This window comes from Paractinoplanes ovalisporus (assembly GCF_016834655.1).
In the GTDB taxonomy this organism is placed as follows: domain Bacteria; phylum Actinomycetota; class Actinomycetes; order Mycobacteriales; family Micromonosporaceae; genus Actinoplanes; species Actinoplanes ovalisporus.
In genome coordinates this window covers 114,293-171,154 of the sequence record NZ_JAENHP010000019.1, presented here as the reverse complement: position 1 = coordinate 171,154, position 56,862 = coordinate 114,293, and the positions used below count along the sequence as shown (strand labels likewise).

The following is a 56,862-nucleotide window of genomic DNA, read 5'->3' as shown; positions in this document are numbered from 1 at the left end:
GCGTCGAGGCCAGCAGGCCCACGCCGAACGCGATGATGCCGGCCGCGAGCGGGTTGCCCTGGGTCTGCGAGGCGACCGCCTGCGGGGCGCTGCGCACGGCGTCGGCCGCCTGGTGCGCCTTGTCACCCGCCACGTCGGAGGCGTGCGAGGCCTTGTCGCTGACCGCGCTGCCGACCTGCGACGCCTTGTCGCTCACCGTGCTGGTGGCGTGCTCGCTGGTGCCCATCACCTTCTCCTTCACCGCCGTCCACCGCCGCTGCGCGACCCGGGACGGGCTCGTCTTCTCGGCCAGCAGGTCGACGTCGCGGGTCAGCGACGCCCGGGTGTTCTCGATCTGCTGCCTCAGCCGGTCGGGTTCTTCAGCCATTGGGCGTCCTCCTTGAGCGTGTCGACGGTGCGACGGGGCATGGGGTCGACGGTCTTGAGCTTGTTCTTGCCGGTCACATAGAGGACGCCACCGATGACGCCCCACAGGACGGCGACGATGAGGGCCGCCCAGCCCGCGGGCATGACGGCGTCGAGCGCGAACACCAGGGCGAAGCTGAGCAGCACGACGGCCAGATAGGCGGCGAACGCGGCGCCGCCGAGCATTCCCCCGGCCTTGCCGGCCTTGGCCGCCTCCTGCTTGAGCTCGGCCTTGGCCAGTTCGACCTCCTGCCGGAACAGCTGCGACAGGTCGTTGCTGATGTTGCCGATCATCTCGCCGACCGAGGTCTCGGCAACCTCTTCGGCGTCGTGGCGGTGCGGTGCGGTCATCGCAGGCGCTCCGGGCTCTCGACCACGTACTCCTCGCGCACCGAGGGCGTGCCGGTGCCGGTCGCGCTGTACTCGGTCGCGGAGGCGTAGCCGGGCGTCGGCTCGGTGAAGCCGGTCGTGGCGGCGGGATAGGCGGGGGTCGTCTCCGGCGCGGGAGTGACCGGGGTCGTCGGGTAGGCGGTGGCCTCCGGGCGCGACACGAACGAATCGGTCTGCGGCTTGGAGACACCGGCGTCCGGGTCGGCCTTGGCGACGACCTTGCCCAGGCGGCCCACGACGAAGCCGGCGGCCAGGGCCGTGGCGAGGAACGCGCCGGGGCGGCGACGGGCGAAGTCCTGCACCTCGCGCAGCACGCCGTCGGGGCCGTTGCGGTCGAGGTAGTCGGCGAACTGACGGCCACCCTCGGCCACCCGCGAGACGACCGCCGCGGCCGGGGAGTCGCCGCGCTCGCCGCGCATCTCGTCGAGCTGGTCGGCGGTGTCGCGGATCTGGCTCACAAGCTTGTCGTTCTGGGTGCGGGCCTGGTCGTTGACCCGGTTGCGCACGTCCGAGGCGAGGTTGCTCGCCTGGGCCTTGGCCTCGTGACCGACCTTGGCCGCCTGCTCCTTGGCCGTGTCCTTGACGTCGGTCGCCGCCTCGCCCGCCGCGTGCCCGGTCTGGCTCGCGACCTCCTTGGCCTTCTCCTTGGCGCCACCGTCCTGGTTGCCGCCGAGGTCCGAACCGGACGGCGAGGGGTCGCGGTAGCTCTCGGTGGCGTAGGCCTGGGTCGGATAGTCGGCCGTGGTCGGGTAGTCGGCCGTGGTCGGCACGCCGACGGAATAGGCGTCGTCCGGCCGACGAGCGCCCGATGGCACGTCACTCATGGGGATTCCTCCAGAAAGGATTCGTCGTTGTGCCTTCGCCGCAATGGCTACCCGAACCGCCTTCCGGTCATTCATAGTTTCCCTAGCGCAATAAAGATAAAATGGCACCGTATAGAACCGCATATTCCGGGTACCCATGTCGCCCGCTTTAATTCGTGCACCGCTCGAAATACCTGCGAGCAGGCCTGATAGCGTCCCTGCTCGTGAGCGAGACGATCGGAACGCGGGTCATCGGCGGGCGCCCGTTCGACTTTTCCCGGCGCGTCGCGGTGATGGCGATCGTCAACCGGACGCCGGATTCCTTTCACGATCGGGGCAGCACGTTCGCGCTCGAGAGGGCGCTGGAGGCGGTCACCGCGGCGGCCGATGCCGGGGCCGACTGGATCGACGTCGGCGGGGTGCCGTTCGCGCCCGGGCCCGAGGTGTCGGCGGCCGAGGAGCTTGAGCGGGTGCTGCCCGTGGTGGAGTTCGCGAAGTCCCGCTGCGCCGTCTCGGTCGACACCTTCCGGCCCGAGGTCGCGGCCGAGGTGATCCGGGCCGGCGCGGCGGTCGTCAACGACACGTCGGGGCTGCGCGATCCGGCGATGGCCGACGTCGTCGCGGGCACCGACGCCCAGCTGGTGATCTGCCACAGCCTGGCCGCGCCGCGCACGCTGTGGCCGAGCCCGCAGTACGACGACGTCACCGCCGCCATCCAGAAGTTCCTGCGTGAGCGGGTGGCGACGGCGCTCGAGCGCGGGGTGCGGCCCGACCAGATCATCATCGATCCGGGCCACGACCTGAACAAGAACACATTGCACACGCTGGAGCTGACCCGGCGGCTCGACGAGATCGCCGCGATCGGCTATCCGCTGCTGGCCGCGGTGAGCAACAAGGACTTCATCGGCGAGACGCTCGACGCCAAGCAGAGCGAACGTCTCGCCGGCACGCTGGCCGCCGTGGTCTTCTGCGTGCTGCGCGGCGCCCGGATCGTGCGGGTGCACGACGTGCGGGCCACGGTCGACGCCGTACGCATGACGGAGGCGATGCTGGGCTGGCGGGAACCCGCCTACACCCGGCACAACATCTGACCTCCAGCGCCTAGGTCAGGTTCTCGAAGGTGCCCAGCAGGTCGGCCGCCCACGGCTGCGGCGGCACCGCGTCCGGCCCGACCAGCCGCATCCCGCCCAGGCAGGTCAGCAGCATGCCGAAGGCGAAGAAGTCGCGAGCCTCCTCGTTGCTGGCGCCGGTGAGTTCGCGGACCACGTCGTAGAGGCGGCCGAAGCAGGTCCGCACCGGGTCGCCGATCGCCGGGTCGCTGGCGGCCCCGAACCCGTGCAGCAGCATGGTGACCAGCTCGGGCTGCTGGAGCAGGTCCTTGTACGCGCGCCCGAGGCTCTCCAGGGTGGGTTCCTCCTCGGCCGCCTTGCGCCACTTCGCCTCGATCCGGTTGCCCGCGTGCTGCACCGCGGCCAGGAAGAGTTCCTGCTTCGTACGGAACAGGCGGATCACGTACGGCTGGGAGACGCCGGCCAGCCGGGCCACCTGATCGGTGGTGGTGCCGGCGTAGCCGCTCTGACTGAAGGCCTGGATGGCGGCCGCGATCAGTTGCTCCTGGCGCTCGGTGGCGGTGAGGCGGGTTCGGGTCACGGTTGACATGTTATCAGTCAATAACTAACGTCGGCTCCGGAAGTTATCAGTGGATAACAACATCCGGGGAGAAACGTCATGACCGCTGTACTCGAGGCGCCTGCGCCGCCGCAGCGCCGCCGTCGCCCGCTCGCCGCGGTGCTGGCCGCCGTCGGCATCCCGACCTTCATGGTCACGCTCGACAACCTGGTCGTGAGCACGGCGCTGCCGGTGATCCGCACCGACCTGAACGCGTCACTGGCCGACCTGCAGTGGTTCGTCAACGCGTACACGCTGCCGTTCGCGGCCTTCCTGCTCACCGCGGCCGCGCTGGGCGACCGCCTCGGCCGCCGCCGCATGTTCATCGCCGGCCTGGTCGTCTTCACCCTCGCCTCGGCCGCCGCCGCCCTGGCCACCGAGTCGTGGCAGCTCACCGCCGCGCGGGCGGTGCAGGGCCTGGGCGGGGCGGCCGTCGCCCCGCTGGCACTGACACTTCTCGCCGAGGCGGTGCCGGACCGATTGCGTACGGCCGCAGTGGGAATCTGGGGTGGCATCAGCGGCCTGGGTGTGGCGGTGGGCCCGGTCGTCGGCGGCGCGGTCGTCGAGGGCCTGGACTGGCACTGGATCTTCTGGCTGAACGTGCCGATCGGTGTCGTGGCCGTGGTGCTGGCCCTCACCGTGCTCGGCGAGTCCCGCGGCGGCGCCCGCCGTCTCGACCCGCTCGGCCTGCTGCTCTCGGCGGCCGGCATGTTGCTGGTCATCTGGGGCGTCGTCGACGGCCCCGACCGCGGCTGGACCTCGGCCCGCATCCTCACCATGCTGATCGGCGGCGCCGCCCTGCTCGCGGCGTTCGTGGTCTGGCAGTCCCGGAACCCGTCGCCGATGCTGCCGCTGCGGCTGTTCCGCGCCCCCGGCTTCAGCCTGGTCAACACGGTCACCCTGACGTTCTCGGCCGGCGCCTTCGGCTCGGTGTTCCTGCTGGCCCAGTTCTTCCAGGTGGTGCAGGGCCTGAGCCCGCTCGACGCCGGCCTGCGCACCCTGCCCTGGACGGCGGCCCCGATGATCGTGGCCCCCCTGGCCGGCCTGTTCGGCGACCGCATCGGCCAGCGCGCCCTGATCTTCACCGGCCAGTTGTTCCTGGCCGCCGGCATTCTCTGGATCGGCCTGGCCACCAGCACCACGGTCACCTACGGCAGCCTGATGGTCGCGTTCCTGCTGGCCGGCATCGGCATGGGCCTGACCTTCGCCCCGATCAGCACGGTCGCGCTGGCCAGCGTCACCGACCAGGACCGGGGCGTCGCCTCCGGCGTCAACAACACGATCCGCGAGGTCGGCGTGGCCGCGGGTGTCGCCGCCCTGGCCTCGATCTTCAGCTCGTACGGCGGTTACACCAGCCTGCAGTCCTTCGTCGACGGCCTGCGCCCGGCCGTGATCGTCGGAGCCCTGATCGTCGCGGCGGGCGCGGTGGTCGCCCTCCGGCTCCCCCGCCGCAACCACGCCTGACCCACACCCGAACCACCCCTGAACTGGGCCTCGCCGTCAGCCGAGGCCCAGTTCGCGTGCGGTTTCCCGGGTCGCCGGGTGTTCCTCCCCGAGCACCCGGCGACGCGCCTCGAGCACCTCCCGCAGCGCCTCGACCGCCTCGGCGTTCCGGCCCACCCGCCGATAGGCCTCGGCCAGCACGGCCCGGGCGTTGAGCGTGGTCGGATGATCGCGGCCCAGCACCCGGCGGCAGTCGAAGAACACCCGCTCGGCCTGAGCGATCGCCTCGCCGCCGAGCCCCGCCTCCCGATGCGCGGCGGCCAGGTTGATCCGGGCGACCAGCGTGTCCGGGGCGTCGACGCCGAGCACCCGGCCCGAGTCGGCCACGACCTGCTGGTGCAGGGCGATCGCCTCGGACGGGCGACCGGCCAGCCGGAACGCGCGGGCCAGGTTGTTGCGGGCGGCCAGCGTGTCCGGGTTGTCCGGGCCGAGCAACCGCTCGTAGTCGGCCAGGACCGCCTCCTGCAGCTCGATCGCCGCGTCCAGGCGGCCCACGGTCTGATAGGCCGAGGCGAGGTTGTGACGCGAGGTCAGGGTGTCCGGGTGGTCGTTGCCGAGCTGGTGGCGGCGTACGGCGAGATTCCGCTCGAACGACCGGATCGCGATCTCGCTCTCGCCCTGGAAGAGCCGGTAGGTCGCGGCCAGATCCACGACGAAGAGCAGGTCGGGCGGCAGTGGCAGGTCCCTCAGGTGGCCGCCCTTCCCGGGCCGCAGCACCCGCGTGTCCACCGTGCTCACCATCTTGTCGACCATGGCGTCGATGTGCGGAAGAAGCTGGTTCCACCGTGGCCAGCCCGCGACGCCGCTCGCCGGGTCACCCGGGCCGGCCCGGCGCAGGAGCCAGGCCACCACCTCGGGATCAGCCGGCGGCCACGACCCCGTGGTGGCCGCGATCTCCTGCACCAGGCGGTGGGGTCGCACCGTGCCCGGCTCCCGGAGCACCAGGTTGTACGAGTCGAGGATTCCGAGTGCGTCGTCGAGGGCGGCCGGGTCGGAGACGAGGGGCAGCAGGACGTCTTCCGGCAAGGGCTCCGGGGCCAGCCAGACCAGGACGTCCAGGATCCGGCGGGCCAGCGGCGAGCGTTCGTCCGCCGCCCGGAACCCGGCGTTGATGAGCTCGGTGAGATTCCGGCCCTCCGGTTCGGCTTCGATCCGGGCCTGGAAATCGCCGAACGTCAGCCGGCCGTCGCTGATCAGGGCCGCGGCCTGGTGCAGCGCGAGCGGGAGGTCGCCGAGCTGGGCGGCCAACCGATCAGCCCCCTCGACGTCGTCCGAGCCGGTCAGGCGGATCAGCAACCGCACGCTCGCCGCCCGGTCCAGCACGTCGAGGCGCAACTGCCGCAGACCCAGCTGCCCCCACCGCACGTCGCTCTGGTGCGGCCGCGTGGTGACCAGCACCCGGCCGCGACCGGCCACCGGTCCGAGCACGGCCGAGATCTCGCCCAGGCTGTGCACGTCGTCGAAGATCAGCAACCAGTCGTGGTTGTTCTGCAGCCAGTTCAGCGCCCACGCCTGCGCGTCGGCCAGAATCCCGCTCGGCTGCAGACGGGCGGCCAGCGCCGCCAGCCCCAGGCCGAGGTTGCCCGGGCTGTCCGAGGTGAGCACCCACACCACCCGGTAACGGTCGCGCCGGGCCCGGGCGTACTCGACCGCCAGTTGGGTCTTGCCGACGCCGCCGGGCCCCGAGATCGCCACTCCGGCTGCCGTCCCGTCGAACAGCAGCTCGTCGATCATGTCGGGATCACGGCCCTCGAAGACGGCGGCTCTCGGCGGCAGGTTGTCGATCATCTGGGTGCTCGTCTCCGAGGCGGCGCTGGGCTCGGCCCGGGGATAGACGGTGACGGTGACCGCGTCGCCGGAGCGGGTGACCGTGGGTTCGGCGGCCCCGTGGGCCTGGCAGTCGGCCAGCGCCCGCGGGATGCCCGCGCCCTCCGCCTCGACCAGGCTGTTCCAGGTCAGCACATGGGCGAGCCAGAAGTTGCGCTGCCGGGACTCTCCGGCCAACCGCCCCAGCGGCACCGGATCACCCTCGGCGAGGTCGGCGCCGTTCCACTCGCCCGGGCTGGTGACCTCGACGCGGTCGGCGAAGACCCGCACGTGGACACACATCTGGGCGTGGCCGTAGTCGCGGTGCACCAGGGCGTTGGCGATGATCTCGCGCACCGCCACCATCGGGAACCGGTAGACCGGCTCGGTCGTCGCCGACTCGGCCGTGGGAACCTCGCCCCGGCGGGCCAGCCCGGCCACGAACGACCGGGCCCGTTCGATCTGCTCGGGGACGCTGCCGTCCAGCACCGTCTTGTCCATCGGCGCATCCCGTCGGACGCCGTGGAACTGCGTGCACTGCACGGTGGCGGTCGGGATCACCGCCATCGGGTCGGCGCCGAACAGCAGCGCGCCGGCCCGGGTCAGCCGGCCCGACCGCATGAGGTGCGCGGACTGCAGGAAGGCGGTGGCGCTGCCGGCCGCCGACCGGCCCACATCGGGCCGGATCCGGTCGCGGAACTCGGCCACCCGCCGTGCGTCGATCACGGTGTCGCCGGTGGTGACGTCGAGAAACTGCCGGTCCTCCTGGTCCGGCGCTTCCGGAAGGGGAGCCGGAGCCGGAACGGCGGCGTCGCGTCGGGCGATCGCGACCGACCCGTACCCGTCGAACTTGTGCCGCGGCTCGGGGCTGCCCTTCAGCGTGGCCTGCAGATATTTGTAGAGGTCGGCCAGGTCGACGTGGCCGTCGCCGTCGGCGTCGGAGGCGCCCGTCCGCAGGCCCTCGATCAGGGCGTGCGTGAACGGGCTGGGTTTCCCGTCCTCGGCGGCGTCGTCGGCGAGCTGGGCCGCGCCGGTGGCGGTGAGCACGAACCGGCCCTTGCCCGAGAGCAGCTGCTCCACGTTGACCGGTCCGCCCTTGAAGGCTCCGGCGTGACAGCAGTCAAGAACGATCACGATGGCGTGGGCGAGCGAGTCGGACAGGATGTCGCTCAGCGTCTCGTTCGAGATCGCGGTGCCCGGCAACAGGTCGGCGACGGTGTCGGTGGCGCAGAGATAGAGCTTGCCGTTGCGGCTGCGGCCGTGTCCGCTGAAGTAGAACAGCAGAACGTCCTCGGGCTGGGCCGCGCGGAAGAACGCGTTGACGTGCCGGGTGATCTCGCGGCCGGTCTCGTCGAAGAACACCTCGACCTGGGCCGGCTCGAACATGCCGCTCCGCTCGTCGGCGAGGGCCGCAGCGAGTTCCCGCCCGTCGGTGCGGGGCCCGTGCAGATCGTCGAGCCGCGGGTCGGCGGGATAGGTGGAGTTGCACACCAGCAGCGCGCGATACACAGCTCCACTATGGCCGACACGATCTACCCGGGCGACGTGCTCCTATACCTGCGCCCCGGCCTGCCGGGCCTCTCCCCCGGCGACGATCCGCTGCGGCTGGCCACCACCGAGCTGATCACCGATCTGCGCGAGGCGGGTCCAGGGTGACGCGATCTCCGACCGCACGCTTCACGAGGCGGTCCAGAAAATCCTCGAGGCGGAGCCGGATTCCTGAGACGCATTCACCGTCCTTTATCGATCAAACGTCGGTGGAAAACACTGACGTATCTTTTACGCGGAAGTGCGCATTCGCGGGGCATCTTCTAGCGTCGATGGTGTGCCTGAGGAACCGAGCATCGGGCGGGCCCCGGTCGGGCGTCCGCCCCGGGGGCGTGCACGGGTGGGCCGCGCGGTCGGCAAGGCGGCGACTCCGGAAAACGCCCGGACCGAAATGTTCGAGGTCGGCGAGGCCGGGCCACCGCCGGTGTTCGTCGATCCCACGGGTGGCCGGCGCAAGTGGCTGCGGAGAACGGCGTACGCGGTCGGGGTGCTCCTGATCCTGGCTCTGATCGCGATCTGGGTCAGCCAGCTCGTCGGGTCGGCCGATCCGCCGCCGCATGCGCCCGCCCCGAGCGCCGGGGTGCGCTCGCGGTGACGGTCTACCGCGCCACGCCGCCGCCACCGGATCCGGCCGAGACGACCTCGCGGCTTCCCCCGGTCCGGCGCAAGCGGCGGATCCGGCGGCGGCGGGTGATGGCGGGCGCGCTCGGCCTGACCCTGTTGCTGCTGCTGGCGACGGTCATCCTGGTGTCGGTCTACACCGATGCCGGGTTCAGCCCGGACGGAACCACCCCGGCCTCGGCCTCGAACGACCGTGTGCCCGAGAAGGTGCGCGACGGCGGGCCGGTGATCGACCTGACCGGCGGGGGCGAGGTGCGGACGTACGGGATGCCGGCCAGGACGATCGCGCTGACGTTCGACGACGGGCCCGATCCGCAGTGGACGCCCAAGATTCTCGACGTGCTCGCCAAGCACCGCACCCCGGCCACCTTCTTCGTCGTGGGCTCGCAGGTCGCGCGGCATCCCTCGATCACCGAGCGGATCGCGCGGGAGGGCCACGAGCTGGGCGGGCACACGTTCACCCACCCCGACCTGGCCGAGCTGCCGGAGTGGCGGCGCGAGATGGAGAACTCGCAGACCCAGCTGGCGATCGCCAACGCCACCGGCCGGTCGACGCGGCTGATGCGCCCGCCCTACTCGTCGTTCGCGGACGCGCTGACCGACAAGGACTGGCAGACCGTGCAGGCGGTCGGCGCCCAGGGCTATCTGACCGTGCTGGACACGATGGACAGTGAGGACTGGAAGCGGCCGGGGGCCGACGCCATCGTCCGCAACCTGACGCCGAAGGGCAACGAGGGTCAGATCGTGCTGCTGCACGACGCGGGCGGCGACCGGGCCCAGACGGTGGCCGCCCTCGACCGGCTGATCCCGATCCTGCAGCAGCGGGGCTACCGGTTCAGCACGGTCAGCGCGGCGATCGGCGGGCAGGCCAACCCGGCGGCCGGGTCCGACGCGGTCTGGCGGGGGCGGACACTCGTCTGGACCGTACGGATCTCCGACGCCGTCCTGAATCTGCTCTGGGTTCTGCTGATCACCGCGGGCGGCCTGATCGTCATCCGGACCCTGATCCTGTTCCTGTTCGCGTGGCGCCACTCCCGGCACCGGCACGGGCCGGACTGGTCGTGGGGGCTGCCGGTGAACACGCCGGTCACGATCGTCGTGCCCGCCTACAACGAGGAGATGACGATCGGGCCCGCGGTGCGATCGCTGGCCCGCTCGGTCCACCCGGGGGTCGAGGTGCTGGTCGTGGATGACGGCTCGACCGATGGCACCGCTGACGCCGTACGGGAAATCGGGTTGAAGAATGTGCGGATCGTGCGCATTCCCAACGGCGGCAAGGCGAACGCGCTCAATGCCGGGGTCCGGCTCTCGCGCAACGAGCTGATCGTGATGGTCGACGCCGACACCGTCGTCGAGGCCGAGGCCGTCCACCGGCTGGTGCAGCCGTTCGCCGACCCGCGGGTGGGCGCGGTGGCCGGCAACGTCAAGGTCGGCAACCGGCGCGGCCTGATCGGCAAGTGGCAGCACATCGAATACGTGATCGGCTTCAACCTGGACCGGCGGCTGTACGACACGTTCGGCTGCATCCCCACCATCCCGGGCGCCCTGGGCGCGTTCCGGCGGGCCGCCCTCACCGAGACCGGCGGGCTGAGCACCGACACCCTGGCCGAGGACACCGACCTGACCATCGCGATCCACCGGGCGGGCTGGAGGGTGGTCTTCGAGGAGTCGGCGCGGGCCTACACCGAGGCGCCGGCGACGGTGAAGCAGTTGTGGCGGCAGCGCTACCGGTGGAGCTACGGCACGATGCAGTCGATGTGGAAGCACCGCGGGGCGGTCACCGATCGGGGCGCCTCGGGGCGGTTCGGCCGGCGCGGGCTGCTGTTCATCGCCCTCTTCAGTGTGCTGCTGCCGTTGCTGGCGCCGCTGATCGACCTGATGGCGGTGTACGGCCTTCTGTTCCTCGACCGCGAGATCACGCTGATCGGCTGGCTGGCCATGCTGGTCGTCCAGGCGCTGACCGCGGTGCTGGCGTTCCGGCTCGACCGGGAACCGCTGCGCCCGCTGTGGACCCTGCCCCTCCAGCAGATCGTCTATCGCCAGGTCATGTACCTGGTGCTGCTGCACTCGGCGCTGGCCGCGGTCACCGGCCGCCGCCTGAAGTGGCAGACGATCCACCGCACGGGCGATCTCAGCTCCGCGCCCGTTGCGGGACGTTGACCTCCGTCGTTGTCGCGTATGGTCTCAGCGGTGTTCGGGTAGAGGAGGTCCATGCCATCCCCAGGTGAGATTCTCGGTGGCCGATACCGGTTGGACGACCGGATCGCGGCCGGCGGCATGGGCGAGGTCTGGCGGGCGACCGACACGGTGCTCGGCCGTGACGTCGCCGTCAAGACGCTGCACGCCGACCGGGCCGGTGACCCCGGCTTCCAGGAGAGGTTCCGCCACGAGGCCCGGTCGATGGCCGCGCTGCACCACCCCGGTGTGGCCGACGTCTATGACTTCGGAGAGACCGAGGGCGGCGCCGACGCGTACATCGTGATGGCCCGCATCGACGGGGAACCGCTCAACGAGCGCATCGCCGAACGCGGCCGGCTCACTCCGGCCGAGACCATGTCGGTGGTGGCCCAGGCGGCGCGGGCCCTCGAGGCCGCGCACGAGGCCGGCATCGTGCACCGCGACGTCAAGCCCAGCAACCTGATCATCAAGCCCGACGGCACCGTGGTGCTGGTCGACTTCGGGGTGGCCCGCTCGGCCTCCTCGTCGACGCTGACCGGGGCCCGCGAGGTCGTCGGCACGGCCATGTACATCGCGCCCGAGCAGGTCTCGAAGGAGACGACCGGGCCGCCGGCCGACATCTACGCGCTGGGGGTGGTGGCCTATCATTGCCTGGCCGGCCAGCCGCCGTTCACCGGCGAGAACCCGATCGCGATCGCGATGCAGCACGTCACCGAGGCGCCGCCCGATCTGCCCGGGGACATTCCTCCCGCCGTACGGGCCGTCGCCCTGCGCGCCATGGCCAAGCAGCCGGAAGACCGGTTCCCCAACGCCGCCGCGATGGCCGAGGCGGCCGACCGCGCCATGTCCAGCTCTCCCGGCGTCTCCGGTGGCGACACCACGGCGATTCTGGCGGCGCCCCGCTATGCGGCGGCGGCGACGCCCAAGACCCTTTCCGAGCAGCCCGTACGGGGTTCCGGAGCACGCCGCTCGACGATGGTGCTCGCCGGCGCCGGGGCTCTGGTGCTGGTCGCGGCGATCGCGGCGCTGGCCTTCCTGCTGCCCGACGACGACAAGGATCCCGGCCCGGCCTCGCCGTCCCAGTCGGTGCAGGGCTCGGCCGGAACCGGCGACGCGCCCGAGCCGGTGAGCACGAAGACCCGCACCCGGCCGCCGGGAACGACCACCACGACCCGCCCGGCGCCCCCGGCGAACGTCCCGTCCGACTCGCCCGAGCCGGAGGAACCGGAACCGCAGCCCGACGACAGCACATCGGTCTCGCCCCCCGAGGAGCCGCCCGGGGAAGGGGAGGAACCCGGTGGGGACGACCCGTCGTCGCCGACCGGTGGCGGAGACGGCACCGGCAACGGCAGTGGCAGCGGCAGCGGCAGCGGCGGCCAAGAGACCGAAGCCGGCTCCACGACGGGAACCGGCTCGGTGGTGACGAATCCCTAGCGGGCGGCCATCGCCGCCTTGAGCTGCGCGACCTCGGCGGTGAGCTGCTCGATCGCGTCGAACAGCTTGGGCACCTGGTCGTTGGCGAGGGTGCCGGCGCGCAGGTTCGCGGTCACCAGGGCACCGTCGGCGCGCTGCGTCGGCGTGCCCGTCGCCTTGCCGATGTTGTAGGCCCAGATGTCGTCGATCTGCGCCTTGACCTGCTTGGCGATCTCCGCGGAGATCCACTTCTTGTCATCGGCCGTGAGTGCCACGGGGACGTCCTCCAAATGCCAGGAAGCCGTGGAGGCTTCGCGGTTCGTCTCGTACGAGGATGAGAAGTGCGCGTGGTGGTCATGCGGGTTGGCTCCGGTGTACGACTCCTGCCGCCACCCGGTGCTGGCCGACCAGATCCGCCGGTTGTAGATGATGTAGCGCAGGCGGGTCTCGGCACCCGAACGACAGCGGGTCAGCAGGAACTGCACGACCTTCTCCATCGTCAGGCCCGGCACGCGCAGGTCCACGTCGACGTCGATCGCGTGTACCTCGTTGATCTTGTCGGCATCACGGATCGGGACGTTGCCCGTCTCGTCCGGGTTGTGATCCGACTGGTTCTGAGCATGCGCCGCGTCGCCGACAGAACCGTCACTGGACTTGTCGCGGTTCGGCGCGAGCACATTGAACTCGGAGCGCAGCTTCACCAGGCAGGGAACCAAGATCCAGCTGGCCATTCGTCACTCCTCACGCTGCGTAGACAACGGCGGGCAACGCTACCAGTACCCGTACAGCGAGGTCATCACTCTAATTGGGCCAGATTGTCGCATGTGGGAAATCCAACTCTCCACTTTGACCATGAACAATCGGTGACTATCGAACTACGCAAAAGGGCCGCCGGCACGTGCCCGGCGGCCCCGTCACCTGCGATCGGTCAGGTCAGACGGACGGTGTCGTTGAGGAACCGGTCATAGCAGTACGGCTCCGGTTCGGCCGGTTCGCAATATGAGAACTTGCTCCCGACGATCAGTGCACCCGGTGCGAAGGCCGCCATATCGGTGTACCCGGTGACGGTGACCCGCTGCCGGATGGTCGCCCCGCGCCCGCCATCGGATCCTCTCAGCAAACTTCCCGTCCGAACAGGACTCAGCCGATGCTGATCCAGACGTCGTCCAGGGCGCCGTGGAACTGGTCGTTGTTCACGCCGACGCCCTTGCCGCCGAGGCTGAACGGCTGGGCGCTGTCGACCGCGAGCGTCTCCGGGATCGCCGCGCTCGCCCGCACCTGGTCGTCGACCGCGATCGCGAGCGTCGGGCCGGTGCGGCGGCACTCCACCGCGTGCCACTGGTCGTCGGCGATCGAGGTGCGGCTGCGGGCCACGTACGTCGTCCCGCCGTCGCGATCGGTCATGGCGCAGCTGGGCTTGCCCGTGACGCCGTCGACCTGCAGCTTGTACTGACCGCCCTCGGCGGCGTAACCCTTCTGCAGCACGTTCTGCCCGTCCGGGCCCTTGGCGTCGTCGGGGGCGGTCGGCAGTCGCAGCCCTGCGCCGTACCGGATGGGCTTGGTTCCGGGGTTGAGATCGGGTGTCGCCTCGGCCTGCAGCACCAGACGCGGGCAGTCGTCGCCCGAGCAGCGCGGCGGGAACGTCAGGGCCTGCCCCGAACCGTGCGGCTCCATCGCGACCTGACCGCCGTTGCGGGTGACCGCGCGCAGCAGGTGCCCGTGCCCGGAGCCGTCGTCGAAGGTGCCGTCGGCGATCGTGGAGTCGAAGTTGTACGACGCCACCGGGCCGTCCGCCGACGCGTTCTCCCGGCGCGAGTTCACGCCGCCTGCGCTTTGCCGGCGCGGGGTCACGCCCCCGAATGCCACGTACCGCTTGCGCGGGACCGAGCTGATCGTGGTGAAGTCACCGACCGCGCTGATCGAGCCGAGTTCGGCGCTGGTCGCGATCTGCCGGGTGCCGACCACGCCGTTGGCCTGCGGCGCCCACTCGAGCAGGTTGCCCTGGGCGTCGACCGCGGCCAGCTTGCCGCGCGGCACCGAACCGTCGGTGCAGACCCCCTTGACGCCGTTGTTGGTGGTCGTGCAGGCCTTGTCGAAGTGCCCGCCGACGTACGTCGTCCCGTCGAGCACCGCGACCGCCTGCGCGTCACCGTCGAACACGCGCGTCCAGCGGGTCGCGCCGGTCAGGTTGTACGCCACCGCGCGACCGCCCTGCCCACCGAGCGCCGCATAGACACCCGCCGCATCGGCCGCGAGCGCGAACACCTGCGACACCGGTTTGGCGACGAACGCCGGGTCGAGCGCGCCCGTGTCCGGGTCGACGGCGGACAGCCGCAGGGTCGAGCCCTTGCCATTGGTCTTGTGGAACCGGCCCCCGACGTACACCCGCCGGGGTGTGACCGCGACGGCGTTGACCACGTCGTCGGTCGTGGGCGCCCACGGGTCGAGCGCGCCCGTGCTCAGCGTGAACGCGGCCAGGTTGGTGCGCGGCATCCCGTTCACCGCGGTGATCCGGCCGCCGAGGTAGAGCCGGCCGTTCCCGGCGGCGATCGCGTTGGGCTGGCCGAGAACCGTGTGCTTCATGGGCGTGAGCTGCCCGTTGGTGGCGCCGATCCCGGCCACGGCGTCGCGGGAGGTGCCGTTGACGTTGTCGAAGTCGCCGGCCGCATAGACGACGTCTCCCGAGACCGCGAGCGCGCGGACATTGGCGTCGGCCGTGGGCTGCCAGTCCAAGAGGGTTCCCGTACGGGCGTCGAGCGCGGCCAGGCGGGTCCGCGCCACGGTCTTGCCGCCGACGATGGCGCTGGTGAAGTTTCCGCCGACATAGACGGTCGAGCCGCGGTAGGCCACCGCATACACCGGGCCGTTGAACGACGGGGACGTCGCCGGCACGGACGTGACCACCTCGGCGATCGCGGCGCCGCCCGCCGTGATCACGAGCCCGGCCACGGCGACTGTCAGGCTACGACGGAACGCACTTTTTCGGATGTTGGGCACATAGCTCGTTAACTACGCGGCCCTCTCGGGGATGCGCGCATTCCTCCAGTGGTGGTCGTATCGACATTCACTACTATGTCGGGGATGCGTCACCGTCGACTCGCCGCTCTGCCGCTCCTCCTGGCCGCGTTTCTGGCCGGCTGCGAAGTGGAACTCCCGGCCGGCTCGATCCCGGCGCCGATCAGCATCGCGCCCGCCCCGTCGGCATCGGTGGGACAGCCGAAGTACGTCTGCTCGGCCGTCTACAAGACCCTCACCGAGGGCGCGTTACGGCTGGCCACCTACGCCGCCGGGTCGGGTGACGACGCCACGGCCGGGATGAGACAGACGCTCACCGACATGGCGGCCCAGGTCGAGGAGGAGCGCACCCGGGCGACCGACATCGGGTTGCTCGACGCGATGCAGAAGATCAGCCAGGAACTCGCGGCGGGGGCGGCCCGGCCCGACCCCAAGGCGTACATCAACGGGGACTTCCAGACGGTGGGTCAGAAACTCGACGGGCACTGCGAATGAGCCTCAGACGATCAGGCTGAGGAGCATCACGCAGGCGAAGCCGACCACCGAGATGATCGTCTCCATCACCGACCAGGTCTTGATGGTCTGGCCCACGGTCATCCCGAAATACTCCTTGACCAGCCAGAATCCGGCGTCGTTGACGTGCGAGAAGAACAGCGACCCGGCGCCGATGGCGAGCGCGAGCAGCGCGACCGTCGGCTTGTCGAGGGTGGTGGCGAGCGGCGAGACGATGCCGGCCGCGGTGATCGTCGCGACGGTGGCCGATCCGGTGGCCAGCCGGATGCCCACCGAGACCAGGAAGCCGAGCACCAGCGCGTTGATGTTCGCGTCCTTGGCGGCGTCGGCGACCACGTTGCCCACGCCCGCGTCGACCAGCACCTGCTTGAAGCCGCCGCCCGCGGCCACGATCAGCAGGATGCCGGCGATCGGGGGCAGCGAGCCACCGATGACGGCCGAGGTCTGCTGACGGTCGAACCCGGCCCGCTTGCCCAGACTCCACATCGCCAGCAGCAGGCCGGCCAGCAGCGCGACGACCGGTTCGCCGATCACCTCGAGGGCGCCGCGGACACTGTTGCCCTCCTTCAGGGTCAGCTCGCCGATCGCGCGGGCGAGCATGAGGACGATCGGCACCAGCACGGTCAGGACGGCGGGCCAGAACCCCGGGTTGCGCCGGGCTGTGACCTTCTCGTCGACCAGCTCGTCGGGATTCTCGGCGCCCGGGTTGGCGATGTCGTCCCGGTCGACGAAGTCCTGCCCGCCCCGGGGTCCGCTTCCCTCGGGCCGGTCGCCGCCCCGGGGTCCGCTTTCCCCGGGCCGGTCGCCGCCCCGGGGTCCGCTTTCCCCGGGCCGGTCGCCGCTCGCGGCCAGCAGCGGCGGCACCTGCAGCGGCACCCGCTTGGAGATCCAGTTGCCGAAGACCGGGCCCGCGATGATCACGGTCGGGATCGCGCAGATCAGACCGAACATCAGCGTCAGCCCGAGGTCGGCGTTCAGGTTGGCGATCGCGACCAGCGGACCGGGGTGCGGCGGCACCAGCCCGTGCAGCACCGAGAGGCCGGCCAGCGCCGGAATGCCGATCCGCAGCAGCCCGATGTCGGTGCGGCGGGCCACCAGCAGCACGATCGGCACCAGCAGCACCACCCCGACCTCGAAGAACAGCGGCAACCCGATCAGCGCCGCCACTCCCGCCATGGCCCACGGCAGCGCCGAGCCGGAGACGCTGTTGACGATGCGGTTCACGATCCCGTCGGCGCCACCCGACTCGGCCAGCAGCGCCCCGATCATCGAGCCGAGCGCGATCAGCAACCCGACGTTGCCGACGGTGCTGCCGAGCCCCGCGGTGAAGGAGTCGATCGTGTCCCCGGGCGAGGCGCCCGCAACGATGCCGAGCGTGGCCGACCCGAGGATGAGAGCCAGAAACGGATGCCACTTGGCCCAGGCGATCAGCAGAACGACAACGATGATCCCGAGCACCGCGGCGAGGACCAGCTGCCCCGTACCCGCATCGGTGATGGCCTCAGCCGCGACGGACGTCATACCCCCGCGGCTACCCCGCGCGAGTAATTTTCAACCATGCCCCGGATGCGCCCTGACCTGCACGCGGCCGCCCGGCTCCCGGCTGAGATGCGCGCGGCGGCGCAGCTCCGGGCTGAGATGCGCGCGGCCGCCCGGCTCCGCACCCCCGACACAGCGTGGCCCTTCGCCCTGCGCGCCGGCACCGCGGTCGCCGTCCCGTTGGTCGTCCTCGTCGCCACCGGCCACACCGCCTGGGCCGGCGTCGCCACGTTCGGAGCGTTCACGGCCCTGTACGGACGTGACGAGCCGTACCGCCGCCGCGCCCGGATCACCGCGGGCGCCGCCGCGGGCCTGGTGGCCGCGGTCGCCGTCGGCACCCTCGCCGCCCTGGCCCCTCACCCGGCCGTGCCGGCGGTGGTCGCGGTGGCCCTGGTCGGCGCCGTGTCGACCGCGTTGTCCAACCGCTTCCGGGTCGGCCCACCCGGCGGCCTGATGTTCACCTTCGCCACCGCCGTGTGCAGCGCCCTCCCCGCCACCTGGGCCGACCTGCCCCGCAACGTCCTGCTGGCCACCGCCACCGCCGCCGTCTCGTGGCTGATCGTCATGTCCGGCCGTCTGGTGGCCCCCGAGGCCCCGCGTCGCCTGGCCATCGCCCGGGCTCTGCGCGCCGCCGCGGCCCTGGCCGACACTCCATCCGGCCCCGCCGGTCTGCTCGCCCGCCAGCAGGCGGCGCTGGCGGTCGAGCGGGCGTGGCGCGCTCTCGCCCCCGGTCCGGCCGGATCGGATCGCCGAGCCCGCGACCACCACGCCGAACAGGTCCTGGTCGCCCACGCCGAGACCGAGCTGAGCGGCCTGCACGGCCACGACCCCCGGGCCGCCGCCGGCCTCCGCGCCCTGGCCGCCCGGGTGACCCGCCGCGGCCCGCTCCCCCAGCTCACCGCGACCGCCACCGAAGACCGCGAAATCGCCGGACGCCGCATGGCCGCCACCCTCCTGCGCAGCCTGCCCACCCGTGCGCACGGCCCGCTCTGGCCCGCCGCCGCCCGAGCTGCCGTGGGCGCCCTGACCGCCGGCGCCGCAGCCGGCCTGCTCGCCCACCTGACGGGCCTCGGCCACCCGTATTGGGCTGCGGTCTCGGCCGTGGCCGTCCTGCAGGCGGCCTCGCTGCGGCTCTCCCTGCACCGGGCCCTCCAGCGCGGCGTCGGCACCCTGATCGGCCTGTTGATCGCCGGCGCCGCGGTCGCCGTCCCCGGCGGCCCCTGGATGCTGGTCGCCGAGATCGTCATCGCCCAGGTCGTGGCCGAGTTGCTGGTGGTGCGAAACTACGGCCTCGCGATGCTGGCCGTCACACCCCTGGCCCTGCTGGTCGGTGAGCTCGGTCACGAGACCCCACCGCTCGACCTGATCGGCGACCGCCTGGCGCAGACCGTGCTGGGCGTCGCGTTCGGCCTGGCCGCGGCCTTGGTCATCCGCAACCGCGCCGCCACACGCCACTTGACCGACGCGATCACCGCAGTGGAAACCGCGACAACCGACTGCCACCCCTGTGGACAACCCGAAGCACGCCCACCCGCTTCTGTGCAAAACTCATCCAGCTCGTCCGCCGAGCCGCCTAGGGTGGGGGTCCCCCGGTCGGGCGGGTTGGGGGTGACGACCAGTAGCGAGAGCGATCATGGACAGCGCGGACATGTCGGCGACGGCCCGTCCGGGGTGACTGCGATAGAGCAGGGTCGCCGTCTGGTGCTGGCGGTGGCGACGATGCGCGAGGCTTTCGAGGTGGCCTCCGGCGAACCCGGCCTGCGCCCCGAACTCGCCGACCGCGTCCTGGCCGCCGAGCACGACGCCCGGGTCGCGCTGATCGGCCTGTCCACACCCGAGCGCTCGGTGTGAGTTACGGCGTCAGCGGGTCCAGGTGGGTGCGCAAGCCGATCATGGCACTGCGGATGCGGTCGAAATCGTGGGAGTCGAAGTGGCCGGGGCGACCCGGTGGCAGGAACGTCAGCGCCACCCCGACAAAGGCTCCGGCCAGCGCGCGGGCTCCCGTGTTGTCGCGCGGCACGCCCATCCGCTCGGCGATCACGCCGGTCAGCAGGTCGATCGCCGACACGGTGGCCTGCATCTGGCGGGCCAGCAGTTCGGGGACGCTGCGGAACAGCTCCTGGCGACGCCGCTCGCTCGCCCACTCCTCCTCGGTCAGATGCTCGAAGACCTCCCGCATGCCCAGCAACAGGGCGTCGACCACGGGCAGCTCGGGCGGCTGGGCCCGGATCGCCTCGACGATCAGGGGGTCGTAGTCGTCGATCAGGACTACGTCTTCCTTGGTCGGGAAGTAGCGGAAGAACGTGCTCGGGGAGACCTCGGCCGCCTCGGCGATCTGCTCGACCGTTGTCGCCGCGTAGCCCTGTGAGTTGAACAGGTCCATCGCCGCCTCGCGGATCGCTGCCCGCGTCTTGGCCTTCTTGCGCTCCCGCAGCCCGGCCCCCGCTCCCGGGCGCGCCGACGAAACAGCCCCGCTGGCCCCCGCTCCCGGGCGCGCCGACGAAACAACCCCGCCGGCCCCAGCGACCCGCCCGACGCCCCCACCAGATCCCGAAACGGCCGCGGGGGAAGCAGCGGAGGCGGGAGCGTCAGAGGTCATACCAGCGATTCTGCCAAAACCTCCGGCTGCGCCTCCGCGGGCCGCGCGGGCATGAGCACGAGCGCGAGCACGGCGCCCACCGCGGCCAGGACGCCCGCCACGATCAAAGAGCGGTCCATCCCGTACGCGAAGGCCTCCCGCACCGACGCACCAAGCCCGTCACTCCCGGTCTGCGCCGCCACCGCCACGCCCGCCGTCACACTCTCGCGCACGGCAGACGCGGCGGCTGCGGGCAGCCCAGCCACGTCGACGTGCGAGCGGTAGGCCGAGTTGAGCACGGTCCCCAGTACGGCCACCCCGATCGCCCCGCCCACCTGCCGTAACGCCTGCAGCAGCGCGTTCCCGATGCCGGCCCGGGCCGGTGACAGCGCCCCGATGGCCGCGGCCAGCGCCGGCGGCATGGTCAGCCCGAGCCCGATGCCGGTCAGGGTGATCCACACGGCGATGTAGCCGTAGCCGGTGGTGGCCGACGTCCGGGCTCCGAGCAGGGACGCCACCGCGATGAGGGCCAAGCCACCCGCGATCACCACGCGGGCGCCCAACGCGGAGGCCAGCTTCTCGCCGACCCGGGCGCCCACGAGCAGACCGCCGATCACCGGCAGCAGGCGGATCCCGGAGCCGAACGCGTCTTCTCCCCCGACCGCTGAGAACAGCTGGGGCAGCGAGAACAGCAGGCCGAGCATCGCGAAGCTGGCCACCGTGGCCAGCACCGCCCCGCCGGTGAAGGCCCGGTTGCGGAACAGGGCCAGGTCGACCAGCGGCGACGACGCGCGGCGCTGCCACAGCACGAAACCGGCCAGCAGCACGACCCCGGCCGCCATGGTCACCAGCGAACGGACGTCCGACCAGCCACGGGAGCCGGCCTCGATGATCCCGTACGTCACGGCGACCAGCCCGGCCGTCGACAGCACGATCCCGGGCAGGTCGAGCCGGGCCGACTCGCCGCGCGACGAGGGCAGCCACACGGCCAGCGCGATCACCCCGGCCACGACCACCGGCACGTTGATCAGGAAGACCGAGCCCCACCAGAAGTTGTCGAGCAGCCAGCCGCCCAGCAGCGGGCCGAGCGGGATGCCGAGCGCGCTCGCGGTGACCCAGATCGACATGGCGCGGGCGCGTTCGCGGGCGTCGAACAGCGTGGTCAGCACCGCCCCGGACAACGGCATGATCACCGCCGCGCCCAGGCCGAGCACGGCCCGGGCGCCGATCAACTGAGCCGAGGTCTGGGCGTAGGCACAGGCCACCGAGGCCGCGCCGAAGAGCACGAGCGCCCCGATCAGCATCCGTTTGCGGCCGAGGCGGTCGCCGAGCAGGCCGGCCGGCAGCAGCGCCGCGGCCAGCACGAGCAGGTAGGCGGTGGTGAACCACTGCAGGTCACCGGTGGAGGCGTCGAGGTCACGGGCCAGGGTGGGCAGCGCGACGCTGAGCACGGTCGTGTCGAGGCCGACCGCGAGCGTGCTCAACGCCATGGCGGCGAGCGCGTACCAGCGCGAAGTGGAAGTCAGCATAATTTGAGAGTAGCTGTCACTTCATAGCGACTGTCAAGTTGTAAAGTGGGCCCGTGATACTCGCCGATGTGCACACCCACTTCCTGCCCCCGCGCATGCAACGCCGCGTCTGGGCCCACTTCGACCAGGCCGGCCCGCTGATCGGCCGGCCGTGGCCGATCACCTATCGCGGCGACGAGCAGGAACGGGTCGAGACGCTGCGGAGCAAGGGCGTCAGAATGTTCAGCGCGCTGGCCTACGCCCATCGCCCCGGCATGGCGTCCGACCTCAACGACTGGACGCTCGACTTCGCCGCGCGCACCCCGGGCTGCCTGCCCAGTGCCACGTTCTTTCCCGAAGCAGGCGTGGAGGCGTACGCGGGGAAGGCTCTTGATCGTGGGGCTCTGATCTGGAAGCTGCATCTGCAGGTCGGCGGCTTCGATCCGCGCGACGCCGAGCTCGACCGGGTGTGGGGACTGCTCGCCGGGGCCGGGTCGCCGGTGGTCGTGCACGCGGGTTCCGGGCCGGTCGCCGCCGGCTACACCGGGCCGGGCCCGATCGGTGAGGTCATCGCCCGCCACCCGCGGCTCGGCGTGATCATCGCGCACGCGGGGGCCCCGGAATACGAGGGCTTCTTCGAGCTGGCCGAGCGTTACGAGAACGTACGGCTCGACACGACGATGGCGTTCACCGACTTCTTCGAGGAGATGGCGCCGTTCCCCCGCGAGCTCCGGCCGCGGCTGCGCGATCTGGGGCTGGCGGGCAAGGTTCTGCTCGGCAGCGACTTCCCCAACATTCCGTATCCGTACGAGCACCAGATCGAATCCCTGCAGCGGCTCGATCTCGGTGACGAGTGGTTGCGGGCGGTCTGCTGGGGGAATGCGCAGGCCCTGTTCGCGCCGCGCGGGTGAAGTTGCACGAAACGCGTGCGCGGACGTGCCACGATCATGTAGGCAGTCGCCCGGTCGCGGAAGGGAGCCGATCTGATGAAGAAAGCCCTCGGCTGGATCGTGCTCATCCTCGTCATCTTCTACATCGGCACCAACCCCGGTCCGGCCTCGGAGATCGCGCAGGGCATCGGCGACGGCATCGCCGAGGTCTTCCGCAACATCGGGGTATTCGTCCGCGAACTGGCAACCTGACCGTCACCCGCTGACCAGACTGGCTGCATGGCGCACTGGCTTCTCCAGCACAACCCGGCCCGCGGCGTATGTGGCAGCGGCGACTGGACCGTCCGCCGTTACCGCGAGCTCATCACGGCCGGTGACGACGTGGCCCTGTGGCTCAGCGGCCGCGACGGCGGCGTGGCGGCGGTCGGCACGATCGCCGACGCCCCGGCCGATTCGGTGATCAAGGTGAACTTCACCCGCGAGTTCACCGGCCGGCCCATCCCCCGCGACGTGCTCAAGCAGGACGAACGCTTCCGGGACGCGCTCGTGCTGCGGATGGCCGGCGGCAGCAACCCGTTCCCGCTCACGCCCGAGCAGTGGCAGGCGATCGTCGAGCGCGTGCCGCCCGAGCACCAGTTCGTGGCGGCGACCGTCCGGGGCGCGGCGGCGCTGGCGGCGGCCGGGGTGACCGCGATCCGGGAGGCGGTACGCTCGGTCGCGGAATGATCCTCTGCGTCGGACTGGCCACTGTCGATCTCGTCTATCGGGTCGACCGCGTCCCCGGCGTGGACGAGAAGGCTCAGGCCCTCTCGGCCGAGGTCGCCGCCGGTGGTCCCGCCGCCAACGCCGCGGTCACGGCGGCCGCGCTCGGCGCGCCGGTCACTCTGGTCACGGCCATCGGCGCGCATCCGCTGGGCGGCCTCATCCGCTCCGATCTGGAGAAGCGTTCCGTACGGCTGATAGACGCGGCCGAGGGCTCCGACGGGTTGCCGCCGATCTCGACCGTGGTGGTCGAGGATGCCACGGGCCGGCGCACGATCGTGAGTCGTAACGCGGGTGACCTGGCTTATCGCGTACCGGAAACGGGTCTGCCGGACGCCGATCTGACACTCGTGGACGGGCATCACCCCGTGCTCGCCGTGGCCGCCGCCCGCGCCGCCCGGAGGTTGGTGGTCGACGCCGGAACGTGGCGGCCGGTCTTCGCCGACATCCTCCCGCACGCGGACGTGGTCGCCTGCTCGGCCGCGTTCCACCACCCTGACGGCTTCACCGCGCCCGACGTGATCGTCACCCACGGCCCCGACCCGGTGACCTGGACCCGCGACGGCCGGGTCGAACGCATCCCGGTGCCGCCCGTCGACGCGGCTGACACAGCGGGCGCGGGCGACGCCTTCCACGGTGCTCTGGCGTTCGCCCTGCACTCGGGGGCACCTATGCGGGACGCCATCACATCAGCGATCCGGGTGGCCGGAGTGCGCGTACGGCACCCCGGCCCCCGAAGCTGGCTGGACCAGCTCTAGCGACTAGATCGTCTTCGCCAGGCGCTCGGCCAGGAGCTTGGCGAAACGCGCCGGGTCGTCCAGGTCGCCGCCCTCGGCCAGCAGCGCCGTGCCGTAGAGCAGTTCGGCCGTCTCGGGCAGCGCCGGGTCGTCGGACCGCTCCTCGAACGCCGCCCGCAGACCGCTGACCAGCGCGTGGTTCGGGTTGAGCTCGAGGATCCGCTTGACCCGCGGGCCCTCCTGCCCCATCGCCCGGTACATCTTCTCGAGCGCCGGCGTGATGTCGTCGGTGTCGCTGACCAGGCAGGCGGGCGAGCTGATCAGGCGGTGCGACAGCCGTACGTCCTTGATCTGCTCGGTCAGCTGCTCCTTGAGAAAGGTGAGCAGCGGCGCGAAGTCGCCCTCGGGCTCCGGCTCCTCGGAGTCCTTGGGCAGGTCGACCGAGCCCCGCGCGATCGACTGGAACTTCTTGCCGTCGTAGTCGGGGACGGCCTCGACCCAGATCTCGTCGACCGGGTCGGTGAGGATCAGGACCTCGTACCCCTGCTGCTGGAACGCCTCCATGTGGGGCGAGTTCTCGACCTGGGCCCGGCTGTCACCGGTCAGGTAGTAGATCTCCTCCTGCCCCTCCTTCATCCGCTCGATGTAGGAGGTCAGCGTGGTCGGCTCGCTGCCGGCGGTCGACGAGAAGGTGGCGACGTCGAGGATGGCCTTCTGGTTGTCGGGGTCGTTGAGCAGACCCTCCTTGAGCGCCCGGCCGAACTCGCGCCAGAACGTCGTGTACTTCTCGGTGTTGTTGTTCAGCAGGTCCTTGACGGTGGACAGCACCTTCTTGACCAGCCGCCGGCGGATCATCTGGATGTGCCGGTCCTGCTGCAGGATCTCGCGCGAGATGTTCAGCGACAGATCGGCCGCATCCACCACGCCCTTGACGAAGCGCAGGTAGTCGGGGATCAGCTCCCGGCTGTCGTCCATGATGAAGACGCGCTTGACATAGAGCTGGAGGCCGCGCCGCGAGTCGCGCTGGAACAGGTCGTGCGGGGCCCGCGACGGCAGGAAGAGCAGGGCCTCGTACTCGAAGGTGCCCTCGGCCTTCATGTTGATGATCTCGAGCGGCTCGGACCAGTCGTGGCTGATGTGCCGGTAGAACTCGTGGTACTCCTCGTCGGACACCTCGGACCGGGGGCGGGCCCAGAGCGCCTTCATCGAGTTGAGCGTGTCGTCGCCCATCCGGATGGGGAACGAGATGAAGTCCGAGTACTTCTTGACGATCTCCCGGATCTTCCAGTCGTCCGTGTAGTCGTAGAGCGCGTCCTCCTCGTCGGAGGGGCGCAGGTGGACAGTGACGCTCGTGCCGACCGGGGCGTCGGGCACGTCCTCGATCGTGTAGGTGCCCTCGCCGCTGGACTCCCAGCGGGTGCCGTGGCCCTCGGTGCCGGCCTTGCGGGTCACCAGCGTGACCTTCTCGGCGACCATGAACGTGGAATAGAAGCCGACGCCGAACTGGCCGATCAGCTCGGGGCTCTCCTTGGCCTCGCGCAGCTTGACCAGCAGCTCGGCCGTGCCCGACTTGGCGATCGTGCCGATCAGCTCGACGACCTCGTCGTGGGTCATGCCGATGCCGTTGTCGCGCACGGTCAGCGTGCGCGCCTCCTTGTCGGCGGTCACCTCGATGTGCAGGTCGGAGGCGTCGGCCTCGACGCCGTCCTGCAGGGTGGCCAGGCGCAGTTTGTCGAGCGCGTCCGAGGCGTTCGAGATCAGCTCGCGCAGGAAGATGTCCTTGTTCGAATAGATCGAGTGGACCATCAACTGCAGCAGCTGCCGGGCCTCGGCCTGGAACTCCAACGTCTCCATTGTTTCCTAACTCCCTCTTAGCGGACCGCACGACGATCGTATGACGAAGGCCCCGCCCGGCATGTGCCGGACGGGGCCTTTCTGACCGTCGGGGGTCAGCGCTTGTCGATCGCGATGAACTCGCGCTCCGGGGCGCCCGTGTAGAGCTGCCGCGGCCGGCCGATCTTGTTGGCCGGGTCGTTCATCATCTCGGTCCACTGCGCGATCCAGCCGGGCAGGCGGCCGATCGCGAAGAGAACGGTGAACATCTTCGTCGGGAAACCCATCGCCTTGTAGATGAGGCCCGTGTAGAAGTCCACGTTCGGGTAGAGCTTGCGCGAGACGAAGTAGTCGTCGTTGAGCGCGATCTCCTCGAGCTGGAACGCGATCTCGAGCAGCGGGTCGGGCTTGTCGAGCGTGGCCAGCATCTCCTGCGCGGCCTTCTTCACAATGGCGGCCCGCGGGTCGTAGTTCTTGTAGACCCGGTGGCCGAAGCCCATGAGCTTGACGCCCTTTTCCTTGTTCTTCACTCGCGTGACGAACGAGTTGACGTCTCCGCCGTCCTTGCGGATCTGCTCGAGCATCTCGAGCACGGCCGCGTTGGCGCCGCCGTGCAGCGGGCCGGACAGCGCGTTGATGCCGGCCGAGATCGAGGCGAACAGGTTGGCCTGCGCCGAGCCGACCAGCCGCACCGACGACGTCGAGCAGTTCTGCTCGTGGTCGGCGTGCAGGATGAACAGCATGTCCAGGATCTTGGCGATCTTGGGGTCGACGTCGTACTGCACGGTCGGCAGGCCGAACGTCATCCGCAGGAAGTTGTCGACGTAGTCCAGGCTGTTGTCCGGGTAGGGCAGCGGGTGCCCGATGGACTTCTTGTAGGCGTACGCCGCGATGGTCGGAAGCTTCGCCATCAGCCGGATGCCGGAAATCTCCACCTGCTCAGGATCGAGCGGGTCGAGCGCGTCCTGGTAGAACGTCGACAGCGCGGTGGTGGCCGACGAGAGCACGGCCATCGGGTGCGCGTCACGCGGGAAGCCGGAGAAGAAGGTGCGCATCTCCTCCTGGAGCAGGGTGTGCACCCGGATCTTGTCGGCGAAGTCCTTGAGCTGCTGCGGAGTCGGCAGCGCGTCGTGCATCAGAAGGTACGAGACCTCGAGGAACGACGACCGCTCGGCCAGTTGCTCGATCGGATAACCGCGGTAGCGGAGAATGCCGGCGTCACCATCGATATAGGTGATCGTCGACGTGGTCGAGGCGGTGTTGACGAAACCCTGGTCAAGGGTGACGAAGCCGGTCTCCTTGAGGAGCGCGCTGACGTCGATGCCGCCCGGGCCCTCGACCGCTTCGCGCACGGGCATCGACAGCTGACCGCCGGGGTGGTCGAGCTTGACATCCGTCATGTATTTCCCTCACTTCACCGGCAGATGTCCCAGAAATTGTGAAGTTCACCGTAAACCCTCAACCTGAATGGGTCATCAGGCGGCTCCCTGCTGAGGGATTGATCACGAAGAGTGGCGAACTTGTATAGATAATGGTTCTAGTCGAACGCGGAGGTGCAAGCCAATGCCGAATCCGAGTCCGTCTCCCGTCGTCGTGGGCGTGACCGGCACATCGGCGGGGCTCGCCGCGGTGCGCCTGGCCGCCCGCGAAGCCGTCTCGCGCGACCGTGAACTCCGGATCGTGCACGCTTTCACGTGGTCCCACCCGAAGCTCGACCAGCACTACGACCGAGCCCGGCGCACCGCCTCGCAGATCGTCGACGCGGCGGTCGCCACTGCCCAGCGTTCCACACCCGGGGTGCGGGTGACAGGTCAACTCGTCGACGGGTTGCCCGACCGCACGCTGCTACGCCTGGGCCGCACCGCCGAGATGCTGGTGCTGGGCGACGACGACCTGGCCACCACCCCGTGGCTGCCGACCGGCTCGGTGCTGGTGCAGACGGTGGCCCGCGCCTGGTGCCCGGTGCTGGTGGCGCGCGGCCCGCGACCGCAGGCGGGCCCGATCCTGGCTGCCGTCGACGGTTCCGAATGTTCCATGCTGGGCCTGCGTCAGGCGGCCGAGGAGGGCGCGCGCCGCAACGTCCCCGTGGTCGTCGCCCACGTGGTCGAACAGGCGGGCGCCGAGAAGGCCGGGCACGCCGTCCTGGCCCGTGCGGTCGAGGCCGTTCCCGAGCTCACCGACTACCAGGTACGGCTGATGACCGGGGCGCCGGCCCTGACCCTGATCCGCGCGTCGAGCCGGGCCCGCGTCACGGTGCTGGGCCCGCGCGGCACGCACGACGCGGGGCTGCTGGGCTCGGTGGCCCGGGCGGTGCTGCGCCGGGCCGCCAGCCCGACGCTGTTCGCCCACGGCAGCCCGTTACCTGAGTGCCGCTCGACCTCGGCGCCCGTTCGGCACCCCGGGAGCGCGCTGGTCACCTAGGGCTCAGCCGCGCGCCGTATAGACCGAACTGATCGGTGATGACCGAAAAGTGGCGGCTGTTCGCGTTGGCCGGGCTTGCGACGACGGTTCTCTTTGTGGGCAACCTGTCGCCGGTGGTCAACGCTGCCTGCGTGCTGCTGCTCGGCGCGGGAACGGTCTGGGCCTGCTTCGCCGGACCCCGCGGGCAGGGCACCGAACCCCGTACGGCCTGGCTGCTGCTCGGCTCGGCGGCGCTGGCCTTCCTGATCGGGGTGCTGCTGCGACCGGTCGTCGCCGACGCGGACGGGCTCCGGCCCCTGCTCGCCGACTGCGCCACCGTGCCCGGCTACATGATGCTCTGCGCCTTCCTGTACGTGATGCTGCGGCAGCGGCAGAGCCTGGAACGCCACGCCGTGCTCGACGGGCTGATCGTCTGCGTGGCCGGCGCGCTCGTGGTGATCCTGCTGCTGGCCGCCCCGGCCGCCGCCATCACCGACCGCCCCGCGCCGGAATCGGTGCTGGCCGGGCTCTACCCGCTGTTCGACGTGGTCGTGCTGCTGCTGGTGATCAACCTGACGTTCACCGCCACCACGTGGCCGGCGAGCCTGGTGACCCTGCTGAGCGCGATGGTCTCGCTGCTCGCGGGCGACATCGCGTACGCCGTCATCGGCATCTCCGGCCGCACATACGCGTCACCCCTGTTCGACGTGCCGTTCCTGGTGGCGTACGGGCTGATCGGGGTGACCGCGCTGCACCCGTCGGTCACCCGCCTCGGGCAGGCCGCGCGCCCGCCCGTGCCGGCCTGGTCGGGTGGGCGCATCGCGCTGCTGGCGCCGGCCCTGACCGGCCCGTTCGTGCTGCTGCTGGTGCTCCCCGACGTATCCCGGGAACAGCGCACGACGATCGCCGTGGCGGGAGCGGTGAGCGTCGTGCTGCTGCTCGTACGGGCCGTGACCGCCGTACAGGCGCAGGTCGCGGCCCAGGTACGCGCCGAGCACCAGGCCATGCACGACGCCCTGACCGGGCTGCCCAACCGCTACATGATCACCGAGGAGGTCGCGCGCATGCTGGGCCGTCCCGCCCGGGTCGCCGAGGCCCTGATGCGCGACGCCGACACCGGCCGCTCCATGATCTTCGACGCCGCCATGCACGACCAGGTGCGCGAACGGATCGAGCTCGAGGTGGCGCTGCGCCGGGCGCTCGGCGAGGGTCAGCTCAGCGTGGCCTACCAGCCGATCGTCGACCTGGTGCCCGGGGTGCCGGCGGGCGCGGAGGCGCTGGTGCGCTGGGTCCACCCGGAACGCGGCCCGATCCCACCCGCCACCTTCATCCCGATCGCCGAGGAGGCCGGGCTGATCGGCGCCCTCGGCGACCGGGTGCGGCAGGAGGCGCTGCGCCAACTGGGGTCGTGGCGCACCGACGGCACGGTCGACGACAACTTCTACCTCTCGATCAACGTCTCCGGACGTCAGCTCACCGACCCGCGCCTGCCGCTGGTCGTCTCGTCCGAGATGCTGCAGTACGGAATCCCGGCGCGCTGCGTCGCCCTCGAGATGACCGAGTCGGTGCTGGTCGACTCGTCCGGCGTTCCCGGGCGGGTCCTGTTCGAGCTGCGCGAACTGGGCTGCCAGGTGCTCATCGACGACTTCGGCACCGGCTTCTCGGCGCTGGGCAACCTGCGGCGCTTCCCGGTCACCGGCATCAAGATAGACCGCTCGTTCGTGACCGGGCTGGGCCTGAGCCCCGAGGACGACGCGATCGTGCGGGCGGTGGTGGCGATGAGTCACGCGCTCGACCTGACCGTGATCGCCGAGGGCGTGGAGACGAGACTGCAGCGCGACGCGCTGGCCGCGGTGGGCGTGACGCGGGGGCAGGGCTGGCTGTGGGGGCCGGCCGTGCCGCCGGCCGAGTTCGCCCGGCACTGGCACGCGGGAGGCGCGGTCGCCCTGGCCGGCCGCCACCGGCGAGGCTGAGCGAAATCAGGCGTCGGCGGTCTGCTTGGGGAACTCGTACATCCAGAACGACTGCGAATCGATCCGCGTGGAGACGGCGTTTCCGGCGATCCGGTTGAGCACCTTGCCGATCATGTCGGGCAGCTGGTGCACGTCCTCGTTGTACGTGCAGACGTCGATGAAGACCAGTCCGTCGGCCTCCTCGATCTGCTTGTACATCTCGCGCAGCAGCTTGATGAAGACGCCCCGGCCCCGGCTGCCCGGCCGCACGCCGACGAAGTGCACGAAGAACAGGCGGTTCTCGACGTACAGGTCGGGCCAGTGGTGCCGGAAGTAGTCGGGTGAGATCAGCGGGGCGGCGTGCAGATCACTGGTCATGACCGCGAGGCCGGTGACCCCTTCGTCGTCCTGGATGACGTACTTCTCGTTGCGCTTGTCCGCCATGAGCTCCTCGAACTCGTGGCGGTAGAGCATGTGCCGGTTGACCGCCAGGACCCGCAACTCGTCGAACGTGTCGCGGTAGAACTCCCAGGCCGAGTCGAGGAGGCAGTCGGGCAGCGCCGGCGTCACGTCCACTCGCATGCTGACAAACCTGCCATCACGACTGGCGTCGTGTTCGCGACTCGGGCATTATTCGCTGACCGGGTTCTGCCGTAACGCGGATCACACTCGGCTTATGTTTAGTAGCGGAAAGGAGCGAGCATGGCGGCGCTGGTCGGCTCGGACGGAGCAGTGGTCTGGCTGGTCGCGGTGCTGCTCGTCCTGATGGCCGGTCTCGGTGCGGCGCTGCTCGCCGCCACCCGCGCAACCCGCCGCCTCTGAAGCAACGCCCGGCCGCACGACCCGCCGCCTCCAAAGCAGCGCCCGACCCGAAGATGTAGCAGGCTGGACGCATGCGCTTCGCCACGTGGAACGTCAACTCGGTCAAGGCCCGCCTGCCGCGCCTGCTGGAGTGGCTCGACACCACCAAACCCGACGTCCTGTGCCTGCAGGAGACCAAGGTCGGCGAGGACGCGTTCCCCTCCGACGAGGCCGGTGAGCTCGGGTACGAGGTGGCCGCGTACGGGCAAGGCCGCTGGAACGGAGTCGCCCTGCTCTCGCGGGTGGGGCTCGACGAGGTGCGCAAGGGATTCGCGGGCGAACCCGGATATCCCGACCCGGAAGCGCGCGCCATCAGTGCCCGGGCCGGCGGGATCCGGTTCTGGTCGATCTACGTGCCGAACGGACGTACGCCGGACGACCCGCACTACACGTACAAGTTGTCGTGGCTGTCCGCATTGCGCAGCGCCCTGACCGCCGAGATCGACGCCGGTCCGCTGGTCCTGGCCGGCGACTTCAACGTCGCACCCACGGACGACGACGTCTGGGACCCGGCCGTCTTCGTCGGATCGACGCACGTCACCCCGCCCGAGCGCGAGGCGCTGTCCGGATTGCGCAGCGCCGGGCTCCAGGACATCGTCGGCCGGCCCATGAAGGGGGACCATCCGTTCACCTATTGGGATTACCGGGCCGGAATGTTCCACCAGAACAAGGGGATGCGGATCGACCTCGTCTACGCGACCCCGTCGGTGGCCGGTCGGGTCACAGATGCCGTGGTGGACCGCGAGGCGCGCAAGGGAAAAGGTCCCAGCGACCATGCTCCGATCGTGGTCGATCTGGCCGACGCGGCGTCCTGACCGACCACCTGGACCCGGCCGTCATGCCCATAAGCACGTAGTCTGTGGGCAGAGATCGTGTCGGGCGGGGAGAGACGGGAGGGACCATGACAGCGCAATCGCCGGCAACGGCCGGCGAACGGCTGACCGAAGGACCCGCGCCGGCCCTGCTGCGCGCGGCGCTCGACGCCGCCAGCGAGGCCGTGTTGCTGTGCGACGCCTCCGACGACACCATTCTGCTGGTCAACGCCGCTGCTCAGGCGCTGGTTCCGGGCCTGACCGCGGGCGCTACGGCCCTCGACGGCCCGCTGCCCGGCCTGGCCGGAGCGCTTGCCTCGGGCGACGACTCCTTCACCGACACCCACTCGGGCCGCCACCTGCAGGGACGGCGCCAGCCGCTCGGCGACGACCACTACGCGTGGTTTCTGCGTGACCGCACCGACGAGGTGGCCCGGGCCGACGCGCTGCGCGCCGAACGGAGCCGCACGGCTTTCCTGGCCGAGGCCGGCCGCCGTCTCTCCTCGTCACTGCACCAGGGCCGCTGCCAGCGGATCACGGCCGAACTGGCGGTGGCCCACCTGGCCGACGCCGCCATGGTCGTGCTGCCGGTCAACCGCCGCCAGAGCCAGTGGATGCGGCTGATCGCCGGCGGCACGATCGAGGAGGGCACGCTCCGCGAGCGGTCCCTCAGCGACGTGCCGGGGCTGGTCGAGGCGCTCGGCGGGTTCCCGCCCATCCCGAGCAAGTGGCTCGACGCGTCCCAGGCCCCCGAGTGGCTGCTGCCCGGCCGTTTCGGGCCGATCGGAGCCCTGCTGGTCACTCCCCTGCCGGGCAACGCCGAGCCGGCCGGGGCCCTGATCCTGGCCCGCCGGGGCGACGACGCCGAGTTCAGCCCGGAAGACGAGATCCTGGCCCGCATCTTCGCGGCCCGGGCCGGCGCCGCCATCTCGGCCGCCGGGCTCTATCGCGAACAGGTCGACACGACGGCGGTGCTGCAGGCCGACCTTCTGCCGCCCGAGCTGCCCCAGCCCGACGGCATCGAACTGGTCGGCTCCTACCAGGCCGCCCGCGAGGCGCTGCGCATCGGCGGCGACTTCTACGACGTGTTCGGACCGACCGAGAACAGCTCCGACACGGTGATCGCGCTCGGTGACGTCTGCGGCAAGGGCCCCGAGGCCGCGGTGCTCACCGGCAAGGTGCGGCAGACGCTGCGGGCGCTCCGGCTGGTCGGCGCGCCGCCCGACGAGATGCTGCGCGTGCTCAACCGGGCGCTGCTCGATTCGGGCCGTCAGCACAGGTTCGTCACCATGGTGGTCGGGTCGGTCGCCCGCGCCGAGCACGGCCGGGTGCGGCTCACTCTGGCCACCGGCGGTCACCCGCCGCCGCTGGTGCTGCGGATCGACGGCCGGGTGGAAGAGGTGCCGACCACGGGAACTTTGATCGGAGCGGTTCCCCGTACGGTGGTGAACCCCGCCGATGTGGAACTCGCGCCGGGCGAGCTCTGCCTGCTCTACAGCGACGGCCTGACCGAGGCCCGGGGCGGTCCCACCGGTGACGAACAGTTCGGTGAGGCCCGGCTGCACGACGCGCTGGCCGAGTGCCGCGGGATGCCCGCCGTGGCCACGGTTGAGCGCGTACGCCAGCTGGTCAGCGACTGGGTCCACGGCGGCACCCGCGACGACATCGCCATGCTGGCCGTCCGCGCGCCCGCCCGCACCCAGCTGAGCCTGCGCAACGGCTCCCGCCGCAACGCGTCCCCGTTCGCCATCGACGCCCGCCGCAACGACCGCCGCATCCGGACCCGGGCATGAGCGTCGACCCCCGCCGCGCCGGCTCATGAGCGTCGCGTCCCGCCGGTCGCTCGACGACCCTGGTCTGCACGACGAGTTCCTCTCCCTGGTCGGTGAGGGGGACGAGTACGGCGCGGTCGAGCTGGTCACCGAGCTCCTCGACGGCGGCGCCACCCCGCAGCGCATCATGATCGACCTGATCGGCGGCGCCCAGACCCGCGTCGGCGAGCTGTGGGCGGCCAACGAGTGGTCGGTGGCCCGCGAGCACGCGGCGACCGCGATCAGCGAACGGGCCCTGGCCGCGCTGGCCGCCCGGACGAATGTGCGCCCGTCCCGCGGCCGGGTGACGATCGCCTGCGTCGACGGCGAATGGCATGCGCTGCCGACCCGCATCCTGGCCGAGATGCTGCGCCTGGACGGGTGGCGCGTCGACTTCCTGGGCGCCAACGTGCCCGGCCCGCACCTGGTCACCCACCTGCACCAGACCGGCCCCGACGTGGTCGCGCTGAGCTGCATGATCGCGACCCGGCTGCCGCGGGCGCACGCGGCGATCACCGCCTGCCGGGCGGCCGGGGTGCCGGTCATCGCGGGCGGGCGCGGCTTCGGGCCGGGTGGGCGCTACGCACAGCACCTGGGCGCCGACGCGTGGGCCGCCGGCGCCGAGGAGGCGGTTCTGCGCCTGGCCCGCAACTGGCCGCCGCACAACTCCGACCCGCAGTTGTCGGCCTTCCTGGGCGACGAGGAATACACGTACGTGGTGCGCAATCGCCCCCAACTCATCGACTCGGCCATGCGGCAGCTCACCGAGCGGTATCCGGCCATGCGCGACTACAACCAGCGCCAGCTCGACTCGACCGCCGAGGACATGGCGCACATCGTCGACTTCCTGGCGGCCGCGCTCTACGTGAGCGAGACCCAGATCTTCACCGACTTCGTGGCCTGGACCGACGGCGTGCTGCAGGCGCGCGGGGTGCCGCCGGTGGCGTTGCGCGTCGGCCTCGAGGCCGTGCAGGCGCAGCTGCGCGACTACCCGGCGGCCACAGCGATCCTGACCGCGGGAACCCGGCTCGTAAATAGGTAGCGCGCCCGCCACGGCTTCCCTAGCCTGGTGCGCATGATCTCCTGATGCTCCGGCCCGTCCGGGCCGTCCACCGTGCTCGGTTTCCGGGTGCTCCGGCGTGATTTCGTCCGCCGTGGAGCCGCATCGTGCCGACACCCGGAGCACACACGCGTTCTCTTTCCCTGGCTCCACCGCGCCCGGCCCCGCCTGTTCCGCGGGGCTTCGAGGAGGCCCGTATGCCTGGTCAACGTTTCACCGTTCAGCTCGACGACGCCGCACTCCCCCGTCCCGCGGGGCTCGACGACGGCAAGCGCCCCGACCGCAAATCAGCCGGCGCCAAGCACCACGGCGCCGGCGACGACAAGCAGGCCGCCCGGCAGCGCTCCGAGCGGGCCCACGCGGGCCGCGCCACCGGCACCGGCGGAGGCCGTTCCTACGCGTTCCGTCGCAGCTAGGCCGACCCCACCGCGGGCGTCCGGGGTCACCCCGGGCGCCCGCGGTCTAGGCTGGGCCGATGGGGACCAGGGCGGAGATCGGGGCGCTTCCGCCCGAGGCCGATCTGGCGCGGGCCGACTCGCTGGCCCGCGAGATCTTCTCGGACATCGCCACCAAGTGGTCCCTGCTGATCATCGAGTTTCTCGGGCTGCGCACGATGCGCTTCAACGAGCTGCGCCGCGAGATCGGCGGCATCAGCCACAAGGTGCTGACCCAAAATCTGCGCACCCTTGAACGCAACGGCCTGGTCGAGCGCACCGTGCACCCCACCGTCCCGCCCAGCGTCGACTATGCGCTCACCGAGGCCGGCCAGGCGCTGCGCAAGGTGGTCGACGGCATGTGCGACTGGACCCAGACCTACCTCGGCCACATCGAGGCCTCACGGTCCCGCTTCGAGGGCTAATCCAGAACTGCCGTGGCCTCGACCTCGACCAGGTGCTCGGGGACGTCGAGGGCCACGATGCCGAACAGCGACGCCGGGGCCTCGATCGCGACGCCCAGCTTGGCCGAGGCGCGGGCGATCCCGTCCAGCACCTGCGGCATCAGCTCGGGCTTCCAGTCGACCACGTGCATGGTCAGCTTCACCACGTCGGCGAACGTCGCCCCGGCGCCGGCCAGCGCGGTGGCCACGTTGAGGTAGCTCTGTTCGACCTGGGTGGCCAGGTCACCACCGTCCCAGGCGACCTGGCCGGCGACGTGGACGAGCTTCGAACCGGTCGCGATCGAGATCTGCTTGTAGATCGGGATCTCCGGTAGTCCGGGCGGGTTGATCAAGGAAACGGCCATGTCACGACCGTACGAGCGATGCCCCGGCCCCGGAAGAATGCACTTTTCCGAGCCCAGGGCACCTTCAGGTAACCGCCGCCCTAGCCGAGCTCGGCGTACACGTCGTCGAGGCGGCCGTGGTACATGTCGGACTTGGTGTTGAAGTTCGGGCCGCCCACGCGCAGCGGCAGCGTGTTGCTGATCGACAGGTTCGACGGGATGGTGACCTGGCCGGCCGGCTTGTCGTCGACGGACACCGACAGGGTCGTGCCGCTGCGCTGGCACAGCACCTTGTGCCACTGGCCGTCGGCGACCGAGGCCGACGAACGCGCGATGTAGACCTGCTTCGAGCCGGCCCCGACCACGACGCACTGGGCCTTGCCGTTGGTCTTGCCGACCTGCATCTTCCACTGGCTCGTCGTATTGGCGACGCCCTTCTGCATGACGTTGGCCGACCCGACGATCTGCGTCCTGGTCAGCTGCAGGCGGGCCGACCAGCGGAACAGCCGGGTGCCGGGGTTGAGGTTGGCGACGCTGGCCGTCTCGAACAGTGCCCGCGGGCAGGTGGAGGCGGTGGTGGCGCAGGCGGCCGGGAACGACACGTAGCGACCGCTGGGGGTGGCGGTGTCGAAGCGGACCGCGCCCGAGTCGGCCGTACGGGTGGTGAGCGCCGGACCGCGGCCGGAGGCGTCGGAGACCTGGCCGTTGACCGCGCCGGCATCGAACGTCCAGCGCGCGACGAGCTGAGGAGCGGGAGCAGCGGCCGAAGCCGAGGGAGTCGGGGCCGGTGCGGCCAGGGCGGGCGCCGCCGGGAACACGAGTCCGGACACGGCGGCGAGCGCGATCGCGAGCTTCATCCCCCCACCATGGCGTATAGACCGTTTTGGGGCAAATCTTCTTTATCGCCGTTTCGGGGCGTTACTTCCTGACGAACGACCGAGCCCGGCCGGGGGAAACTTGCCCGGAAATGCGAAACGGCCCGCCGAAGCGGGCCGTTGATGATCAGAGGATCGCGTTCTCCTCGGCGATCGCGCAGATCGCGACGAGACGCAGCAGGTGCCAGTCGGCCGCCTTCCACTCGGACGGGGCCATCGGCGCCTCACCCGGCTCGGGGAGCACCTTGCTCGCCCGGCGGGCGCCGGCCACGATCGCGCGGGCGTAGCCGGCCAGGCCCTCGGCGTCGGCGTCGCGGCCCGCCGACTCGAGCGCGTCACGAACGGCGGCGGCGTGCTGGTCGACCAGGGCCAGCAGACCCGGGTCGGCGAGCGCGGCGACGATGCCGTCGACGCCCACGCGCGCCATCATTTCGTCCAGCAGGCCGGTCGCCGGGGAGGCCGGAACGAGGGCGGAAATCGGGGCGAAGGCGAGGAATTCGTTCGTCATGGCGAGAACGCTAGGGCCTGCCGGACCCCCACGACAGGGGGGTAACCGAACGGCACCCGAGCGCCAACGAGCGCGCTACACAGGCAGCTGGTCCATGGCCTTGAAGATCCGTTTGTCCGATATCGGATAGGCGGTACCCAACGATTGGGCGAAGAAGTTGATCCGCAGCTCCTCGATCATCCAGCGGATTTCCGATAAACCCTCGGCCGGTGCGCCGAGGCCCGCCAGCTCGCGGTATTCGGCCTCGATCTCGTGGATCTGGGCCATCAGCTGCCGGTCGCGGGCCAGGTTGCCGCCCAACCGGTCGAGGCGATAGACGATGCCGCGCAGATAGCGGGGCAGGTGGTGCAGCTGCCGCCAGCCGGTCTCGGTCACGAACCCGGGGTGCACCAGGCCCTTGAGCTGCTGGCGGATGTCGGCCAGGGCGGCCAGCATCGACGGATCACGCACCGAGGCGAGGCGCTGGTCGATGTCGTACGCGGTGGCCAGCACCTGCCGCACCTGCGTGACCACGTTGGCCACGGCGTCGACCAGATCCTGGCGTACGGCGTCGCGCAGCGAGGCGAACTCGATCGACGACCACACCGGACCCCCCGCGTCGGTCACCAGCTTGTCGACCGCCGCACCCGCGCAGTCGTCGAGAAGATCGGCGATCGACCGGTACGGGTTCCCGCGCGAGAGCTCGAGCTTGGCCTTGTTGTCGAGCCGGCCCTGCAGATAGCGCGCGGCCGGCGGCAGGGTCAGCAGGAGCAGCTTGCGGGTGCCCGCGACCATCGCCACCCGCTGCTCGGCCTCGCTCTCGAAGACCCTGATGGCGACGCTCTCGCCCTCGTCGACCAGCGCCGGCCAGACGTTGACCTCGTAGCCGCCCCGCATCTGGGCGACCCGCCGGGGCAGCACCCCGAAGTCGTTGGTGGTGATGCCGCGGCGCTCGATGTCGCCGGCCGCCTTCGAGATGGTCTGCTGCACCTTGGGCGCCAGCGACCGGCGCAGCACCTCGAGGTCGCGCCCCTCCCCCAGCACCTTGTCGTTCTCGTCGACCACCCGGAAGTTGACCCGCAGATGATCGGGCACCTGGTCGGGCCGCCACGCGTCACGCGGGACGATGGTGCCGGTGAGCCGGCGCAGCTCGCCCGCGATCGCGTCGGGCAGCGGGCCGCGGCGGGCCGGCACCCGGTCGAGCACGGCCTCGGCCCAGTCCGGCACCGGCACGAAGTTGGTGCGCAACGCCTTGGGCAGGGCCCGGATGAGGGCGATGACCACGTCTTTGCGGAAGCCGGGCACCGACCAGACGAAGTCTTCCGGGTCGAGCTTGTTGAGCAGCGGCAGCGGCACGGTCACGGTGACGCCGTCGGCCGTCGTGTTCGGTTCGAAGGAGTACGACAGGGGCAGCCGCACCCCGCCGGCCAGCCAGGCGTCCGGATAGGCGTTGGGGTCGACCGAGTCACGCCCCGAGTTGACCAGCAGCTCGCGGGTGAACGTCAGCCGCTCGGGATCGTCGCGGCGGGCCTTCTTCCACCACGCGTCGAAGTGCCGCGCCGAGACCACGTCGGCCGGGATGCGGGCGTCGTAGAGGGCGTACACGGTCTCGTCGTCGACCGCGATGTCACGGCGGCGGGCCCGGTTCTCGATCTCCTCGATCTGGGCCAGCAGCTTGGCGTTGTCGGTGAAGAACTTGTGGTGGGTGTCCCAGTCGCCCTCGACCAGCGCGTGCCGGATGAACAGCTCGCGCGACACCACCGGGTCGACCTTGGCATAGCCGACCTTGCGCCGGGGCACGATCGGAAGGCCGTACAGGGTCACCTTCTCGTACGCCATGACGGCGCCCTGCTTCTTCTCCCAGTGCGGCTCCGAGTAGGACCGTTTCACCAGGTGCGGCGCGAGCTTCTCGGCCCACTCGGGTTCGATGCGGGCGTTGACGCGGCCCCAGAGGCGGCTGGTCTCGACCAGTTCGGCCGACATCACCCAGCGGGGCTGCTTCTTGAACAGCGCCGACCCCGGGAAGATGGCGAACTTCGCCCCGCGGGCACCCAGGTATTCGCGCTTGTCGGTGTCTTTGAGGCCGATGTGCGAGAGCAGGCCGGACAGCAGCGCGGTGTGCACGTGCTGGCCCTCGGCGACCTCCTCGCGATCCTCGGTGATGGACAGATTGAGCGTGCGGGCGACCTGGCGCAGCTGCGCGTAGATGTCCTGCCATTCCCGCACGCGCAGGTAGTTGAGGAATTCGTTGCGGCACAACCGGCGGAACTGGTTGCCGGACAGTTCCTGCTGCCGCTCGCGCAGATAGCGCCACAGGTTGAGGTAGCTGAAGAAGTCCGATTCCTTGTCGGTGAACCGGGCGTGCTTCTCGTCGGCCTGCTGCTGTTTCTCGGTCGGGCGCTCGCGCGGATCCTGAATGGACAAGGCGGCCGCGATCACCATCACCTCGGCCACACATTCCTGCCGGTCGGCCTCGATGACCATGCGGGCCAGCCGCGGGTCGACCGGCAGCTGGGCCAGCTGGCGGCCGAGCGGGGTGAGTTTGCGCTCGGCCAGCGCGCCCAGCTCTTCGAGCAGCTTGACGCCGTCGGTGATGTTGCGGCGGTCGGGCGGGTCGATGAACGGGAACCGGGCCAGGTCGCCCAGGCCCAGGTTGGTCATCTGCAGGATGACGCTGGCCAGGTTGGTGCGCAGGATCTCGGGCTCGGTGAACTCGGGGCGGCCGTCGAAGTCCTCCTCCGAGTAGAGCCGGATGCAGATGCCGTCGGCGACCCGGCCGCAGCGGCCCTTGCGCTGGTTGGCACTGGCCTGCGACACCGGCTCGATCGGGAGCCGCTGCACCTTGAGGCGGTGCGAATAGCGGCTGATGCGGGCGGTGCCGGGGTCGATGACGTAACGGATGCCGGGGACGGTCAGCGACGTCTCGGCGACGTTGGTGGCCAGCACGACCCGGCGCTGCGAATGCCGCTCGAACACCTTGTGCTGCTCGGCCGCGGACAGACGGCCGTACAGGGGAACGATGTCGGTGTTTCGGAGGTTGCGTTTGCCCAGCGCGTCGGCCGTGTCGCGGATCTCGCGCTCGCCGGAGAGGAACACGAGGATGTCGCCGTCGCCCTCGCGGCCCAGCTCGTCGACCGCCTCGGCGATGCCGTCGACCTGGTCCATGGGTTCTTCGGTCTCGTCCTCGGTCATCGTGAGCAGAGGGCGATAGCGCACCTCGACCGGGAACGTGCGGCCGGAGACCTCGATGACCGGGGCCGGCTTGCCGTCGGCGTCGGCGAAGTGCTCGGCGAAGCGCTGCGTCTCGATCGTGGCCGACGTGATGATCAGCTTGAGGTCGGGCCGGCGGGGCAGCAGCTCGCGCAGATAGCCCAGGATGAAGTCGATGTTGAGGCTGCGCTCGTGGGCCTCGTCGATGATCAGCGTGTCGTAGCGGAACAGGTTGCGGTCGTTCTGGATCTCGGCCAGCAGGATGCCGTCGGTCATGACCTTGACCATGGTGTCGTCGCCGGCCTGGTCGGTGAAGCGCACCTTGTAGCCGACGGTGGTGCCGAGCGGCCGCCCGACCTCTTCGGCGATGCGCTCGGCGACCGTGCGGGCGGCGATCCGGCGCGGCTGGGTGTGCCCGATCTGCCCGCGGACGCCCCGGCCCAGCTCCATGCAGATCTTGGGGATCTGCGTCGTCTTGCCCGAGCCGGTCTCACCGGCCACCACGACGACCTGGTGGTCGCGGATGGCCGCGGCGATGTCGTCCTTGCGCTGGCTGACCGGCAGCGACTCGGGATAGCTGATCGGGGGCACGCTCGCGACCCGCGCGGCCAGCCGCTCCGCGGCCCGGTCGATCTCGGCCGAGATCTCGCTCAGCGCGGCCGCCCGGGCCGCGGAGTCCTTGATGCGCCGGGTGCCCTCGAGCCGCCGCCCGAGGCGGTGACTGTCACGCGGAAGAAGATCGGCCAGGCGGTTACGGAGTTCGGGTGTTGTCGACATCGCGCAGCAAGAATAGGCGGATCGGCCCGCGAACGCCTGGTGATTAACGCCGCCCCAGGCTGTTGATCGCCTCCATCTCGGCCGGGGTGAGGACGAAGCCGTCGATGTCGGCGTTGCGGGCGATGCGTTCCGGGGTCGCCGACTTGGGGATGACCACGAACTCGTGCTGGATGTGCCAGCGCAGCACCACGCGGGCCGGGTCGACGCCGTGGGTCGCGGCGACGCCGGTCAGCACCGGGTCGTGCAGGTTGGTGGTCTTGAACGGCGAGTAGCCCTCGAGCACCACGCCCCGCTCGCGGTGGGCGGCCACGATCGCCGGGTCGTAGAGGGACGGGCCGAAGCGGATCTGGTTGACCGCGGGTCGCTCGCCGGTCTCGGCGGACAGCTCGTCGATCTCGTCGGCGCCGAAGTTGCTGACACCGATCGCGCGGGTCAGGCCCTGGTCACGGGCCTGGACGAACTCACGCCACACCCGCACCGAGCGGCCCCGTGACGGCGGCCAGTGGATCAGCCACAGGTCGACCGCGGCCAGGCCGAGCGCGCGCAACGACGCCTCGATCGTGGCGCGTTCCTGGCCGGCCCGCTCCGGCGGCAGCTTCGTGGTCACGAAGACCTCGTCGCGGGGCACGCCGGAGTCTTTCAGGGCCCGGCCCACCTCGGCCTCGTTGCCGTACATGGTCGCGGTGTCGATGTGGCGGTAGCCGGCCTCGAGCGCGTCCCGGACCGCCTGGTACGCGGACTCACCGCGCAACTGCCAGGTTCCGAAGCCGAGCAGCGGCATCCGGACGGAAGTGCCGGCCAGGGGCAGGGCGGGAATTGTCATGCGCCCATCCTGCCACCGTGCTCATTCGGCGCTGGTCGTCGTCGGGTGGTGGTCGGGCACGGGCGCGCGCAGCCGGGCCGCGGCCGGGTCGTGCGCCGACGGCTCGGCCGCGGGCAGCGCGCTCAGCCCGGGCAGGCGCGAGTTCTCCATGGCGGCCCGCTCGGCCAGAGCCCGTTCCAGGGCGGCCCGCGCGACGGCCTCGTCGTTGTTCCCGGTCATGTCAAATTCCCCTTCCCGTACGGGCAACGGCAGCGTGAAGTGGAAGCGGGTGCCCCCACCCGGGTTGTCGGCCACGCCGATCTCGCCGCCGTGGCGCTCCACGATGCGTTTGCAGATGGCCAGGCCCAGTCCCGTGCCGGCGTAACCGGCCTCGGCGTGGGCCCGGTGGAAGCTGTCGAAGATCTCGGGCTTGGCGGTGTCCGGGATGCCGATCCCCCGGTCCGCGACCTCGATGCGCGCCCAGTGCTCGCCGTGCGCCTCCGCGGTCACCTGCACCTGCGGGGTCGTGCCCGGCCGCACGTACTTGAGGGCGTTGCCGAGCAGGTTGTCCAGCACGTGCCGCAGCATCGCCGGGTCGGCCGTCACCGCCGGCAGCGACGCGACGTCGATCTGCGGCCGGTCGTCGTCGCGCAGATGCGCCGTACGGTCGTGCACCACCTCGGCCACCAGCGCGCCCAGATCGACCCGCCGGGTGCGCAGCGGGGCGTCCCGGGCCGTCGTGTAGGCCAGCAGCGTGTCGATCAGGGCTGCCATCCGGTCGACGGCCAGGATGATCCGGTCCAGGCTGCCCCGCACGTCGGCCGGCGCCTCGTCGAGGTCCTCGGAGGCCGCCTCGCAGTGCCCGCGGATGACGGTGAGCGGGGCCTTGAGGTCGTGTGCCACCACCCCGGCGAAGACCGCCAGGTCGTTCTCGTAGCGCCGCATCTCGGTGATGTCGTGGAAGACGGCGACCGCGCCGTGCCGGCCCGCGCTCGTGTCCAGGGGCCGCCCGTCGACGCTGACCAGGATGCCCTCGGGCCGCTGGGCGTTGCGGACGATCATCTCGACGTTGTCGCAGGACTCGCCGCGCAACGCCCGGATCAGCGGCATGTCCTCGACCGGGAACGGCGTGCGCCCGTCCGGCCGGAAGAGCCCGTAGTGCTGCTGCCAGGCGTCCGGGTCGTCCGCGTCCTCGTCCACCCCGAGCAGCTCCCGCGCGGCCGGGTTGTGCAGCAGGAAGGCGCCCTTGTCGTCGACCACGCCGACCGCGTCGCTGATGCTCGACATGATCGCGCTGAGCAGCCCGGCCTGGTGCCGGCTCTCCGCTTCGGCCTGGCGCAGCTCGACGGTGGCCTCGTGCACCCGGGCCACGGCCCGGGCCCGGCCGGTCGCCAGCACATAGATCAGGCCGGCCAGCAGCACCGACATCCCGCTGCCGGTGAGCAGCAGGGTCAGCGGCAGGCGGCTGGACGCGCCCGGCAGGTGCGAAGCGTCGGCCCGGGTGATCAGCGTCCAGCCCCGGTCGGCGACCACGAGGTCGACGCTGCGGGTCAGGTCGGCGTCACCGGGAACGGTGTAGGCGGCGACCACCGGCCGGGTGCCGTCGCGGCCGGTGGCGAGCAGTTCACCGTCCAGCTGGCCCTGGCTGACGGTGGCCAGCACGCCGGAGAGGAAGTCCTCGCCGCGCAGGCCCAGGACGATCCAGCCGCGGAACTCGGGATGGTTGGCGCGCGTCCAGATCGGCGCCGCGAAGACGAACGAACGCTGCTGCTGGGCGGCCGGCAGGTTGCGGTCGCGCAGCAGCACGTACGTGTCGGAGACGCTGGGCTGCCCGACCCGGCGGGAGTCGTCCAGGGTCGTGGCCGCCTCGGGGGCCGCCGCGATGTCGAGCCCGTTCATCGGCGGGCCGGTCGCGTTGAGCGTACGGGTGAAGATCGTGAAGTAGTGCTCCTCGGCGGCCACGACGGGCTTCAGGGTCAGCCCCTCCGCCCCGCGGCCCCGCCACAGGGTCTGCGCGGCCGCGATCCCGGTCGTGCCCACCGGCACCACGAAGGCCAGGGAGGCCGCGCCGATCAGGTTGGCCGAGGCCAGCGGCGCGGTCGCGGTGTCGAAGTCGTCCCAGGTCAGCGCGGTGTTGGTGCTGATGCCGGCGGCCGCCGTCTCGACCAGGGAGCGGTAGCGCTCGGTCTCGGTGCGCACGGCCGCCGCGGCCACGGCGGTCCGCTGGTCCATCACCCGGTCGGCGTTCTCGCGCTGGTTCGCCCGCATCGAGGCGTAGACCGACACCACGACGGTGAGCCCGACGACGAGGACCACGGCGGCGGACAGGAGGCCCGCCGCGGCGGTTGAGGGCTCCCGACGCTTCACTGAATTGAGCATAAAGTGCAAATCACCCCCGTCGGCGCGGTTCGGCCGACGGGGGTGAGCTGTTCGGAACGGCTTACTTCCAGGTGTCGTACTGGTAGAGGTTCTGCTGCGCCATCAGGGTGGTGACCTTGGTGTAGTAGTTCGGGTCGGTCGCGTACCCGGCCTTCCACACCTTCCAGATGAAGCTGTTGGCCTGCTTGGTGTAGTTGAAGGCACCGGCGTAGCGGGGGTTCACCCGCAGGAAGTTGCCGTGGTCACGGAACGAGTGGCCCATCGAGGCGTACGTGCGGAAGCTGGCCGTGGTCGAGAAGCAGCTGCCGGCCTTGGTGCACTCCTGGGTGTTGTAGTCGTGGCAACCGTTGGCCAGCGTGCCGTACCTGCCGCTCTGGCACTTGATGCCGAAGTAGTTGCGGTCGACCGTCGACAGACCACTGCGGCCCCAGCCCGACTCCAGGATCGCCTGCGCGATGGTCACCGACGCCGGCACGCCGTACTCGCGCCAGCCCTGCTGGGCACCCGGGACGGCGGCCTTGATGAACTGCTCCGGCGTCAGCGAGGTGGCCGGCGTCGACGGCGTGGCCGAGGTGCCCGGGCAGACCGACAGGGCGGGCGAGACCACGTACGCGTGCGAGATGTAGGTGCCGTCGGAGAGACGGTTCCACTGGGTGGTGGTGCGGACCGTGCCCACGACCTTGGTGCCGGCCACGTAGCAGACCCCGCTGACCTTGGCACCGGTGGCGACCACGCGCTTGACCGGCGAGGCGGTCGACGGGCCGGTCCGGATGTTGACCTTGCCGTCGGCGCTCTTCACCGTGCCGGTCTTGTACTTGGAGGCGGCCGGCTTGGCCGTCGCGGGCTTGGTCTTGACCGCCTCGGCCTGCGGCGACCTGGTGGCGCACTTGGGGAGGCTTCCGCTGACGCTCACGTACGCGTGGGTGATGTAACCACCCGTGCTGAGCCTGTCCCACTGGGCGGTGGTGCGCACCGAGCCCCGGACGCTCTGGCCGGTGACCGAGCAGACCGCGGAGACCCGCTGGTTGTCACGCAGCGAACCGACCACCTTGGCGGCCAGGGACGGCTCGGAGCGCACCTTGAGCGTGCTGCGCACGTCGACCGTGAGCGTGGCCCCGGCCGCGTTGGCGGCGGCGGGCGCGACTACGAGACCGGCACCGACGGCGGCAACCAGCAGGGGTCCGGCGAACCGGCGGGCGTACTGCCTCATGTAAGAACGTCTCCTTCGTTACGGCGGCGTCCGTAAGAAGGTCGCGAAACGGCGTTGCGGGCCCGGATCGCGAACGGGTGCGAATCCGTTGCGGCTCCCGCGCCCGCAGGGACATATGATTTCTCGCGCTTAGAAAAGCGGCCGGCTGGGCAAACCGCAGGCGCCTCGCCCACCGCCCACGCATCAGAAGGACACCGCCCATGACGGTCCTGGCGTCCCCCGAGCAGCCGACGACGGTTGCGCGTCCCCGCGGCGCGCGCCACCTGCTCGCGCCGATCGCCATCGCGCTGCTCGCCGCGGTCGCGGCCGGCGCTCTCTACCAGGTCTTCGTCCGCACCACGCTGGGCCAGCGGGTCGACACGACGGCGATGCGCGGCGGCGACGTCAGCCACCCCCGCGTCGTCGAGGTGCTCGACCGCACGCTCAACGGCACGTCGCTGGCCAGCCTCGTGCTCGTCTGCCTGTTCGCCGCGGTCGTCGGCGTGCTGCGCAAGCGGATCGACCTGGCTCTGGGCGCGGCCATGCTGGTGATCGGCGCCAACGTGACGACGCAGCTGATGAAGACCCACCTCACCCGGCCCGACCTCGACGGCTTCTCGATGCCGAACTCGTTCCCGTCCGGCCACACCACGGCCGCCGCCTCGGTGGCGTTCGCGGTGATCCTGGTGCTGCCGCAGGCCCTGCGCGGCATGGTGGCCCTGGTCGGTTTCGCGTACGTCACGGTGATCGCGGTCGCCACGGTCTGGGCCGAGTGGCACCGGCCGAGCGACACCGTGGCCGCGCTGGCGGTGACGACGGCGTGGGCGTCGGTGGCCGTTTTCCTGATCCGCGTACGCCGGTGGAACGCCCCCGGCGGCACCCAGCCGCCCAGCCGTCTGGTGACCGTGCCGCTGCTCGCGATCGGCGCCGTGGCCGGGGCGGCCGGCGCCGTCGGCCTGGCCGCGGTCTCGATGTCCGAGCGCTCGATGCCCGACCTCGTCTCGGGCCGGTTCGCGTTCCTGACCGGCTCGGCCGCGATCGCCGCCGCCGCGGCCGCGGTCTTTCTCGTCTGGGTGCGGTTCGCCGCCGGTGACCGGCTGGTCCCCCCGGTCGCGCCGGCCGCGCCCGCTCGCCCGAAGAAGTCCGGCGCCACCGCGCGCCGCGTCAAGGGAGGCACCAAGAAATGACGACGCCCAATACCCCCGATAACCCGACAACCGGCGCCGCCGTCCCGCCCGGGCCGGCCGGAGTGCCCAGCCTGCCCTCGCAGACCCAGTCCGCGGCCGGTTCACCGACCGTGGTGGTCGGCACCTACCCCGACTACGCGCAGGCCCAGAAGGCCGTCGACACCCTGTCCGACAACAAGTTCCCGGTCGAGCGCACCGCGATCATCGGCACCGAGCTGCGTCTGGTCGAGAACGTGCTGGGCCGGCTCACCACCGGCCGGGCGGCCCTGGCCGGCGCGGCCAGCGGCGCGTGGTTCGGCCTCTTCGTGGGCCTGCTGTTCGGCCTGTTCAGCGACTCCGGCTGGTTCGGCGTGATCCTGGTCTGCCTGCTCATCGGCGCGGCCTGGGGCGCGGTCTTCGGGGCGATCGCCCACGCCGCCACGGGCGGCCGGCGCGACTTCGCCTCCCGCTCCTCGATCCAGGCCGGCCAGTACGCGGTCGTGACCGACGCCGAGGTCGCCGACCAGGCCCGCCAGCTGCTGGTCCAGCTCAACTGGCAGGCCAGCGGCGCCCAGTAGCAGCTCTTTCGTCACCAGGTCGGCCCCGCCCGCGAACCGCGGCACCGGGGCCGACCTGCATTTCGTTTTGGGCGCAACCATTCACGCACGTCACCGTGGTGGGCTTCGCGTTCTGGACGCGCCAGCGGCCAGCGAAGCCCGCCGCGGTCCCCGCGGGAGCGACGGTCCGCCACCCACCACCTGGCCGGGACATCTGGCTCTTGATCTTGATGTTGCCCGTTCATTGGCGCGAATCCAGGAAGAAAATCCTCCTCCGTTGCAGCATTCTCTGTTCACCGGGCGTTTCCGGTGCACAAGTCAAGGACGAGCGGGGAGTTCGCGGATGCGCGATGCGGACAGCTTCGACGAGTTCTACCGGGACACGTCCGCACGGATGTTGCGCTACGGATACGCGCTGACCGGGGATCTCGCCGAGGCTCAGGATGTGGTGCAGGAGGCCTACACGAGGGCGTGGCGCCACTGGCGGAAGGTGACCGCACACCCGACGCCGGAGGGCTGGCTGCGCCTGACCGTGAGCCGCCTGTCGACCGACCGGTGGCGCCGGCTCAGCGGCTGGCGGGCCGCGGTGCGCCGGGCCGGTCCGCCCGAGCCGGTGGGTCCGCCCAGCGAGGACGCCGTGCTGCTCACGGCCGCGCTGCGAAGGCTGCCGGCACCGATGCGGCAGGCGGTCGCGCTGCACTACCTCTTCGACCTCCCGGTGGCGGACATCGCCGCCGAGCTCGATGCGCCGGTCGGCACGGTCACCTCGCGGCTGAGCCGTGGACGGGCCGAGCTGGCGGCCATCCTTGCTCCCTCCTCCACCCGGAAGCCGGAGGTCACCGATGTCGAACACTGAGTCAGATCCGGCCGTGGAGCGGGCGTTCTCCGCGCTGTCCACGGACGCCGAGCGGGGATTGCTGCTGTCCGGGCCCGAGCTGCGCCGCCAGTCCGGCAACCGCCGCAACCGGGGCATGGCGGTGACCGCCGGGACCGCCGCCGTGCTGGTCGCGGGCGCGATCGGGGTCGGCTTCGCGCTGGCCGGCAACAATCAGAAGACAGCGCTGCCCCCGGTGACGAGTGCGAGCCCGACCGTCGCGCCGTCGCCGTCCGTGACGCTGCCGTCGTCGCCGCCCACGTCCTCGCCGTCGTCCACGCCGCCGTCGTCACCCCCGTCGTCCACGCCCACGACCAACGCCCCGTCCATCCCGAAGTCGATCCCGGCCCGGGCGCTGCTCACCAAGGCCGAGAGCCGCACCGGGGAGCTGACCCGCCAGGACGAGGCCCGCGGGGTGCCGGAGTTCTGTTCCAAGGCGAAGTTCCCGAGCGCCGGGCAGAAGGGGGTGGCGGCCTCGGTGATGCTGATCTACCGGTCGGCTTCGGCGCCCGAGGGCAGCATCCCGGACGACGTCGTCTACGACACCGTCACCGTGTTCCGGGGCGAAGGGGCGCAGGACTACCTGACCGAGCTGCGCCGGGCCGTGCAGCTCTGCCCCGAGGGGAAGATCGGCGACCTCGACGCGCAGTTCGACAACCTGGGCTCGCTCGGGCTGGGCGACGAGTCGGTGCTGATCGAGCGGTCGTACGCGGCGCTCGACGGCGAGGGCGAGCCGATGAACAACGGGTCGCGTACCGCCACCTACATCGCGGCGGTGCGGGTCGGGGACGCGGTGACGCTGCTCGAGAGCCAGGGCTACGAGAACCTGGCGTCGGACCGCGGCGAGATCGAGAAGCTGGCCAAGATCGCGGCCGAGCACCTGGCCGACTGGCGGTGACGCTGAGGCCGGGCCCTGTCGCGGGGCCCGGCCGTCACGGTCAGGCCAGGCGGGCCGGGAAACCGCCGGTGGCGATCGGGCCCCAGCGGTCGATCGTGATGCGGATCAGGGACTTGCCCTGGTCGCGCATGGCCTGCCGGTATTCGTCCCAGTCGGAGTGTTCGCCGGCGATGACCCGGAAGTATTCGACCAGGGGCTCGAGCGCCTCGGGCAGGTCGAGCACCTCAGCCGTGCCGTCGACCTGGACCCACGCGCCGCCGAACTCGTCGGAGAGCACGCAGACCGACACCTGCGGGTTGCGCCGCAGGTTGTAGACCTTGGCCCGCTCGGGGTAGGTCGAGATGACGATGCGGCCCTCGGTGTCGACCCCGCACGTGTTGGGTGACGCCTGGGGACGGCCGTCGCGGCGGGTCGTCATGAGGATCGCGTGGTGGCGCGGGCGCAGGAACTCGAGGAGCTGCTCGCGCTCGACCTCGGTGTTGGTGGCGACGGTGCGCGGCATCAGTGGGCCACCTTCTCGCCGGCCTCGTGCGGTGTGACGCCGGCCCGGCTCTCGTGCTCGCCGTCGATCTCGGCGATGCGGGCGGCGCCGATGATGCCGGCGTTGTTGAGCAGCGTGGCCGGGACCATCGGGGTGCGGATGTCGATCAGGGGCAGCCAGCGGTCGGCCTTCTTGCTGACGCCGCCGCCGATGATGAACAGCCGCGGCGAGAGCAGCATCTCGACGTGGGCCAGATAGTCGCGGACCCGGCCTGCCCACTTCTCCCAGCTCAGGTCCTCGACCTCGCGGGCCCGGTCGGCCGCCTTGGACTCGGCGTCGTGACCGTCGAGCTCGAGGTGGCCGAACTCGGTGTTGGGGATCAGGGTGCCGTCGAGGAAGAGCGCGCTGCCGATGCCCGTGCCGAACGTGAGCATCATGATCAGGCCGGCCTGGTCGCGGCCGGCGCCGAACGCCACCTCGGCCACGCCCGCGGCGTCGGCGTCGTTGAGCACCGACACCGGCTTGCCCAGCCGGTCGCTGAACAACTGGGCGGCCGGGGCGTCGAGCCAGGACTTGTCGACGTTGGCCGCCGTGCGGGTGACGCCGTCGACCACCACACCGGGGAAGGTGATGCCGACCCGGTCGAATCCGTCGAACTGGGCCGCGACCTCGGCGACCGCCTCGACCACGCTGGTGACGTCGGACGGCTGGGGCGTGGGCACCCGGTGCCGCTCGGCGAGCAGCTCGCCGGTGGCGGTGTCGACCGGGGCGCCCTTCACGCCGGAGCCGCCGATGTCGATGCCGAGAATGGCCATCTTGTTTCCCGTCTTGAGGTGCCAGGTTGTGCTCCCGCTGTTTACCACGGAGCTCCGACATTAAATCCCCCCACTGCTCCCGGCGCCCAAGGGGTTGACGGGTGACCCTCGTACTTTCGGCTAGTCAGGCATCAACTTCTCAGTTAGCGTTAAACCATCTGAACGGTCGCCGCAAGCGGGCACGGCTCTCTGCCCGCTCTCTGGAGGACCCGTAATGACCGTGTACACGACGGTGCCCGAAACCGCCACGGAGCTACTGTCCGCGCTCGCTGAGCTGCCCGACACCCACCCCGACCGCCCGCACCTGCGGGAACGTGCCATCGAGGCCTGGCTGCCCCTGGCCCGGCACCTCGCCCACCGCTACTCCGGCCGCGGCGAGCCCACCGACGACCTGGTCCAGACCGCCACGGTCGGCCTGATCAAGGCGGTGGACCGGTTCGACGCGAGCCGCGGGGTCGACTTCGCGGGCTACGCGATCCCCACCGTCATCGGTGAGATCAAGCGCCACTTCCGCGACCGCACGTGGTCGGTGCGTGTGCCCCGCCGCCTGCAGGAACTCCGGCTGGCGATCACCGAGGCCAACGCCACCCTGAGCCACTCGCTGGGCCGTTCGCCCACCGTCGCCGACGTCGCCGCCCACCTCGGGGTGACTGAGGAGGACGTGCTGGAGGGTCTGGAGGGCGCCCGCGCCTACAACGCCACCTCGCTCTCGACCCCGATCAGCGCCGACGGCACCACGTCGCTGGGCGACACGCTGGGCGGCGAGGACGACGAGTTCGAGCTGGCCGAGACGCGCGTGGCGCTGGGGCCGGCCCTGGCGACGCTGGACGAGCGCGAGCAGAAGATCCTGACGCTGCGCTTCTACGGCAACCTGACCCAGTCGCAGATCGCCGACCAGATCGGCATCTCCCAGATGCACGTCTCGCGGCTGCTCACCAAGGCGCTGACGAAACTGCGCGGCGAGCTGCACTCCTACCCGAACTAAGATCAAGATCCGGATGTCCCAGCGGGGTGGTGGGTGACGGACCGTCGCTCCCGCGGGGACCGCGGTGGGCTTCGCTGGCCGCTGCGCGTCCAGAACGCGAAGCCCACCACGGCGACGTGAGTGAGTGGTTGCGCCCAAGAGCAAAAACAGAAGGCCGACACCCGCTGTGGGGTGTCGGCCTCTGTCACATGCGCAAGGTCAGTCGGATTGCGCCCGTCGATGTTGCGGGCGCCGAAAACGGCTAGGCGAAGCCGAGGCCGTTTTCGGTGTCCGCGACATCGGCCCCTAGGGGCGCAATCCCCGCCGAGCCGGAGGCGAGGCCAGCAGGCTCAGCGTCCAGGAGGTAGAGCAGCGCGTCGCGGTGCATCTCGGCCACCGGCTCGAGCAGGTCGGGGTGGCGCAGCAGCACGGCCGCGTCCCGGTCACGCTGGTCCGGCTCGAGCAGACGACGGAACTCGGCCGGCGCCCCGCCCGTGCGGCGCGAGTACGGCAGCGGCCGGTCGGCGGCCAGCGGCACCGCGGCGATCACGGCGTCGACGCCACGGCGGGCCAGCTCGGGGTCGGCCAGCAGGCAGGCGGCCCAGCTGACGACGATCTCGTCGACCCAGGTGCGCCAGCCCTCGTCCTCGGACTCCTCGTCCTCGGGCTCGCTGCCGACCCGCCAGTCGAGCACCGCCGAGCCACCGGGACCGGCGATCGCGACCAGCGCGGCGTCGACCTCGGTCGGGTACCGCAGCCAGGCGGCGACCGTCACGGCCTGCCGGCACTGCAGTTCCGACAGCGTGTGGGCGATCGTGTCGGTGCTACCAGCCGGGTAGGCACGCGAGAGCCAGTGCGTGCTTGCCGCGATGACGGGCGACAGCTCGACAGACGGTCCAGCCACGTGGTCTCCTCCGCTCCGGCGCGGCCCGGTCGGTCCGCGTCACGAGGTACCACTCGGCCGCGGCGGAGGGGGATCTGAGCCGGGGCACCGGGATGGGACCGCACGGCAACCGACGCGCTCCCGTCCGTGCGGGACCGGGGACACGTGATGTCAGGCGGACGGGTGTGGCGTCGGGGAAACGTTATTTTGCCGGCCGGTAACGTTCCGATGATCAAACTCGGTAAGCATCAACGGATCATCCGTGCCACCGAAATGGCGGAATTCATCGGCGGTGCAACGCCGCGCCTGGATGCGCTCCGCGCAACGGACTCCGGTAGGTTTAGCGCATCGGCACGCCACCGTTTGCGGCGCCTCCACTGCGGAGAAGTATGCCCTGACGGCGGTCTGGATTCGCCGCACCCGCCCGCGCCCTTGAAGATTACGGTGGAGATCATGACCGGTCGCTTTCCCATCGAAGACGTGACGCCCTCGGTGTCCTGTGGCCGTTATCCGGCGAAGGCTGTGGTCGGCGAATTGGTGCCGGTCTCGGCCGTGTCCTATCGCGAAGGTCATAACTCGCTCGGCGTCAACGTGGTATGGCGTGGCCCCGACGGAGAGTCCGAACCGTTCACCCGCATGCGTCCCGGCGAACCCGGCCTCGACCAGTGGCACGGCACGATCCGTCCCGACCGGGTCGGCCGCTGGACGTTCACCGTCGAGGCGTTCGACGACCCTTACCGCACCTGGCGCGACGCCGTGGTGAAGAAGATCGGGGCCGGACAGGGGCTGGAAGACCTGGCCAACGACCTCGCCGAGGGCGCCGACGTGCTCGACCTGGCCACCAAGCTGGTGCCGCCGCAGGACGAGGAACGGGTCCGCGTCGCGGCGGCGGCCCTGCGCGACGAGCAGCGCTCGCTGTTCGCCCGGGTCTCCCCCGCGCTCGACCTCGAGGAACTGCTCTGGCACAACCCGGTGCGCCAGCTGGTGACGACCACCCGGTCGTACGCGATCTGGGTCGACCGCAAGCGCGCGCTCTACTCGGCCTGGTACGAGTTCTTCCCCCGCTCGGAGGGCGCCGAGATCGGTCCCGAGTCGACACCGATCAAGCACGGCACGTTCGCGACCGCGGCCGAGCGCATCCCGGCCGTCGCCGCCATGGGCTTCAACGTGCTCTACCTGCCCCCGATCCACCCGATCGGCAAGATCAATCGGAAGGGCCGCAACAACACGCTGGTGGCCCGGCCCGAAGACGTGGGCTCGCCGTGGGCGATCGGCTCCGACGAGGGCGGCCACGACGCGATCCACCCGCAGCTGGGCACGCTCGACGACTTCAAGGCGTTCATCGCGAAGGCCGAGGAGCACGGCCTCGAGATCGCCATGGACCTGGCGCTGCAGGCCGCCCCCGACCACCCGTGGGTCAAGTCGCACCCCGAGTTCTTCACCCGGCGCGCCGACGGCACCATCGCCTACGCCGAGAACCCGCCCAAGAAATACCAGGACATCTACCCGATCAACTGGGACAACGACTACAAGGCGTTGCGCGAGGAGGTCTACCGCGTCGTCATGCACTGGGTGGAGACCGGCGTCAAGATCTTCCGCGTCGACAACCCCCACACCAAGGCGCTGAACTTCTGGCAGTGGCTGATCGCCAAGGTCAAGGAGACCAACCCCGAGGTGCTGTTCCTGGCCGAGGCGTTCACCCGGCCCGCGATGATGAACGGGCTCGGCAAGGTCGGCTTCACCCAGTCCTACACGTACTTCACGTGGCGCACGACCGCGTGGGAGATGCGCCAGTACATGGAGCAGCTGCTCACCACGATCGACTGGATGCGCCCCAACTTCTGGCCCAACACCCCCGACATCCTCCACGAGTCGCTGCAGCACGGCGGTCCGCCGATGTTCAAGATTCGGGCCGTCCTGGCAAGCATGCTCACGCCGTCCTGGGGCATGTACTCCGGTTACGAGCTCTTCGAGCACGTTCCGAGGCCGGGCGCCGAGGAGTACATCGACAACGAGAAGTTCGAGCTCAAGCCACGCGACTGGGCCGCGGCGGAGCGGTCCGGCCGGTCCCTCGCGCCGTACCTCACCCGGCTCAACCGGATCCGCGACGAGAACCCGGCTCTGCACTGGCTGCGCAACCTGAAGTTCCACGAGATCGACAACGGCGCGCTGCTCTGCTTCTCCAAGCGTGACCCCGACACCGGTAACACGGTTCTTGTGGTCGTCAGCTTCGACTCGACGACCACGCAGTGGGGCAACACGGTGCTGGACATGCCGGCTCTCGGGCTGGACTGGCACGACCGGTTCACGGTGGTCGACCAGATCTCCGGGGCCACGTACGAGTGGGGGCAGCACAACGCCGTACGGATCGATCCGTTCGTCGAGCCGGCGCACATCTTCGTGATCGCGCCGAAGTAAAGATTCAAGTACCTGCGGGTGGGTAGGTGGGGAACCTGATGGACCAGAAAGACGATCTCGACCTCGAGGCGGCCGGCCTCGCTGCTGACGAGCACGACCCGGCCGAGGGCAGCCACGTCGAGGACGGGGTGGTGGAACACCCCTCGGCCGACGACTTCGAGCACGCCCGCACGCTGCCCGCCGACCGCACCTGGTTCCAGCGCGCGGTCTTCTACGAGGTGCTGGTCCGGGCGTTCTACGACTCGAGCTCGGACGGCTCGGGCGACCTGCGCGGCCTGATCGAACGGCTCGACTATCTGCAATGGCTCGGTGTCGACTGCCTGTGGCTGCCGCCGTTCTATCAGTCGCCGCTGCGCGACGGCGGCTACGACATCAGCGACTTCTACCAGGTCCTGCCCGAGTTCGGCACGGTCGAAGACTTCGTGGCGCTGCTCGACGCGGCCCACAAGCGGGGCATCCGCGTGATCACCGACCTGGTCATGAACCACACCTCGGACCAGCACATGTGGTTCCAGGAGTCGCGGCGTGACCCCGACGGGCCGTACGGCGACTTCTACGTCTGGAGCGACACCAGCGACAAGTACACCGACGCCCGGGTCATCTTCGTCGACACCGAGGAGTCGAACTGGACGTTCGACCCGGTGCGCCGGCAGTTCTTCTGGCACCGGTTCTTCTCGCACCAGCCCGACCTCAACTACGACAACCCGGCGGTGCAGGAGGCGATGCTCGACGTCCTGCGCTTCTGGCTCGACCTCGGCATCGACGGCTTCCGGCTCGACGCCGTGCCCTACCTGTTCGAGCGCGAGGGCACCAACGGCGAGAACCTGCCCGAGACCCACGCGTTCCTCAAGCACTGCCGCAAGGTGATCGACGACGAGTTCCCGGGGCGGGTGTTGCTGGCCGAGGCCAACCAGTGGCCGGCCGACGTGGTCGAGTACTTCGGCGACGCGAAGGCCGGCGGCGACGAGTGCCACATGGCGTTCCACTTCCCGCTGATGCCACGCATCTTCATGGCGGTCCGGCGCGAGTCCCGCTTCCCGATCTCGGAGATCCTGGCCCAGACGCCGGCCATCCCCGACAACTGCCAGTGGGGCATCTTCCTGCGCAACCACGACGAGCTGACGCTCGAGATGGTGACCGACGAAGAGCGCGACTACATGTACTCGGAATACGCCAAGGACCCGCGGATGAAGGCGAACGTCGGTATCCGGCGCCGCCTGGCCCCGCTGCTCGAGAACGACCGCAACCAGATCGAGCTGTTCACGGCCCTGCTGCTGTCGCTGCCCGGCTCGCCGGTGCTCTACTACGGCGACGAGATCGGCATGGGCGACAACATCTGGCTCGGTGACCGCGACGGCGTCCGTACGCCGATGCAGTGGACGCCCGACCGCAACGCCGGGTTCTCGACGGCGCATCCGGGCCGGCTCTATCTGCCCGCCAACCAGGACCCGGTGTACGGCTATCAGGCGGTCAACGTCGAGGCGCAGCGGGACAGTTCCACCTCGTTGCTCAACTGGACGCGTACCATGCTGGCGGTGCGACGCCGCCACGAAGCGTTCGCCGTCGGAACCTTCCGCGAACTGGGCGGATCGAACCCGTCGGTGCTGGCGTACCTGCGCGAGGACGGCGACGACGTCGTGCTGTGCGTGAACAACCTGTCGCGCTTCCCGCAACCGATCGAGCTGAACCTGCAGCACTGGAACGGATACACGCCGGTCGAGCTGACCGGGCATGTGAACTTCCCGCGTATCGGCCAGCTGCCGTACCTGCTGACCCTCCCCGGGCACGGCTTCTACTGGTTCCAGCTGTGTGGGTCCGAGGAGAAGCAATGACGTTGCCTTTCGCTGAATGGCTGCCGCAGCAACGGTGGTACGCCGGCCGGTCCCGCACCCTGGCCTCGGTCAAGGAGGCGTCGAGCACCACGCTCGACGACAACCTCGACCTGGTGCTGATCGACGTCTCGTACACCGACGGCAGCTCCGAGCGCTACCAGGTGATCGTGGCCTGGGGCTCCGGGCCGATGGTGGAATACAGCGAGGTCGCGACGATCGGCGCCGACGGCGACCGGATCGGCTACGACGCGCTCTACGACACGGCGGCCGCGCGCAAGCTGCTGTCGCTGATCGCGGCCGGCGGCACGATCGGTGACGTCATCTTCGAGCCCGAGCCGGGCGCGACGTTCCCGGTCGACCTGTGGCCGCGGGTGTTCGACGCCGAGCAGAGCAACAGCAGCGTGATCTTCGAGCAGGACGCCATTCTC

Annotated in this window: 50 protein-coding genes (2 of these 50 only partly in view); 27 read left to right on the top strand and 23 right to left on the bottom strand. The window is 70.7% G+C overall.

The features are described 5' to 3' along the window. The 3 genes in view from JIG36_RS38760 to JIG36_RS38750 are tightly spaced (each overlapping or abutting the next) and all read right to left on the bottom strand, a layout consistent with a single transcriptional unit that may run on beyond the window. On the bottom strand, positions 1-367 hold the 5' portion of the coding sequence (locus tag JIG36_RS38760; RefSeq protein ID WP_203381430.1) for a DUF3618 domain-containing protein. It extends 239 nt beyond the left edge of the window; only the first 367 of its 606 coding nucleotides appear in the window; its start codon is at positions 365-367; its stop codon lies off the left edge, out of view. Then, complete coding sequence (locus tag JIG36_RS38755) at positions 343-756, bottom strand: phage holin family protein (RefSeq protein WP_203381429.1); 414 nt, start codon at positions 754-756, stop codon at positions 343-345. Before JIG36_RS38755 ends, JIG36_RS38760 begins: the two co-directional genes overlap by 25 nt. Continuing rightward, positions 753-1,619 (bottom strand): hypothetical protein, encoded by an 867-nt coding sequence (locus JIG36_RS38750; protein ID WP_203381428.1) that lies wholly within the window; start codon positions 1,617-1,619, stop codon positions 753-755. The genes JIG36_RS38755 and JIG36_RS38750 overlap by 4 nt, the downstream gene beginning before the upstream one ends. 203 nt (positions 1,620-1,822) lie before the next feature. Between JIG36_RS38750 and folP the strand changes: the two genes are divergently transcribed. Further along, positions 1,823-2,689, top strand: coding sequence for a dihydropteroate synthase (gene folP, locus JIG36_RS38745; RefSeq protein ID WP_307873083.1), 867 nt, complete (start codon positions 1,823-1,825; stop codon positions 2,687-2,689). A gap of 10 nt (positions 2,690-2,699) precedes the next feature. On the opposite strand, the gene JIG36_RS38740 is transcribed toward folP, so the two are convergent. After that, entirely contained in the window at positions 2,700-3,248 is a 549-nt protein-coding gene (locus JIG36_RS38740; protein ID WP_438870787.1) for a TetR/AcrR family transcriptional regulator, read from the bottom strand. Between the two features lie 78 nt (positions 3,249-3,326). On the opposite strand from JIG36_RS38740, the gene JIG36_RS38735 reads away from it, so the two are divergent. Then, the gene (locus tag JIG36_RS38735) at positions 3,327-4,730 is read left to right on the top strand and encodes a DHA2 family efflux MFS transporter permease subunit (protein WP_203381426.1); all 1,404 of its coding nucleotides are present in this window, start codon (positions 3,327-3,329) and stop codon (positions 4,728-4,730) included. Positions 4,731-4,766: 36 nt separating this feature from the next. Here JIG36_RS38735 and JIG36_RS38730 read toward each other — a convergent pair whose 3' ends face one another. Then, positions 4,767-8,084, bottom strand: a complete 3,318-nt coding sequence (locus JIG36_RS38730; protein ID WP_203381425.1) for a caspase, EACC1-associated type — start codon at positions 8,082-8,084, stop codon at positions 4,767-4,769. Positions 8,085-8,093: 9 nt separating this feature from the next. Here JIG36_RS38730 and JIG36_RS38725 point away from each other — a divergent pair, with 9 nt between their 5' ends. The 4 genes from JIG36_RS38725 (at position 8,094) to JIG36_RS38710 (ending at position 12,356) form a co-directional block, all read left to right on the top strand. After that, the gene (locus tag JIG36_RS38725) at positions 8,094-8,231 is read left to right on the top strand and encodes a hypothetical protein (protein WP_203381424.1); all 138 of its coding nucleotides are present in this window, start codon (positions 8,094-8,096) and stop codon (positions 8,229-8,231) included. A 169-nt stretch (positions 8,232-8,400) separates the two neighbouring features. Then, a complete protein-coding gene (locus JIG36_RS38720; protein ID WP_203381423.1) occupies positions 8,401-8,718 on the top strand; it encodes a hypothetical protein in 318 nt (105 codons plus the stop codon). Beyond that, positions 8,715-10,904 (top strand): bifunctional polysaccharide deacetylase/glycosyltransferase family 2 protein, encoded by a 2,190-nt coding sequence (locus JIG36_RS38715; RefSeq protein WP_307873082.1) that lies wholly within the window; start codon positions 8,715-8,717, stop codon positions 10,902-10,904. Before JIG36_RS38720 ends, JIG36_RS38715 begins: the two co-directional genes overlap by 4 nt. A 51-nt stretch (positions 10,905-10,955) precedes the next feature. Next, complete coding sequence (locus tag JIG36_RS38710) at positions 10,956-12,356, top strand: serine/threonine-protein kinase (RefSeq protein ID WP_203381422.1); 1,401 nt, start codon at positions 10,956-10,958, stop codon at positions 12,354-12,356. On the opposite strand, the gene JIG36_RS38705 is transcribed toward JIG36_RS38710, so the two are convergent. Together JIG36_RS38705 and JIG36_RS38700 are read right to left on the bottom strand one after the other, a co-directional pair. Further along, a complete protein-coding gene (locus JIG36_RS38705) occupies positions 12,353-13,066 on the bottom strand; it encodes a hypothetical protein (RefSeq protein ID WP_203381421.1) in 714 nt (237 codons plus the stop codon). The genes JIG36_RS38710 and JIG36_RS38705 overlap by 4 nt on opposite strands. A gap of 409 nt (positions 13,067-13,475) precedes the next feature. Then, a complete protein-coding gene (locus JIG36_RS38700) occupies positions 13,476-15,284 on the bottom strand; it encodes a laminin G domain-containing protein (RefSeq protein ID WP_307873081.1) in 1,809 nt (602 codons plus the stop codon). 132 nt (positions 15,285-15,416) lie between these two features. On the opposite strand from JIG36_RS38700, the gene JIG36_RS38695 reads away from it, so the two are divergent. After that, positions 15,417-15,845 carry a hypothetical protein gene (locus JIG36_RS38695; RefSeq protein WP_203381419.1) on the top strand — a complete coding sequence of 143 codons (429 nt, stop codon included), beginning with the start codon at positions 15,417-15,419 and terminating at the stop codon, positions 15,843-15,845. 3 nt (positions 15,846-15,848) lie between these two features. On the opposite strand, the gene JIG36_RS38690 is transcribed toward JIG36_RS38695, so the two are convergent. Further along, positions 15,849-17,384: a GntP family permease gene (locus tag JIG36_RS38690; protein WP_203381418.1), complete on the bottom strand. Its 1,536-nt coding sequence runs from the start codon at positions 17,382-17,384 to the stop codon at positions 15,849-15,851. Positions 17,385-17,429: 45 nt separating this feature from the next. On the opposite strand from JIG36_RS38690, the gene JIG36_RS38685 reads away from it, so the two are divergent. Next, positions 17,430-19,253, top strand: coding sequence for an FUSC family protein (locus tag JIG36_RS38685; protein ID WP_203381417.1), 1,824 nt, complete (start codon positions 17,430-17,432; stop codon positions 19,251-19,253). Position 19,254: 1 nt separating this feature from the next. Here the strand turns inward: JIG36_RS38685 and JIG36_RS38680 are convergent, their stop codons facing one another. Further along, complete coding sequence (locus tag JIG36_RS38680; RefSeq protein WP_203381416.1) at positions 19,255-20,001, bottom strand: TetR family transcriptional regulator; 747 nt, start codon at positions 19,999-20,001, stop codon at positions 19,255-19,257. After that, complete coding sequence (locus JIG36_RS38675) at positions 19,998-21,509, bottom strand: MFS transporter (RefSeq protein WP_203381415.1); 1,512 nt, start codon at positions 21,507-21,509, stop codon at positions 19,998-20,000. The genes JIG36_RS38680 and JIG36_RS38675 overlap by 4 nt, the downstream gene beginning before the upstream one ends. A gap of 53 nt (positions 21,510-21,562) precedes the next feature. Here JIG36_RS38675 and JIG36_RS38670 point away from each other — a divergent pair, with 53 nt between their 5' ends. From JIG36_RS38670 to JIG36_RS38655, 4 genes are all read left to right on the top strand, one after another. Beyond that, on the top strand, positions 21,563-22,399 hold the full coding sequence (locus JIG36_RS38670; protein WP_307873080.1) for an amidohydrolase family protein: 837 nt from the start codon (positions 21,563-21,565) through the stop codon (positions 22,397-22,399). Positions 22,400-22,474: 75 nt separating this feature from the next. Then, a complete protein-coding gene (locus JIG36_RS38665; protein WP_203381414.1) occupies positions 22,475-22,630 on the top strand; it encodes a hypothetical protein in 156 nt (51 codons plus the stop codon). Positions 22,631-22,657: 27 nt separating this feature from the next. Beyond that, positions 22,658-23,104, top strand: coding sequence for an EVE domain-containing protein (locus tag JIG36_RS38660; protein ID WP_203381413.1), 447 nt, complete (start codon positions 22,658-22,660; stop codon positions 23,102-23,104). Then, positions 23,101-23,898, top strand: a complete 798-nt coding sequence (locus JIG36_RS38655; RefSeq protein ID WP_203381412.1) for a PfkB family carbohydrate kinase — start codon at positions 23,101-23,103, stop codon at positions 23,896-23,898. Before JIG36_RS38660 ends, JIG36_RS38655 begins: the two co-directional genes overlap by 4 nt. 3 nt (positions 23,899-23,901) lie before the next feature. On the opposite strand, the gene htpG is transcribed toward JIG36_RS38655, so the two are convergent. Both htpG and JIG36_RS38645 read right to left on the bottom strand, forming a co-directional pair. After that, the gene (htpG, locus tag JIG36_RS38650; RefSeq protein WP_203381411.1) at positions 23,902-25,731 is read right to left on the bottom strand and encodes a molecular chaperone HtpG; all 1,830 of its coding nucleotides are present in this window, start codon (positions 25,729-25,731) and stop codon (positions 23,902-23,904) included. Positions 25,732-25,826: 95 nt separating this feature from the next. Further along, positions 25,827-27,110 carry a citrate synthase gene (locus tag JIG36_RS38645; protein ID WP_203381410.1) on the bottom strand — a complete coding sequence of 428 codons (1,284 nt, stop codon included), beginning with the start codon at positions 27,108-27,110 and terminating at the stop codon, positions 25,827-25,829. A gap of 163 nt (positions 27,111-27,273) precedes the next feature. Here JIG36_RS38645 and JIG36_RS38640 point away from each other — a divergent pair, with 163 nt between their 5' ends. Beyond that, positions 27,274-28,131 carry a universal stress protein gene (locus JIG36_RS38640; RefSeq protein ID WP_203381409.1) on the top strand — a complete coding sequence of 286 codons (858 nt, stop codon included), beginning with the start codon at positions 27,274-27,276 and terminating at the stop codon, positions 28,129-28,131. A gap of 38 nt (positions 28,132-28,169) precedes the next feature. Next, positions 28,170-30,083, top strand: coding sequence for a putative bifunctional diguanylate cyclase/phosphodiesterase (locus JIG36_RS38635; protein ID WP_203381408.1), 1,914 nt, complete (start codon positions 28,170-28,172; stop codon positions 30,081-30,083). Positions 30,084-30,089: 6 nt separating this feature from the next. Here JIG36_RS38635 and JIG36_RS38630 read toward each other — a convergent pair whose 3' ends face one another. Next, positions 30,090-30,644: a hypothetical protein gene (locus tag JIG36_RS38630; protein WP_203381407.1), complete on the bottom strand. Its 555-nt coding sequence runs from the start codon at positions 30,642-30,644 to the stop codon at positions 30,090-30,092. Between the two features lie 311 nt (positions 30,645-30,955). Here JIG36_RS38630 and JIG36_RS38625 point away from each other — a divergent pair, with 311 nt between their 5' ends. From JIG36_RS38625 to JIG36_RS38605, 5 genes are all read left to right on the top strand, one after another. Continuing rightward, positions 30,956-31,738 carry an exodeoxyribonuclease III gene (locus tag JIG36_RS38625; protein ID WP_203381406.1) on the top strand — a complete coding sequence of 261 codons (783 nt, stop codon included), beginning with the start codon at positions 30,956-30,958 and terminating at the stop codon, positions 31,736-31,738. 86 nt (positions 31,739-31,824) lie between these two features. Further along, positions 31,825-33,528, top strand: coding sequence for a PP2C family protein-serine/threonine phosphatase (locus JIG36_RS38620; RefSeq protein WP_203381405.1), 1,704 nt, complete (start codon positions 31,825-31,827; stop codon positions 33,526-33,528). A gap of 25 nt (positions 33,529-33,553) precedes the next feature. Beyond that, positions 33,554-34,588, top strand: coding sequence for a cobalamin B12-binding domain-containing protein (locus JIG36_RS38615; protein WP_203381404.1), 1,035 nt, complete (start codon positions 33,554-33,556; stop codon positions 34,586-34,588). Between the two features lie 215 nt (positions 34,589-34,803). Next, positions 34,804-35,022 (top strand): hypothetical protein, encoded by a 219-nt coding sequence (locus JIG36_RS38610; protein ID WP_203381403.1) that lies wholly within the window; start codon positions 34,804-34,806, stop codon positions 35,020-35,022. 59 nt (positions 35,023-35,081) lie between these two features. After that, on the top strand, positions 35,082-35,465 hold the full coding sequence (locus tag JIG36_RS38605; protein ID WP_203381402.1) for a winged helix-turn-helix transcriptional regulator: 384 nt from the start codon (positions 35,082-35,084) through the stop codon (positions 35,463-35,465). On the opposite strand, the gene JIG36_RS38600 is transcribed toward JIG36_RS38605, so the two are convergent. The 7 genes from JIG36_RS38600 to gsmA form a co-directional block, all read right to left on the bottom strand. Continuing rightward, a complete protein-coding gene (locus tag JIG36_RS38600) occupies positions 35,462-35,848 on the bottom strand; it encodes a RidA family protein (RefSeq protein WP_203381401.1) in 387 nt (128 codons plus the stop codon). The two genes, JIG36_RS38605 and JIG36_RS38600, sit on opposite strands and share 4 nt — an antisense overlap. An 80-nt stretch (positions 35,849-35,928) precedes the next feature. After that, entirely contained in the window at positions 35,929-36,684 is a 756-nt protein-coding gene (locus JIG36_RS38595) for a laminin G domain-containing protein (RefSeq protein WP_203381400.1), read from the bottom strand. A gap of 145 nt (positions 36,685-36,829) precedes the next feature. Then, positions 36,830-37,210, bottom strand: coding sequence for a DUF6401 family natural product biosynthesis protein (locus JIG36_RS38590; RefSeq protein WP_203381399.1), 381 nt, complete (start codon positions 37,208-37,210; stop codon positions 36,830-36,832). A 75-nt stretch (positions 37,211-37,285) separates the two neighbouring features. Beyond that, positions 37,286-41,176, bottom strand: a complete 3,891-nt coding sequence (gene hrpA / locus JIG36_RS38585) for an ATP-dependent RNA helicase HrpA (protein WP_203381398.1) — start codon at positions 41,174-41,176, stop codon at positions 37,286-37,288. Between the two features lie 43 nt (positions 41,177-41,219). Next, positions 41,220-41,999 carry an aldo/keto reductase gene (locus JIG36_RS38580; protein WP_236049071.1) on the bottom strand — a complete coding sequence of 260 codons (780 nt, stop codon included), beginning with the start codon at positions 41,997-41,999 and terminating at the stop codon, positions 41,220-41,222. Between the two features lie 21 nt (positions 42,000-42,020). After that, a complete protein-coding gene (locus JIG36_RS38575; protein WP_307873079.1) occupies positions 42,021-44,345 on the bottom strand; it encodes an ATP-binding protein in 2,325 nt (774 codons plus the stop codon). A gap of 73 nt (positions 44,346-44,418) precedes the next feature. Then, positions 44,419-45,567: a sporangiospore maturation cell wall hydrolase GsmA gene (gsmA, locus tag JIG36_RS38570; protein WP_203381396.1), complete on the bottom strand. Its 1,149-nt coding sequence runs from the start codon at positions 45,565-45,567 to the stop codon at positions 44,419-44,421. A gap of 200 nt (positions 45,568-45,767) precedes the next feature. Between gsmA and JIG36_RS38565 the strand changes: the two genes are divergently transcribed. The 4 genes from JIG36_RS38565 to JIG36_RS38550 all read left to right on the top strand — a co-directional run bounded on the left by JIG36_RS38565 (position 45,768) and on the right by JIG36_RS38550 (position 49,041). Further along, entirely contained in the window at positions 45,768-46,733 is a 966-nt protein-coding gene (locus JIG36_RS38565) for a phosphatase PAP2 family protein (protein WP_203381395.1), read from the top strand. Then, a complete protein-coding gene (locus tag JIG36_RS38560) occupies positions 46,730-47,290 on the top strand; it encodes a YflT domain-containing protein (RefSeq protein WP_203381394.1) in 561 nt (186 codons plus the stop codon). The genes JIG36_RS38565 and JIG36_RS38560 overlap by 4 nt, the downstream gene beginning before the upstream one ends. A gap of 322 nt (positions 47,291-47,612) precedes the next feature. Then, positions 47,613-48,125, top strand: a complete 513-nt coding sequence (locus JIG36_RS38555; RefSeq protein WP_203381393.1) for a SigE family RNA polymerase sigma factor — start codon at positions 47,613-47,615, stop codon at positions 48,123-48,125. Beyond that, on the top strand, positions 48,112-49,041 hold the full coding sequence (locus JIG36_RS38550) for a hypothetical protein (RefSeq protein WP_203381392.1): 930 nt from the start codon (positions 48,112-48,114) through the stop codon (positions 49,039-49,041). Before JIG36_RS38555 ends, JIG36_RS38550 begins: the two co-directional genes overlap by 14 nt. Positions 49,042-49,081: 40 nt before the next feature. On the opposite strand, the gene JIG36_RS38545 is transcribed toward JIG36_RS38550, so the two are convergent. Both JIG36_RS38545 and ppgK read right to left on the bottom strand, forming a co-directional pair. Continuing rightward, complete coding sequence (locus JIG36_RS38545; protein WP_203381391.1) at positions 49,082-49,543, bottom strand: PPOX class F420-dependent oxidoreductase; 462 nt, start codon at positions 49,541-49,543, stop codon at positions 49,082-49,084. Further along, positions 49,543-50,337 (bottom strand): polyphosphate--glucose phosphotransferase, encoded by a 795-nt coding sequence (ppgK, locus tag JIG36_RS38540; RefSeq protein ID WP_203381390.1) that lies wholly within the window; start codon positions 50,335-50,337, stop codon positions 49,543-49,545. The genes JIG36_RS38545 and ppgK overlap by 1 nt, the downstream gene beginning before the upstream one ends. 214 nt (positions 50,338-50,551) lie before the next feature. Here ppgK and JIG36_RS38535 point away from each other — a divergent pair, with 214 nt between their 5' ends. Then, the gene (locus JIG36_RS38535; protein WP_203381389.1) at positions 50,552-51,322 is read left to right on the top strand and encodes an RNA polymerase sigma factor SigF; all 771 of its coding nucleotides are present in this window, start codon (positions 50,552-50,554) and stop codon (positions 51,320-51,322) included. A 241-nt stretch (positions 51,323-51,563) separates the two neighbouring features. On the opposite strand, the gene JIG36_RS38530 is transcribed toward JIG36_RS38535, so the two are convergent. After that, positions 51,564-52,205 (bottom strand): hypothetical protein, encoded by a 642-nt coding sequence (locus tag JIG36_RS38530; RefSeq protein WP_307873078.1) that lies wholly within the window; start codon positions 52,203-52,205, stop codon positions 51,564-51,566. Positions 52,206-52,637: 432 nt separating this feature from the next. On the opposite strand from JIG36_RS38530, the gene JIG36_RS38525 reads away from it, so the two are divergent. The 3 genes in view from JIG36_RS38525 to JIG36_RS38515 are tightly spaced (at most 38 nt apart) and all read left to right on the top strand, a layout consistent with a single transcriptional unit that may run on beyond the window. Further along, positions 52,638-54,602: an alpha-1,4-glucan--maltose-1-phosphate maltosyltransferase gene (locus tag JIG36_RS38525; RefSeq protein ID WP_203381388.1), complete on the top strand. Its 1,965-nt coding sequence runs from the start codon at positions 52,638-52,640 to the stop codon at positions 54,600-54,602. A gap of 38 nt (positions 54,603-54,640) precedes the next feature. Further along, positions 54,641-56,434 (top strand): maltose alpha-D-glucosyltransferase, encoded by a 1,794-nt coding sequence (gene treS, locus JIG36_RS38520; protein ID WP_203381387.1) that lies wholly within the window; start codon positions 54,641-54,643, stop codon positions 56,432-56,434. Beyond that, positions 56,431-56,862: the 5' end (the start) of a maltokinase N-terminal cap-like domain-containing protein gene (locus tag JIG36_RS38515; RefSeq protein ID WP_203381386.1), read on the top strand. The gene runs 879 nt beyond the window's last position; the window shows 432 of its 1,311 coding nt (coding positions 1-432); the start codon lies at positions 56,431-56,433; its stop codon lies off the right edge, out of view. The genes treS and JIG36_RS38515 overlap by 4 nt, the downstream gene beginning before the upstream one ends.

Bases quoted from the DNA above. Each gene is read 5' to 3' on its own strand.
- JIG36_RS38600 (WP_203381401.1), bottom strand. From the start codon at position 35,848: ATGGCCGTTTCCTTGATCAACCCGCCCGGACTACCGGAGATCCCGATC.
- JIG36_RS38680 (WP_203381416.1), bottom strand. From the start codon at position 20,001: ATGACCTCTGACGCTCCCGCCTCCGCTGCTTCCCCCGCGGCCGTTTCG.
- JIG36_RS38725 (WP_203381424.1), top strand. From the start codon at position 8,094: ATGGCCGACACGATCTACCCGGGCGACGTGCTCCTATACCTGCGCCCC.
- JIG36_RS38560 (WP_203381394.1), top strand. From the start codon at position 46,730: ATGACGACGCCCAATACCCCCGATAACCCGACAACCGGCGCCGCCGTC.
- JIG36_RS38665 (WP_203381414.1), top strand. From the start codon at position 22,475: ATGAAGAAAGCCCTCGGCTGGATCGTGCTCATCCTCGTCATCTTCTAC.
- gsmA (WP_203381396.1), bottom strand. From the start codon at position 45,567: ATGAGGCAGTACGCCCGCCGGTTCGCCGGACCCCTGCTGGTTGCCGCC.
- treS (WP_203381387.1), top strand. From the start codon at position 54,641: ATGGACCAGAAAGACGATCTCGACCTCGAGGCGGCCGGCCTCGCTGCT.
- JIG36_RS38545 (WP_203381391.1), bottom strand. From the start codon at position 49,543: ATGCCGCGCACCGTCGCCACCAACACCGAGGTCGAGCGCGAGCAGCTC.
- JIG36_RS38695 (WP_203381419.1), top strand. From the start codon at position 15,417: ATGCGTCACCGTCGACTCGCCGCTCTGCCGCTCCTCCTGGCCGCGTTT.
- JIG36_RS38615 (WP_203381404.1), top strand. From the start codon at position 33,554: ATGAGCGTCGCGTCCCGCCGGTCGCTCGACGACCCTGGTCTGCACGAC.
- JIG36_RS38565 (WP_203381395.1), top strand. From the start codon at position 45,768: ATGACGGTCCTGGCGTCCCCCGAGCAGCCGACGACGGTTGCGCGTCCC.
- JIG36_RS38550 (WP_203381392.1), top strand. From the start codon at position 48,112: ATGTCGAACACTGAGTCAGATCCGGCCGTGGAGCGGGCGTTCTCCGCG.
- JIG36_RS38655 (WP_203381412.1), top strand. From the start codon at position 23,101: ATGATCCTCTGCGTCGGACTGGCCACTGTCGATCTCGTCTATCGGGTC.
- ppgK (WP_203381390.1), bottom strand. From the start codon at position 50,337: ATGGCCATTCTCGGCATCGACATCGGCGGCTCCGGCGTGAAGGGCGCC.
- JIG36_RS38525 (WP_203381388.1), top strand. From the start codon at position 52,638: ATGACCGGTCGCTTTCCCATCGAAGACGTGACGCCCTCGGTGTCCTGT.
- JIG36_RS38625 (WP_203381406.1), top strand. From the start codon at position 30,956: ATGCGCTTCGCCACGTGGAACGTCAACTCGGTCAAGGCCCGCCTGCCG.
- hrpA (WP_203381398.1), bottom strand. From the start codon at position 41,176: ATGTCGACAACACCCGAACTCCGTAACCGCCTGGCCGATCTTCTTCCG.
- JIG36_RS38705 (WP_203381421.1), bottom strand. From the start codon at position 13,066: ATGGCCAGCTGGATCTTGGTTCCCTGCCTGGTGAAGCTGCGCTCCGAG.
- JIG36_RS38605 (WP_203381402.1), top strand. From the start codon at position 35,082: ATGGGGACCAGGGCGGAGATCGGGGCGCTTCCGCCCGAGGCCGATCTG.
- JIG36_RS38580 (WP_236049071.1), bottom strand. From the start codon at position 41,999: ATGACAATTCCCGCCCTGCCCCTGGCCGGCACTTCCGTCCGGATGCCG.
- JIG36_RS38685 (WP_203381417.1), top strand. From the start codon at position 17,430: ATGCGCCCTGACCTGCACGCGGCCGCCCGGCTCCCGGCTGAGATGCGC.
- JIG36_RS38620 (WP_203381405.1), top strand. From the start codon at position 31,825: ATGACAGCGCAATCGCCGGCAACGGCCGGCGAACGGCTGACCGAAGGA.
- JIG36_RS38630 (WP_203381407.1), bottom strand. From the start codon at position 30,644: ATGCGAGTGGACGTGACGCCGGCGCTGCCCGACTGCCTCCTCGACTCG.
- JIG36_RS38660 (WP_203381413.1), top strand. From the start codon at position 22,658: ATGGCGCACTGGCTTCTCCAGCACAACCCGGCCCGCGGCGTATGTGGC.
- JIG36_RS38690 (WP_203381418.1), bottom strand. From the start codon at position 17,384: ATGACGTCCGTCGCGGCTGAGGCCATCACCGATGCGGGTACGGGGCAG.
- JIG36_RS38555 (WP_203381393.1), top strand. From the start codon at position 47,613: ATGCGCGATGCGGACAGCTTCGACGAGTTCTACCGGGACACGTCCGCA.
- JIG36_RS38750 (WP_203381428.1), bottom strand. From the start codon at position 1,619: ATGAGTGACGTGCCATCGGGCGCTCGTCGGCCGGACGACGCCTATTCC.
- JIG36_RS38590 (WP_203381399.1), bottom strand. From the start codon at position 37,210: ATGACGAACGAATTCCTCGCCTTCGCCCCGATTTCCGCCCTCGTTCCG.
- JIG36_RS38710 (WP_203381422.1), top strand. From the start codon at position 10,956: ATGCCATCCCCAGGTGAGATTCTCGGTGGCCGATACCGGTTGGACGAC.
- JIG36_RS38645 (WP_203381410.1), bottom strand. From the start codon at position 27,110: ATGACGGATGTCAAGCTCGACCACCCCGGCGGTCAGCTGTCGATGCCC.
- JIG36_RS38735 (WP_203381426.1), top strand. From the start codon at position 3,327: ATGACCGCTGTACTCGAGGCGCCTGCGCCGCCGCAGCGCCGCCGTCGC.
- JIG36_RS38640 (WP_203381409.1), top strand. From the start codon at position 27,274: ATGCCGAATCCGAGTCCGTCTCCCGTCGTCGTGGGCGTGACCGGCACA.
- JIG36_RS38755 (WP_203381429.1), bottom strand. From the start codon at position 756: ATGACCGCACCGCACCGCCACGACGCCGAAGAGGTTGCCGAGACCTCG.
- JIG36_RS38610 (WP_203381403.1), top strand. From the start codon at position 34,804: ATGCCTGGTCAACGTTTCACCGTTCAGCTCGACGACGCCGCACTCCCC.
- JIG36_RS38595 (WP_203381400.1), bottom strand. From the start codon at position 36,684: ATGAAGCTCGCGATCGCGCTCGCCGCCGTGTCCGGACTCGTGTTCCCG.
- JIG36_RS38535 (WP_203381389.1), top strand. From the start codon at position 50,552: ATGACCGTGTACACGACGGTGCCCGAAACCGCCACGGAGCTACTGTCC.
- JIG36_RS38675 (WP_203381415.1), bottom strand. From the start codon at position 21,509: ATGCTGACTTCCACTTCGCGCTGGTACGCGCTCGCCGCCATGGCGTTG.
- JIG36_RS38635 (WP_203381408.1), top strand. From the start codon at position 28,170: ATGACCGAAAAGTGGCGGCTGTTCGCGTTGGCCGGGCTTGCGACGACG.
- htpG (WP_203381411.1), bottom strand. From the start codon at position 25,731: ATGGAGACGTTGGAGTTCCAGGCCGAGGCCCGGCAGCTGCTGCAGTTG.